Here is a 57,671-nt window from a genome sequence, read left to right on the forward strand (position 1 = left end):
TCAACAAAGCTGCGGCTTCAAATACGAAGAGTCTTTCCCAAAGTAGTTGGAGTTGCAGCGAGGCGACGAGGGATTGAGACCCCAGGAGCATAGTTAACCTATGTGACTGGGGCGAGAGCGAAGTCAACAAAGCTGCGGGGGTAATCAGGCTAATAGCGCGACTCCACCCTTTAAATTAAACACCAAATCAAACCCAGCTCTATTCAGCACTTTCGCTGCCAATAAACTACGATTACCAGAACGGCAGACCAGCAACAAGGGCTGAGGGGTTGCAGTCTGTTGCTCGGTAACCTGCTGCACCAGTGCAGATAAAGGAACTTCCTTACAGACTAAATCAGGTAAGTACACAGACAAAGCACCTGCGGCTTGTTCATGGGGTTCACGCACGTCCCAGATTTGTAAGTTGGGGCGCTGCTGTATCAAGGCAGCGATCTGATGTTTATCAATCACAGCGGTCGCATCAGAAGCACAGACTTCCACTACCCCACAAAAATGCCCGGCCTGTTGTTGCAACCATTGTGTCTGACGCTGTAAATCGCTTAACCACAACTCCGGTGTAGCTTCGGTATGTAGCACCTGCTGCAACACAGGCTGCTCCTGCAGCATCAGATCCCAACGGGTGAAAAAACGCTGGGCATAATCATGGCTGGACAATAACAAGGTATGAGATTCAAGTTTCTGATCTAAAGCCCTTAAACTCAGACGAAAGGCCTTTGTGTCTCCACCTGGCAGATCCAATCGTCCTGTACCACCTGGCAAAATAAAATCGCCGACAAAAGCAAATTTTTGCTGATGGTGCTGCGTGACAACAATAGTCACAGCTTCAGGACTATGGCCCGGCGTAGCCAGACTTTCCAACTGATAAGCTCCCATTTGTAGCAGCGGTACGGCTAGAGGCCAACCCAGTACATCGGTCGGTACCTGATCCAGTAAATCAGCTAATAAGGTCGCCAGCGCAGGCCGCGCTGACGGATGATCTTTATGTACATGGGTATCTAAAATAGCCCGCACTTTGAACTGATGTCCCTGCACCAACTGAGCAATCCGGCTGGCCAGAGGCAACACAGCGTCGATAATAATGACTTCCGAGGTGTCAGCTGATACCAGTAAATAGCTGCATAAATCTTCATGTTTTAACTGCACTAAACCAGTCACTGGCTGCAGCTCTGTACTGCTGGCATCACTTAACACCAGACAACAGGAGTGCACTACAGTTTTTAACGCCAAAATAGCCTGACAAGCCTGCTGACATTCAGCTGTTGTCATTGCAGGACCAAAAGACAGGCGAATGGCGCCCTGACTGCGCCATAAAGGCAAGCCCATAGCATTGAGTACAAAACTGGTTGGAATTTTTGAGCTGCAAGCCGACCCCGAGCTGACACGAATGCCGGCAGCGTCAAACAAATCCATAATGTCTTTGCTGGCAAAACCTGGTACTGAGAAGTTAATAGTGGTAGGCACTATATAAGGTTTGTCGCTATTGAGCACTAAATCAGGAAAGACCTGGCGCAAAGCGGACAACAGTTGTTCACGGTAAGTCCACAGTGTCGTTTCAGACTGAAATACCGAATCAGCTTTTAAGTTCAGTTGCCTGAAAATAGCCTGCAAAGCGGCAATACCGGGCAGGTTTTCAGTACCGGAGCGTAAACCACTCTCCTGGCCGCCACCGGCCAGCAGCGGCTGATAAGGCGTGCCTTCGCGCACATATAAAAAGCCAATACCTTTGGGCGCATAGAGCTTATGGCCACTAAAAGGCGCGTAGTCTATCGTCATGTGCTCAAGCTGCAATGGCATTTTGCCAAGCGCCTGCACGCAATCCACCATCCAAAGCACTTGCGGCGCTACGCTACGAATAAGTTGCTGCAAAGCGGCTAAATCCTGTTTCACACCAGTTTCATTGTTCGCTGCCATAGTGCAAATCAGCAACGTATTCGACAGTTCAGCACGGATAAACTCAAAATCCAGGACACCATGTTGATCCACAGGAATAGCTTTAATGCTGGCGCCTAACTGCAATACATGATTCCAGTGCTCCAGGCTCTGAGGCACAGCTTTGTGTTCAGTCGCACCATAAAGCAAAGTATAAGCTGGGCCCGTTTTGCCGGACATTCGGGCATGCAACAAAGCGGAGAAAATAGAACTTTGAATGCCTTCAGTCGCCCCTGAAGTAAAAACAATGTCGCCGGAACCTGCGCCAACGAGCTGACGAGCCAATTGTCTGGTGGTTTCCAGCTCGACCTTGGCTTTAATACCAGTACTGTGACTGCTGCTTGGATTGCCAAAACACTGCTGCATCGTATGTTGCACAGCTTGCGCTGCACAAGCCAATACAGGGGTAGTCGCATTATTATCCAGATAAATTTCTTGCGGTCGCACAGCAGGCTTTTGCATAGTTCGCCCCATATAACTAAAGGTTATATTATATATAGCAATATAATAACCAGCCCCGACCGCTGTGACAAGGTGATAAAGGTAAGTACAGCTTATCAGATAAAAAAACAAAATCGCCTGGAGCGATTTTGAACAGTTTTAGCTGGCCCGACAGGGTGAGCGCCATGGATGGCAGCGAATACAAAATCGCCTGGAGTGATTTTCACTCACATCGTCCATGATGCTCGCCTACGGCAGCTGAAGCTGTGCAAAACAGCTATCCTGCTGTTTTGTGAACATCGGAGCGCAGCGACGATGGCCCGACAGGGTGAGCGCCATGGATGGCGGCGAATACAACAACATCTGGAATGTTTGTGGACGGCCTGAGCAGGCTCCGCAGGAGTTTTTTGCATGGATGTAAAAAACAAAAACCGCCTTGCGGCGGCTTTAAATTATTCGATTAAATCTTTTGGAATTTGTGAGCGCAAACCTGCCCAAATTTTACCGCTCTCTTTACCGTACTTACGCACAGCGAATACTACTTCGTCATGTTTACCTGCTTCAGCATATTGCTTTAACTGGTGATAATACTGACGGGCTAATTCACGGGCTTCAGGAGAGGAGAAATAGAAACGGGCAATTTTGTTATACAAACCGCGGAAGCCATTTAAAATCAGCACATAGATACGATTGGATGAATGCAGCGCCATTTCATGGTTCAGGTTGTAGTCAAAAGCCGCAAAAGCTTCGGCTGTGTCAGCTAAATCTTCAGCACCGGCAAAAGACGCAATCACCTGTTCTTTATGTGTCTTAATAGCACCACGAATATAAATAGCGCTGATGTTGGTACGGGCAGACAGCAGCTCATCGACCAGTTCCGGCATCCGCTCTTCATCTAAACGGGCTAGCGTTTCCAGAATATTTAAACCTGAGGTTTCCCAGAAGTTATTCACCTTCGTTGGTTTGCCGTGCTGAATGGTCAGCCAGCCATCACGGGCTAAACGTTGTAACACTTCACGTAACGTAGTGCGGGTAACTCCTATCAGCTCTGACAATTCACGCTCAGCTGGTAAAATGGACCCTGGAGCAAATTTGCCATTCCAGATAGATTCAACAATATATTCTTCAGCAAAACCAGCTGGGCTTTGCGCTTTAATCAAATTCATAGTCATGCGGAGAGACCCGTTGTCATTATTATAATGTCAGATAAATGGCACTGATTGTACCAGAGACAATCCAGTTAACAAGCTATGGATTAAAAATAGCTGTTCAGCGTACTGTGGGTTGTCTTTCCACTGTTTTTGCCTTAGATTGACCGACTTATAGTTTTGTTTTATCAAACAAAGGGATCCGAATGTTATCCAGTCTGGCAAAATGGTCAAAACAACGATCGGCATGGCTTGTGTTAGCGCTGTCAGCCACGGTGTTGTTAGGTCTGGCGTTGTACTTTCAATATCAGATGAATTTACAGCCTTGCATGTTATGTGTGTATGCCAGAGCGGCATTAACTGGTGTGATACTGGCAGCACTGGTTGCCCTGATATCACCGACCAACGGTTTATTACGCTGGATAGCTTTGTTAACTTTTAGCGCAAGTTCAGTTTGGGGAGTGATGATCACCCACGAACATATAGGTGTCGAAGAGCTGGTGCAGTCCGGTGGTCTATACACCTGTAGTTTGTTTCCTGAGTTTCCACTGGGTTTGCCTTTAGATAAATGGTTTCCGGAAATCTTTAACCCTACCGGTATGTGCGGTGATATAGCATGGCGCTTTATGGATTTCTCTATGCCGGTTTGGACAAGAGTAATTTTTGTCGTCTATACCCTGCTATCACTGATGTTAATCTTCAGCCAGTTTAAGAAGAAAAAATACAATCCTTACGACTAAATTCGACATCTAAAGAAAAAGGAGCTCACAAGCTCCTTTTTCTTTATAAAAACAAACGATTAACTAACGATAGCTAAAAGTTCTACATCAAAAACTAAAGTGCTGAATGGAGCAATTTTGCCACCAGCGCCACGCTCACCGTAAGCCAGGTTATGTGGGATAGTTAAACGTAACTTGGTGCCAACAGGCATCAATTGCAGCGCTTCAGTCCAACCAGCGATCACACCAGAGACAGGGAATTCAGCAGGCTGACCACGGTCGTACGAGCTGTCAAACACAGTACCGTCAATTAAAGTGCCGTGGTAATGCGTGCGCACTGTTGACGCTTTAGTTGGCTTTTCGCCTTCACCTTGCACTAATACTTCGTACTGTAAACCTGAAGCAGTCACAGTCACGCCTGGTTTTTTCGCATTTTCAGCCAGGAAAGCTTCACCAGCGCCCGCTAAGGCTTTGGCTTGTTGTTCCTGTTGTTGCTGCATTCGCTGGCTGATCACCTGGAACGCAGCGCCAATTTGCTCATCAGAGACTTCTGGCTCATCACCCTGGAAAGCAGCAGCTAAACCTGCGGCTACCGCCAGAATGTCTAAACCGTCAAACGGGTTGTCAGCCAGTTGCTGACCCATTTGCAGACCTATGCCATAACTGGCGTGTTGCTCTAAGCTGGTAAATTTAGTAGACATAAAGTTCACTTGTAGTTTGGCGCACAAAGCGCGTGGTAGAAGCGCAAATCAAATTCGGCTTCAGTTTCAATCTGATGCAACATCAGATCACGAAAGTTGTTGTAGCTGCTGCCATAAACCTAACACCAGCTGTTGATCCTGCTCCGTCAGTTCACCACCCGCAATCGCCATGCTCAGACTTTGCTGCACTGACTCTGTAAGTTCAGCTTGCTCAAATGGTTGCTCCGTCAGCTCTAACCGCCCGACGGCTAGATCAAAATGGCCACGTAAGTAACCACCGGCAAATAATTCATCATCACTGGCTTTTTGCACCATTGCATCTAAAAACTGGGCAACCTGCTGAATATAGGCCTGAACGTCCTGCATTTTTACTCCTCCAGACCTAGTCTGTACATCACGTAATCATTGTAGCCGACCAGTACAGGCAAAAGCCCTTGTAACTGCTGATCAAGGCTTGCATCACCGGTGTCGGCTAATAAAGGTCGCCCGGCAAGCTGCTGCAATTTAGTTTTAGTGGCAACTAAACAAATATTAGCGCGCCCTACTGCGCGGATAACCGCAGGGCTTAACTGCTGATTGCCCCGGCCAAACACATGACCCTGGCCACCTATTAAGGTGATCACCAGCTTGCTGGGATAATCCTTTACCAGCTCAAGTAATTCTGTGGCTGTAACGTCAGATGCAATCAACTCACCATTCTCCACTACATCCACACCTAATAAGGTGTTGGGCAGGCCGAGTTCTTTCATCACAGCGGCTACTGTGGAACCTGAGCCCATCACATACCGCACATTCTCTTCCATTTCGCTTGCTATATATGCGGCTAAATCATCCAGCACCAGCTCTTCGGATTCTTTGCCGCCACTTTTCACGCTTTGAATATATCGAAGCTCGGCCGGGATACGCATTTCACCAAAACGTTTGGCGCGCACTATGCCCTGGCGAAAGGCGGTTTCGTCTATATCCATTACTGCTGCTTCGGTTAAGGTCACAAGCTCGCCTTTGACCAGCTGAGCTATGACTTTACCAGCAGCAGAGGGGCTAATGGCATACACTCCGGAGTGAATTTTACAACCTGCTGGCACACCAAGTACTGTCGCTCGTTCGCCGACCGCTGCACAGATATTGCGGGCTGTACCATCGCCACCGGCAAATAACAACAAGTCTACGCCTTGCTCTGCAATGGCGGTAGCGGCTTGTTCTGTATCTTCTGCCGTGGTTTGACTGGACTGAGGGGTGTAACAAATCTCAAACTGAAAACCTAAAGACGCAAGCAGATCGGCCCCCATAGCACCGGCAACCGTCAGGATCTGCAGCTGGTCTTTCAGAGGCAACAGCGGCTCTAACGCCAAGGCGGTTTTATGTTGCGCCTGCGGCACAGCGCCTAATGCCAAAGCTTGTTCTACCACACCGTCGCTACCTTTAAGCGCAACAGCACCACCTACTCCAGCTACAGGATTGATAATTAAACCTAAACGAAACAGACTGGCCACACTACCCTCTACAGCGTAAAAAAAACGCCGCATTGTAGCCTTTTAGCAAAGCTATGCCCAGCCAGAACTAGAGCTTTTGCTGCTGGCGTAAAGTATTTGGCAAAGAAAAGGCCATTAAAGTCGCCCCTAAAGCCGCCACTGCAGCACTGACAAAAGTTAAAGTCGCGCCTGGTCCGTCAGCCCACAATACACCGGCACAATAAGCCCCTATAGCGCCACCGCCACCGTAAACCACACCAGCATACAAGGCCTGGCCACGGCTACGCTGCGCCGGGGCAAAAAAGCTTTGAATAAACTGCATAGCGCAGCTGTGCGCTAAGGCAAAACTGGCCGCATGGAATAACATACTAAAAGCCAGCCAGTACCAGTGTTGTGCCAGATAAGCCACAATCAACCAACGCAGCACCGTCAGACCGTAACAAAAGGTCAGCAGCACCCTGTAGCTGAAGCGATTTAATACTTTGCCCGCATAAAAAAACGCGATAATTTCCGCCAGCACCGCCAGAGCTATCATCATGCCCGAGGTCACACCGCTGTAACCTAAATCGCGGCAATACAAAATAAAGAAACCATAAAAAGGCGCAAAACTAATTTGCATTAAGAAAGTTGCGGTCATAAAACGTAAAAATACCGGATGCTTAAACAAGGTCCGAAAACGAATCGACTGCTGCCCTTCGGTGTTTTTCATGGTAAAAGATGGCAATAAAAACAGAGTTCCCAGCAGCAAAGCCAAAAACACAGTGGCGCCCCAGGGTAAAAATTCGGAGCCAAAATGTTGTAGTAACAAACCGCCCAGCATCACGACCAGGATGTAGCCGACACTGCCAAAACTGCGGACCCGGCCATAGACACTACTGTCGTTATTCAGATAATGAAAGGCGCTGACTTCCAGCTGCGGTAAAATTGCAGTCCAGAATAAACTGAACAACCCCAACCCCAGCACCAGAGGCCAATAGCCAAAATCAACATAACTGCTGAGCCAGCCAATGGATGCCAGCACAGCGCCAAAACGCATGACGCTGATGGGGTCGCCTTTACGCTCCACCACCATAGCCCACAAGCTCGGGCCAATAATACGACTGGTGGTGACTATCGCCAGCAACAAACCTATATCGTGAGAGTTAAAACCGCGGCCATCGAGAAACATCGGCAGGTAAGGTACAAAAATGCCTAACACGGCAAAATAGGCAAAGTAAGCAAGTCCCAGGGCTGGGGTGGTAGCAAGTTTCATCGGGTCAGAGCCTTGGCTCTGCACCTTGTTCAACAAGGGCAGAGCAAAATTACAATTGAAAAACAGGTCTTCGATAAACAGGTCAGAGCTTAAGCTCAGCCCTTTGATTAAGGCTGCCTTGCAATATCTGGTGTTGTGACGACCACATCAGCATTTTGTGCTCTGTGCCGCAGGAAATGATCCATCAGTACTATCGCCAGCATAGCTTCAGCTATAGGCACAGCCCGAATACCAACACAAGGGTCGTGACGGCCTTTGGTGATCATCTCTGTTTCTTCACCACTGGTGGTAATAGTTTTACCTGCAATGCTGATACTTGATGTAGGTTTTAACGCAATACTGACATTAATATCCTGACCAGAGGTAATGCCGCCTAAAGTGCCACCGGCGTGGTTGGCGCTAAAACCTGCTAAGCGCAGCTCATCACGATGGGTAGAGCCCCGCTGTTCGACCACAGCAAAACCATCACCAATTTCGACGGCCTTCACCGCATTAATACTCATCATGGCATGTGCTATATCGGCATCAATGCGGTCGAACACAGGCTCTCCCCAACCCACAGGCACACCAGAGGCCACCACATTGATGCGGGCACCGACTGAATCACCGTCTTTTTTCAGCTGACGCATATACTCATCTAACTGCTCGAGCACGTCGACATCAGGGCAGAAAAAAGCATTTTGTTCCACCTGGTCCCAATCCAGCTTTTGCGCTTTGATTGGGCCAAGCTGCGCGAGGTAACCCCGAATTTCGATCCCAAACTTCGCTTTTAAATACTGCTTGGCAATAGCACCTGCAGCCACACGGACAGCTGTTTCACGGGCTGACGAGCGGCCGCCACCGCGGTAATCGCGAATACCAAATTTATGCCAGTAAGTGTAATCGGCATGACCTGGACGAAATAGGTCTTTAATAGCAGAATAGTCCTGTGAGCGCTGATCAGTATTTTCAATCAGCAAGCCAATAGATGCGCCTGTGCTATAGCCTTCAAACACACCGGATAAAATTTTAACGATATCATCCTCTCGACGTGCCGTGGTGTAACGTGAGGTACCAGGTTTGCGTCTGTCTAATTCGTGCTGAATTTGCTCCAGGTCGAGCTTTAAGCCAGGCGGCAAACCATCCACTATGCCACCAATGGCTGGGCCATGGCTTTCACCAAAGGTGGTCACTTTAAAGAGTTGGCCTATAGAATTACCCGACATCTTCTGCTCCTGAGTCTTGTTCTCTGTTCTGACGAATTACGCTTCTAAACTATGCTGATGTTTCACCAGGTCAGCTTTGCTGATGGCAAATACCCCTAAACCACCGCGTTCGAATTCCAGCCATTGTAATGGCAAATCCGGATACAGCTCTTGCAGTGCAACCATACTGTTGCCTACTTCACAAATCAGCCAGCCGCCATCGTTTAAATGCTCTGCAGCTTCAGCCAAAATACGGCGGGTTAATTCCAGACCGTCATGGCCAGAGGCTAACCCTAATTCTGGCTCGTGATGGTATTCATCCGGCAAGTCAGCCATATCTTCAGCATCTACATAAGGCGGATTGGTCACAATCAAGTCGTAAGTCTGACCTTTAATGGCGTTATAACCATCAGACAACATAGGGAACACCTGATGCTCCAGCTCATGCTGTTCGATATTAAATATCGCCACATCCAGCGCATCTTCGCTGATATCCAATGCATCTACTTCAGCATTTGGAAACTGTTTAGCGCAGGCAATAGCAATACAGCCAGACCCTGTACACAAATCTAAAATACGAGCTGGTTCATGTTCTTTAAACCAGGGCTCGAAGCTTCGACTGATTAGTTCTCCTATCGGCGAACGTGGCACTAACACCCGCTCATCGACATAAAAACTTAAGCCACAGAAAAAGGCCTGCTGCGTCAGATAAGCCGCAGGAATGCGCTGTTCGATGCGTTGCAGTAACAAATCGCAAAAGACTTTGGCTTCAGTGCTGGTGATACGAAGTGGCAACAGGTTTTCGCTAATGCGGGCTATATCCAGACTATGAGCCAGCAGCAAGGCAGCTTCATCCCATGGATTGTCGGTGCCATGACCAAAATAGATATGGGCTTTATTAAACTGACTGACAGACCAGCGTAACCAGTCGTGGATGGAATGCAGCTCGCGGATGGCTTCGTCGATAATTTCCGCAGTCAGATGGCTGCTTTGATGCTCTGTCATTGTGTTTTACTCTAGTGATTGGTTAGACTTCGGGCATGCGAAAAAAAACACCAGTTTCAAATCTTCCTGATGAAGAAAAACAGCTGTTCCGGGACTCGGTAACAGGCGCACGCCCCTTGCAGCAGGACAAGATACCTTTTGCCCGTCAGCCCGGCAAGGTCAGAATGGCCGCTACTTTAACAAATAGCAGTCCAGATAGCCATTTGTTTTACTTTTCAGACCAGTACGAAGGTTTTTTCAGCGACAGTCAAACTCTGGCTTTTGTGCAAACAGGTGATGACCCGACCTTAGCCAGACAATTAAAACGCGGTGAATTTCGCCCCGCTGTGGTCTTGGACTTACATGGTTTAACCCAACAACAGGCCAAAACTGAACTGGCAGGTTTACTGGCGTACTGCGAGCAACAGCACTTTAACTGCGCTTGTGTGGTCCATGGTAAGGGGCTGGGCATACTAGCCAAAAGAGTACCAAACTGGCTGGTACAACACCCGAATGTGCGGGCTTTTCATACGGCCCCCACCGAATGGGGCCGGGATGGTGCGTTACTGGTGTTACTTAGAATTCCGACTTAAGAGACCGATTTTACCAAACGAAGCATACTTGGGCAGGCATATTCCAGCAGTATGCCCCTGTGCTGGTGGTAATCAATGCAGGCTACACCTGCAGTATCAAAAATCGGCGTCTGGCCACTGCGGGTAAAAGCTTCAACCAAAAAACTGACCAGTGGCATATGAGACACCAATAAAATTTTGGTCTGTGGGTTTTCTGCATACAACATATCCAGAAAATCGACCACCAGTTGTGCATTGCCTTCAGGGACCAGATCTGCATTGACTTCAACAGGGTGCGCTGACAGCCCTTTTTGCAGCAAAACTGCGGCAGTTTGCTGTGTCCTGCGATAAGGGCTGGAGAAAATCCGGTCAAATGCACTATAGTGGTGATGCAGCCACTGAGCCATTTCACTGACTTCGGCCTGACCTGCTGCTGTTAACTGTCGTTCACTGTCGCTCAAGTACTGCGGTTCAGCTTCACCGTGCCGCATAATAACCAAATTAACCATTGTTGCTACCAGTTACAACTTCGCGACGCTCGCGAAAAGAGTGCGCTATGATAATGAAAGTTAATGCCGACAGTAACTGCTAATAAAGCATAAAATTGCGTTACTATATTCCTAATCGCTATGATGAACCCTCGCATTCTGTATTTTCAGGGTTCCCGTCACGAGGCATAAATTGAAAAAAATCCAGTTAATGCAAAGCCCTAACGATAAACGTCAATACCTAGCGCTGACTTTATCGAATGATCTTCCTGTTCTTCTGGTGCATCAGCAAGATGCAGAAAAAAGTGCTGCGGCGCTGACAGTGAACGTTGGGCACTTTGATGATCCGGCGGAACGTCAGGGCTTAGCACATTTTCTGGAGCATATGCTGTTTTTGGGCACTGAAAACTATCCGGATGCCGGTGAATATCAGCATTTTATCAACCATCATGGTGGCAGTCATAATGCCTGGACTGGTACTGAACACAGCAGTTTTTTCTTTGATATAGACACAGACTATTTTGAGCTGGCGCTGGACAGATTCGCCGACATGTTCCGCGCACCGCTGTTTCATGCAGATTACATAGAAAAAGAGCGTCAGGCCATTGAGGCAGAGTTTTCATTAAAGCTCAAAGACGACAGCAGACGCATTTACCAGGTGCACAAAGAAACGGTCAATCCGGCCCACCCTTTTGCCAAATTTTCGGTGGGTAACTTAACGACCTTGTGTGATACACCGGAGCAAAGCCTGCAACAAGCGGTGCAGCAGTTTTTTGATAGCCATTACGGTACACGCCGTATGACCTTATGTCTGGTGTCACCTTTACCACTGCAACAACTGGAGCAGCTGGTACACCAGTATTTTGCTGCTTTACCAAACCATGTTAGTGCCAAAGCCCCTCTATCCGAGCCTTTGTATCTGGCCGAACATCAGGCGCTACAACTGGATATCGCGCCACATAAATTCAGTCAGAGGCTGGTCGCCAGTTTTGCCTTGCCCGACATCCAGCCCTTGTACAAATACAAGCTGATTTCTTTTTTAGCGCATTTATTAGGAGATGAAGGCTCGGGTTCTTTATTGGCTTATTTAAAAGACCAGGGCTGGGTCAATCAGTTGAGTGCCGGTGGTGGTATAGACGGCAGTAACTACAAAGATTTCACTTTATCTTTCGAACTGACAGAACAAGGCGTTTTAGCCAAGGATCAGATTTTAAAAGCCATGTTTGGTCAGCTGCAGTTGCTTCGACAATCCGCCTTTCCAGAGCATTTGTTTCTGGAGCGCCAGCGTTTAGTGCAGTGGAGCTACCTGTATCAAGAACCCAGTACAGCCCTGCAGGGTGCCTGCGATTTATCCGTCAATATGCAACATTATCCGGTCGATGATTATGTCTATGGGGACTACCGCATGGACCTGCCTCCAGAATCTCTGTATCGCGAGCTGTTGCAGAACTTCCGTCCCGACAATATGAGGGTGATGTTTATTGCACCCGATATAGAAGCCAACCGTGAAGCGCGCTGGTATCAAACCCCTTACCGTGTCCAGCCGCTGACGCACTCTCAGCTGGAACAGTATCAACAAGCCCAGGTGCCTGAAGGCAATCATCTGCCAAAGAGCAATCCTTATCTGGTGACAGAGCTGAACTTACTCTCAAACTCTGCCCATATGACCAAACCCCAGCTTTTGGTACAGCAGTCTGGCTTTAAGTTGTGGTTTAAAGCCGATACCGACTTTAAAACACCCAAAGGTCATATTTTTGTCCAGCTGAATTTACCCCGTTGTATTCAGTCTGTGGCTCATATGGCGTCCAGCCGGTTATGGCTGGAGTTATTTCAGGATCAGATCAATGAAAATTTTTATGCCGCCACTACCGCAGGTTTAACTTATCATTTGCATGTCCAGCACAATGGCATCAGTGTGCACAGCAGTGGTTTGGCAGGGAACCAGATTAAGCTAGTCTCAGATTTATTAGCCCAGATGGACTGCTGTCAATTTGACGAACAACGTTTTGATGAAATTAAGCGTCAATTGATCAGGCACTGGCAAAATCACAGCAAAAACAAACCAGTCTCTAAACTTTTTAGTCAATTGTCGTCTTTATTGCAGCCGTTAAATCCTGATATTGATCAACTGGCTGCAGCGTTACAGCAACTCAGTTACAACGATTTTATATTGTTTCACCAGCAGTTATTGCAACAGGTCTATCTGGATGCTTTTATGGTCGGAAACTGGCGTACTGCAGATGCAACAGAGTTAAGTCAGGCTCTGCAATTGTGGCTATCCAGGCAACAGCAAGGCAAGGCTTTACCCCGCCAACGTTTTAATACAGAGGGCATAGGTCCGGTGTGGGTTCAGGTTCAGGTTGAACACAGTGATCAAGCACTGGTGATCTATCTGCCGTCACGACAAAAACGCCCCGAAGATATGGCGCTTTTTATGCTGGCGAATCACTTACTCTCTCCTGAGTATTTCCATGTACTGCGCACTGAGCAGCAACTGGGTTATTTAGTTGGAACTGGTTATGTACCGATGAATCTGTTGCCTGGTATAGCGTTTTACATTCAGAGTCCGACTGCATCCTGCGCTGATTTATACAAAGCGACTTTGGCGTTTTATAAAAACTTCCTGTCTGAATTAGAAGAGCTGGACGAAGATGAATTTGTTCAGATGAAACAAGGTCTGGCAACCCAAATTAAAGAACGGGACAGCAGCTTAGGTGCCAGGGCAAAACGGCTGTGGCTGGCGATAGGCCAGGGGGATCACCAGTTTGATTTAAACGAGCAGATAGAAAAAGCACTGGAACAACTCAGTTTGACCGATTTTATCGCATTTTTTTATCAGCTGTTGGCACCAGACTATGATGCAATTTTCCTGGCGACAGGAGATAAACCGGATCACAGCCATTTGACTGAACAAAACCCGTTCAATTTATTAGAGAAATTGCCTTTATTGTCGGAATGGCTTTGACAGTGTGGATAACATTAGTTACCGTGAATTGATATCCATTAAAAAAGTCTGACTGTGCGCCTGACTCCAGTTTTACCGCTGCCCTTTGCTGTTGTATCAGCCATGCCTCTGCCTGCCGTTGCGGCAGGTTGGGAGCAGTTGCAACCTTACATGTTGACGCTGATCTCCGTCCTGTCGATAGTCGCTTTGGTGCTGGCTCACTTGAGTATTGTAAGGATGCGACGTTATCAGTCGAAGCTCGAGCAAAGTGAAGAGCGTTTACGTTTGTCTTTATGGGGCAGCGGCGATGAGTTATGGGACTGGGATATGAAGGCAGGCCAGTTGTATCGCTCCAGCTCCTGGCACCAGCCCTTAGAGAAACCAGGTGACAGCCAGCAATTTCCGCCGAATCGCTCTGAAATTCATCCACAAGATGTAGAAAGAGTCACCAGCGCACTGCAACAACATATGCATGGTATGACGCCTATTTTCGAAGCCAGCTACCGGATAAAAGCTGCCAACGGCCAATGGATCTGGGTACTCGATCGCGGCAAAGTGGTGCAGTTGAACGAACAAGGCCAGGCCATTCGTATGACTGGTACTTTAAAAAATATTCAGCAATTAAAAGAGACCGAAGAACGTTTAAGCTTATTTGCCCGCTGCCTGGACAATATCTCCGACGCGGTAATGGTCTGTGATACCAATTTTGCCTTATTGGAAGTTAATCCGGCCTTTGTCAGCATGACAGGCAAAAGTCGGGAGTCAGTGTTGCATACCGTCTTTGAGCTTTGCCTCTACCCTGCCCGCTTTTTACATGAAATCCGCCAGTCTTTACTAGAACAAGGTTACTGGGCTGGTGAAATCGAAGACAAAAGACACAATGGGGAGCTGTATCAGGCTGAACTGAGTTTTGACGTGATCAAAGATGAACTTGGACAAGTGCAGCAGTTTGTTGGTGTGGTTTCAGACATCAGCGAACGTAAAAAACGCGAAGCAGAACTGAATCGTCTGGCCGATACCGATACCTTAACAGGCTTGCCAAACCGTGCCCGTTTTTCCAGCCACTTAAGCCAACTGGTGCGTGAACAGGTTGAACACGCGCTGTTGGTGTTCGATTTAGACAACTTCAAAAAGATTAACGATTCACTCGGCCATGAGCTCGGTGATACCTTGCTCTGTAAGTTGTCCGAACGCTTAAGTCATTTCACCCGCTTTAAAGCGAAACTCTATCGCCTGGGTGGTGATGAGTTCGCGGTGGTGCTGGAAAATACCAATGATATTCACAGCATCACAAGCCTGGCCAAAGACCTGCTGAAACAAATTAACCTGCCATTTTTTATCGAACAGCACGAACTGGCGATCACCAGCAGTATAGGCATAGTGTTATATCCGGAAGATGGCAGCGACCCACAAGCGCTGCTGCGTAACGCTGATACCGCCATGTATCACGCTAAACATGAAGGTGCCAACCGTTATTTGTTTTTTAACGACTCAATGAACAAGCTGGCGGTGAAACGATTGCAGGTGGAAAACCTGATCCGTCATGGCCTAAAAGAAGACTATTTCACCGTATTTTATCAGCCCAAAATGGACATAGTCACAGGTCAGTTGGTGGGTATGGAAGCATTGGTACGTTTTATCACACCGAAAAAAGGCTTAATCAGTCCGGCTTCTTTTATTCCTGTGGCAGAAGAAACAGGCCAAATTCTTGAAATTGGTGAAGTAGTTTTGCAAAAAACCTGCGAAGACGTCAAACGCTGGATAGATATGGGGCTGTTTCATGGCCGTGTTGCGGTCAACTTATCAGCCAAACAGTTTATGCTGCCCTTTTTGTGTGAGCAAATCGACGATATTCTGCAGCGCTCTGAGCTGCCCTCTTATCACCTGGAGTTAGAAATCACTGAGGGTACAGTGATGCAATCGCCCACTCTGGCGATAGATACCATGAAGAAACTTCGGGCTCGTGGTATTCATTTAGCCATGGATGACTTTGGCACAGGCTACTCGTCTTTGGCCTATTTAAAACAGTTTCCGCTCAATACTTTAAAAATAGATAAAGCCTTTATCGATGATATGAATACAGCCCGTGGCCGCAATATGGTGGACACTATAGTTACTATTGCTCACAACCTGAACCTGACCGTAGTGGCCGAAGGAGTGGAGCAAGCAGAGCAGCTACAACAGCTGAAGCAGCTGCGCTGTGAGATTATTCAGGGCTATTTTTATAGTAAGCCGTTATCTGCCCATGATTTTGGTTTGTTCTTAAAACAACAGAAACAACAAAAACCCAAACTGACGGCTGTACCTGGTTAAAACGGCTTTGGTTGTTAGGCTTGGCAGAGCATGACTGGCACAAAACAAAAAAGGGCTGATGCAGATCCAATACCAAGTACTGCATCTGCACCAACCCTTTTTCAGCGTATTACTTTTAATCTGCGTCGTTATCTACAAAAGAGAAGTCTTCACCACCATCTGCAATACGCTTCTTACCGAACACGGTATGAAATTTGCGTTTTTCCTGCAAACGTTGCTTGTACTTCATCCAGACCTTTTCATACTGGCTGGTTGCTTCCTGTTCACCTTTGCAAACAGCGATAAAACGTTGTTCTTCTTCATTGACTGGCTGGCGTGAGCCTGCTTCCAGTTCCTGCATGGCATTGCCATGTTTTTCCAGCAGATTACCCTCTGCCAGAGTAAAGCGCCCGGACCTGGTGAATCCCTTAGGGAAATTCTGGTCATCGAAAAAGCGACGGTTAGCGACAAAACTTTGCTGCATCACTTTTTTCCTCTAATTTTGTTGTATCTACAGCTATCCGAATCAAACTGTGCGCAGTATGGTAAACAAAATCAGACTCGTCAAACAAAAATTTTGCTTTGTCAAAAGAAATGATTTTGGAATGCCACAGAAGCCGCATTTTGTTCAGAAAATAATCGCAACTGATTGACGAATAACCCTTTTAATCCGTCCAAATTGCAAATTTTGATACGTCAGGAATTAGAGGCGAGATCAGTGTTAAAAGAAATTTGAAAAGCGACCGAAAGCGCGGCGTAAAGCCAGTCTTTTATGATTATGAAACAATGGAAGCACTATAGGTCCTAAACATAAAGCCGCCAGAGCCCAGCGTTTAGCGGCCATACCTGCACGTAAAGCCGCAATATAGACACTGACACTGCTCAGACAAAAAAGACTCAGGATAAAAACCACACTGAACTCCAGCTTAGTAACTCTGCGTAAAAAACCGCCGCACTATATCAGACTGAACTGAGCTTGGCTTCGAAAAATAACTACAATTGCGACGAAAGTCTGAGTCAGGGTTATAAAAAAGGCGCCGGCAACAACTGCGGCGCCTTTTGGTTATCTGCTTAATTAAGAGGCAGGAGTTGCCGGCAACAGTGACAAGATAAAAGCGTATTCGTCAGCAATTTCAATCATGCGTGAGAAACGGCCAGATTTGCCGCCATGGCCCGCTTCCATATTGGTGCGGAACAATAAAGGCTGCTGGTCCGTTTTGACAGTACGCAGCTTAGCGACCCATTTCGCCGGTTCAAAATACTGTACTTGTGAGTCGTGCAAGCCTGTAGTGACTAACATGGCAGGATAGGCCTGTTTTTTCACCTGATCATAGGGCGAATAGGACAACATATAGTCGTAATAAACTTTTTGTTTTGGATTGCCCCACTCGTCAAACTCGTTGGTGGTCAGTGGAATAGACTCATCCAGCATAGTAGTCACTACATCGACAAAAGGCACATGAGCCACCAGGCCACGATATTTATCCGGAGCCATATTAGCAATAGCGCCCATTAGCAAGCCACCTGCACTGCCGCCCATCGCAAAGACTTTATCTTTCGCAGCGTATTTTTCTGCCACCAGGTAATCAGTCACGTCGATAAAGTCGGTGAAGGTGTTGACCTTTTTCAGCAGCTTGCCGTTTTCATACCAGCTGCGGCCCATTTCCTGACCACCACGAATATGAGCTATAGCGTAAACAAAACCCCGGTCGACTAAAGAGATCACTGTACTTCGAAAGGATGGAGAGCTTGAGATCCCATAAGAGCCATAAGCATATTGATACAAAGGGGCTGAGCCATCTTTTTTCAGACCTTTTTTATACAACAGGCTGACCGGAATTTGAGTACCGTCTTTGGCCTTGGCCCAAACACGTTCTGTCTGGTAATTGTTTTTATCAAAACCACCTAAAACCTCCTGTTGTTTTAACAAACGTTTTTCACCTGTTTTCATATGCATTTCATAGACAGAAGGTGGAGTCGTCAGAGAGGTGTAGCTGTAGCGTAGCCATTGGCTGTTTTGCTCTGGATTGTTGTCAGTTTTCGCCACGTAAGCCGCTTCGTCGGATTCGACATACACCACTTTGCTTAGATCGGACCATGGCATCAAACGCACTCTGTCCAAACCATTGCTGCGCTCGTTAATCACCAGATAGTCGGTAAAAAGCTGGAAGGAATCAATAAACACATCCGGGTCATGCGCAAGCAGCGGCTGCCAGCGGTCGCGATCACCAATCTGGTCATCGTTGACCGTCATCAGGCGGTAGTTAGGCGCATCCCAGTCGGTCATAATGACCCAGCGGTTATCTATATGTTCCACTTCATATTTGAAGTCACGTTGACGCGGGGCTATCGCAGTGAACTTTCCTTTTCTATCGTCAGATTTAAGCACCAGCATTTCATTGGATACTGTGCTGCCGAGCCAAATCACGACGAACTTATCATCGGCACTGTTGCCGACGCCCATGTAAAAACTGCTGTCTTTTTCTTCGTACAGCACTTCATCTTTGGCCACTGCCTGACCCAGGGTATGACGACGAACTTTAGTGCCTAATAAAGTTTGCGGATCTTTTTCAATATAAAATAGCTGACTGTTATCTGCCGACCAGGCGATAGAGGCTTCAGCCCCAGTAATAGCCGTGTCTAAGTCTTTGCCTGTACGTAAATCCCGGACTTTGAGCGTGTAATTGCGACGGCCTGAAGTATCTTCTGCATAAGCCAGCAGCTGTTGGTTGGGACTCACCTGATAGTTGCCTATCTGATAAAAATCTTTGCCTTTAGCCAACTCATTGACGTTTAGCATCACCTGTTCAGCACCACCTGCTTTGGGCTTACGGGCATAAATCGGATACTCTTTGCCTTGTTCATAGCGGGTGTAGTAGGAGTAATCTCCCTTCACCACAGGCACTGTACTGTCGTCTTGTTTAACGCGACCAATAATTTCATCAGCCAAAGTTTTGCTCAGTGTTTTGTATTGGTCTGCATACTGCTGGTAATACTGATTTTCTGCGTTGAGATAATCCAGAACTTCAGGAGCCTGTCGTTTATCGTCCCGCAGCCAATAATAAGGGTCTTGCCTGTCGCCATGTTCTGATTTCACGACATAAGGTTTGACTGGTGCCACAGGGGCTGCAGATGGCATAGCAGCCATCAATTGAAAACTGCTGAGCATAACAACTCCATAACCAAGGATACCGACCGGATTAGGCATATTTTTCTCTCTTTTGTGGTTGGACTGAGTGGTTAAAAACAACAAAACGTTAACACAACAGCAGTTTTACAACCACAGCAAGAACAGTTGATACGACGAATAAGATGTAACAAAACAATGCAGCAGCAAAGCAGCAGTAGCGCGGCAGAAAAAGAAAAGGCTTCTGTCAATAAGAAGCCTTTTGCGGGGCAAAGGAGGGCTTAATAAAAAGTCGTGTTTTGTTCTGCTTTTTCCAACAGGAGTTTGCTTGGGGCAAAACGTGCGCCAAAACGACTCTCAAAGCTGCGCAGGTGAGCAACTAAAGTGGCGGCCCCCATTTGGTCGATATAACGGAAAGGGCCGCCTAAGAACGGCGGGAAGCCGATACCGAAGATAGCGCCTATATCACCGTCACGGGCGCTGCTGATAATGCCTTCTTCTAAGCAGCGCACGGCCTCGTTCAGCATTTGCACTGTGCAGCGCAGCGCTATTTGATCGCCGCTTAATTTAGCTGCAGGGTTTAAACCAAGCACTGTATAGACTGAAGCATCGACCTGCTTTTTGCCTTTGGCTTTAGCGCCGTACAGGTAAAAGCCTTTTTCAGTTTTACGGCCTTTACGGCCATCGGCCAGTAAGCGGTCAAAAGCCGCTGGTGCAGTAAAACGCTCACCCAATTCATTCAGCAGAATAGGCGATATTTTTGCGCCTACGTCTATGCCCACTTCATCCAGTAAAGTAATAGGACCGACCGGGAAACCAAACTTCACCAGCGCTTTGTCCAGCGCTTCCACAGGTTCGCCTTCAAGCAAAATATTAGCCGCTTCGTTCATATACAGCGCCAGAATACGGTTGACATAAAAACCTGCACCGTCTTTCACGACGATCGGCGTTTTACCTTGCTTACGGGCAAAAGCCACAGTAGTCGCAATAGTTTCAGCCGAGGTTTTGTCATGAGCGATCACTTCGACCAGTGGCATTTTATCCACAGGAGAGAAGTAATGCAGACCAATGACATTTTCCGGGCGAGCCGCTTTGGCTGCGATCTGGCCTATAGGCAATGAACTGGTGTTGCTGGCAAAAACCGTATGTTCTGAGCAATTGGCTTCGATATCAGCGACCATCTGTTGTTTTAAGTTTAAATCTTCAAACACAGCTTCGACCACTAAATCCACATCGTGGAAACCGCTGTAATCAGTGGTTCCGGTCAGCAAGGACATTTGTTTTTGCACTTCAGTCTTCGTGACAAAACGTTTACGCAGCTTTTTCTCCAGCAGGCTGTAGCTGTATTTCATTGCATTGGAAATACCCTGCTGGCTAATGTCTTTAATCCGTACCGGCACACCAGCTTTAGTAGCGGTAACGTTGGCGATACCACCGCCCATCAGACCACCACCTAAAATAGCGGCTTTGCGCACTTTACGCGGCTGCACATCCCCTGCCCCTGTCTCTTTTTTCATCTGAGTGGTGGCAAAAAATAACGAGCGTAAGGCTTTGGACTCGCTGGTCATGCAGAGCTCACCAAAAGCTTTGGCTTCCACATCCAGGCCTTTATTAAAACCACCGTCCACACCAGCTTTAATGGCTTTGAGGATCTTCAGCGGCGCAGGATAATTACCATGCGTCTTGGCTAAAGTTTGTTTTTCAGCCTGACTAAACACAATGGCGCGGCCAAAAGGCGTTTTTTCCAGCACTTTACCGACAAAATTTAGTTTGACATCCCGTGCCGCTGGTTTGCCTTTCAGTGCTAATTGCACTGCAGCTTCCAGCAAAATACTTTTAGGCACTACAGCATCCACTAAGCCGATTTTTTTCGCCTGAGCAGCACGCAGCTGTTTGCCGGTTAAAATCATATCCAATGCTTTTTGAATGCCAACCAGACGAGGCAAACGCTGAGTACCACCGCTGCCTGGCAATAAGCCCAGCTGCACTTCAGGTAAACCCAATACAGTTTTGTTGTCTGTTGTCGCGACACGGGCATGACAGGCTAAAGCCAGCTCTAAACCACCACCTAAACAAGGGCCATGAATAGCGGCTACTAACGGAATAGCTAAAGCTTCAAGCTGGTTAAACACCAGTTGGCCCATACGGCCAATGTCTTCAGCTTGCTGCGCTGTAGTGCAGCCATCCAGCATCGATATATCAGCACCAGCGATAAAGGAATCAGCTTTGCCACTGATAATCACCAAACCTTTGATGTCTTTGTTGTTTTTAATTTCGCTTAATAAAGATTTAATCTCATCAGCAAAAGCAGCTTTGAGCACATTCATGCTCTCGCCTGCCACATCCATGCTGATCACACCAATCTGATCAGGTCGGACTGTTAAAGTAAAAGTAGGCTGAGTCATTATTCAGTCTCCACAATCATAGCTGCGCCTAAACCACCTGCCGCGCAGGCTGTGGTTAAACCAATACCACCACCACGGCGTTTTAATTCATTTAAAGTCTGGGTAATTAAACGGGTACCAGTCGCGGCAAAAGGATGACCATAAGCTAAAGAGCCGCCTATGACGTTAAATTTCGCCATATCGATGTCACCTATGGCCTCTGCTCGACCCAGTTTTTGCTCGGCAAAGGTTTTGCTGCCAAACATTTTCATATTGGCCAGCGCCTGAGCAGCAAAAGCTTCGTGCATTTCAATCAGGGTTAAGTCAGATAACTTCAAACCGGCGCGATCCAAAGCAATTGGCGTCGCATAAGATGGGCCCATCAGCATATCTTCCCACACATCGATTGCGGCAAAAGCGTAGCTGCGGATATAACCCAGCACTTCATAACCCATGGCTTTAGCGCGGCTTTCTGTCATCATCAATACAGCGGATGCACCATCGGTTAAAGGCGTGCTGGTCGCTGCTGTGACAGTACCAAACTGGCGGTCAAACACTGGTTTTAACTTGCTGTACGATTCCAGTTTGGAATCCATACGAATATTGTTGTCGATTTCAAGGAAGGTTTTGTACGGCTCAATATGAGCGGCCATCACTTCATCTTTTAACAGGCCATCTTTCCAGGCTTGGGCGGCTAAGCTGTGTGAACGGTGCGCTAATGCGTCCTGATCGGCACGGCTGATGCCATGAGTTTTGGCCATTTGTTCAGCCGTATCGCCCATAGACAAGCCCGTGGTGTATTCCGCTACTGCCGGAGGTACTGGCAATAAATCTTTTAAACCTAAACGGCGGAAAATCGCCAGCTTCTGACCAAAAGTTTTGGCTTTGTTTAAATCGACCAAAGCACGACCTAATTTTTTGCTGACGCCAATAGGTAAAACAGAGCTTGAATCTGCGCCTCCGGCGATGGCAATTTCAGTGTGCCCTGCCATCATACTTTCAGCCACGCTGACCACAGACTGGAAACTGGTGGCGCAAGCACGGGTCACACTAAAGGCATCGGTATGCACGTTCATGCCCGTACCTAATACGATTTCACGGGCAATGTTTGGCGCTTCCGGCATCTGTACAACTTGACCAAAAACCAATTGGTCTATTAACTTGGGCGACAGCTCGCTGCGGATCAGCAGCTCGTTCACCACCAGCTTGCCCAGCTCCAGTGCTGAAACACCATGGAATTCGGTGGCTTGTTTTGCAAATGGAGTACGCAGACCACGCACTATGGCGATACGGTCTCCCTGACGTGTGGTAAGTTGTATTGGCGCAGCCATGAACAATCCTCTTAATGTGACTCGTGACAGGTCTGACCTGTAGTTGCTTTTGATTGTAACCAGAGATTAGACAAATTAAAACACTTGTTTTAAAACGTCTTGAACCTTATATAAAAGCAAGTGGTCTTAGCCTAGCTTTTTTTCAAGCTAACTGCTTGGAAAACAAACAACAATAAGTCATGACGATAACTAAAAAACAGTAGTGAGTATTATGGTAAAGGCATTCTCCGCTTTAAAAGACTATCTGGACAGTCAGGTCTTAGGTCAGCATGCGCTGACGGAAGGTATTTTGTTGGCGTTATTGGCCAATGGTCATTTGCTGGTGGAAGGCCCACCAGGTTTAGCTAAAACCCGTGCGGTGAATGCGCTGGCCCACGGCGTTGAAGGCCGTTTTCACCGCATTCAGTTTACGCCGGATTTATTGCCAGCCGATTTAACAGGCACAGATATCTATCGCCCTGAAACAGGTCAATTTGAGTTTCAGGCCGGCCCTTTGTTTCATCATATTATTCTGGCCGACGAAATTAACCGCGCACCGGCTAAAGTGCAGTCGGCTTTGTTAGAGGCGATGGCGGAAAAGCAAATTACTGTAGGCCGCAAAACCTATGCCTTGCCTGAGCTGTTTTTAGTCATGGCGACACAAAACCCGCTGGAGCAGGAAGGTACTTATCCGTTACCTGAAGCTCAACTGGACCGTTTTTTATTGCACTTGAAAGTCGATTACCCGGATGCAGCCACTGAACTGGCTATCCTGCGTTTAACCCGCGGTGAAGCTTTAGCCCATGACAAAGCCAAATTAAGCCCTATCAGTCAGGCCGATATTTTTGCCGCCCGTCAGGACATTTTAAAACTGCATATGGCCGAAAGTCTGGAAAACTACATAGTGCAGTTGGTGATGGCAACCCGAAACGCCAAAGCTTATAGCGAGCAACTGGCGAAATGGATAGCTTATGGTGCCAGTCCACGCGCCAGTATTGCATTGGAGCGCTGCGCCCGCGCTAAAGCCTGGTTAGAAGGCCGTGATTTTGTTATACCTGATGATATTCAGGCGGTATTTTTTAATGTGTTACGTCATCGTCTGATTTTAACCTACGATGCCGAAGCTCAGGGTTTAAGCACAGATGATGTGCTCAGAGAGATTTTAAAACTGGTTCCGGTTGCCTGATGTGGCTTTGATGAATACCCAACTTCAGCTTGAACAACTGGCCACAGACGGTATCCATCTGGATTTACCGCAACTGCTGACCTATCAGCGCCACCATGCTTTGCTGGATTTAGCCCCAAAAATGGCCATTCAAAGTAAGTTGGCAGGCTCCTATCTGGCTCGCAGCAAGGGCCGGGGTATGGAGTTTGATGAAGTACGACATTACCAGAGCGGTGATGACGTGCGCACCATCGACTGGCGTGTCACAGCCCGCACCGGCAAAGTCCACACTAAATTATTTCGTGAAGAAAAAGAGCGACCGGTTTTTATCCTGACGGACTTATCCGAGTCGATGCGCTTTGGCACACAACTGTTGCTTAAGTCAGTGCAGGCAGCACATTTAGCCGCTTTATTGGCCTGGCATGTGCGCGAAACCGGCGACAAATTGGGTGGTCTGGTCTTCAGTGAACAGCAACTGCTGGAGCTTAAACCTGCGGCACGCAGCCAGGCGGTATTACGCTATTTAAATGCGCTGATTAAAATTCAGCAACACCAGGGGATGGCGGCAGAATCCAATCTTAATCATGCTTTAGGTTTAATGCGTCGTTTAGCCCGTCCTGGATCACTTCTTTTTGTGATCTCAGATTTCAGCGCACTTGACGCACAAGGCTTGCGCCACTTACAAGCTATGCGCCAGCATAATGAAATTCGTTGTGTGCATATTACCGACCCTTTGGATTTACAACTGCCCTTGTCCGCTTCAGGTTTAGCTGCAGTGACTGACGGCCAGCAACTCAAAACTCTGGACTTGGGCTCATCGAGCTTAAAAGACAGTTACAAGCAGCAACAAAGCCAGTGGCAACAAGCCTTGCAACTGAATTTAAAAAAGCTGAACTGCCGCTATTTGGAAATTAGCGCTGCTTTGCCTTTAATTGAACAATTAAACAGGAGTTGGCCTGATGGCGAACACTGAACCGCAACTGGCGTTAGCTGATATACAGGAACCAGTGCTCAATACCTTCTGGCCACCGGCGCCAGGTTGGTGGTTGCTCGCTGTGCTGGTTGTTTTATTCATGGCTTATGGCTTTCGTTTTTTCTGGCAAAAATGGCAAAAATGGCAAAAAGCCTTACCTTTACGCCAGGCAAAAGCAGAGTTGCGCCTGATCAACAGGCCAGAGCAGAGTGCGCAATTAAACGAACTATTAAAACGACTGGTGCATTGCTACAGCCCACGACATCCGGTGTTATCTGCGCCTGTGCAGCAATGGCAGGATTTTTTACAGCAGCAATTGCCACAACAATCGTTACCTGATCTACAAAGCTTGTTGTATAAATCAGCGCCCACAGAAGGCGATTTTTCCGCTTATCTGCAGTTTGCTACACGGTGGCTACATAAAGTTTGTGTCAAACAGCTGGAGCGGCTTTGATGTTTGAATTCAGCTTCCCCTGGTTATTGATCCTGCTGCCTCTGCCCTTGCTGCTACGACGTAAAACTCAGCAACAAGGCAGCCCGCTCAAACACAAAGCCTTAATTCAGGCTAGCGGTCAAAATTCTGGCTTAGCCAGCAAAGCCCCCCGCTCTGTTAAAACTTTACTCGCACTTCTATGCTGGTGTTTTTTAGTGCTCAGTGCCACTCAACCTAAATGGCTGGGTGAAACCGTGACCTTGCCACAACAAGGCCGGGATCTAATGTTAGCGCTGGATTTATCTGGTTCTATGGCCATCAGTGATATGCAACATCAGGGGCAAAGCATTGACCGATTGCAGGCCGTCAAGCTGGTGGTCAGCGACTTTATTCAGCAGCGTAAGGGCGACCGGATAGGTCTTATTTTATTTGGTGACGCCGCTTATCAACAAACCCCTTTAACTTATGATTTAACCACTATTCAAACCATGTTGGATGAGGCGGTTCGGGGCTTGGTCGGTGAACGTACTGCGATAGGCGAAGCCATAGGCTTAGCTGTAAAACGCTTAAACACCTATGAAACCTCAAACAAAGTACTGATTTTATTAAGTGATGGCGCCAACACTGCAGGCGTGATCCAACCCTTGGAGGCCTTGCAACTGGCTAAAGCGGCTGGAGTAAAAATTTATACTGTAGGCGTCGGTGCAGAACAAATGGTGCAACAAAGCATTTTTGGCCGCCAATTGATTAACCCATCGCAGGATTTGGATGAAGTACTGCTGACCCGAATTGCAGAAGAAACAGGAGGCAAGTATTTCCGGGCCCGGGATTTAGCAGAACTGGCACAAATTTATAAACTGCTGGATCAGTTAGAACCTATAGAACGCGACCAAATCAGTTACAGACCACAACAAAGTCTGTTGCACTGGCCCTTATTAGCGGCATTGTTTTGCTCTGTGTTGCTTGCCTTGGGCCAGATCCAATGGTCTGGGAGATTTAAAAATGTGGGCTGATTTTCACTGGTTAAGACCAGAGTATTTCTGGTTGCTGCTCCCCACTGTGCTGATTTGGGGCTTATTTGCCAAACTACGTCGCCCCCAAAGCGCCTGGCAACATTGGATAGCACCCCATTTGCAAAAAGAGCTGTTAACAGCGCCTGCTCTGCAGCAACAAAAACCTGTACTGTGGCTATTGTTGCTCATCTGGCTGATTAGCTTGATAGCTCTGGCTGGACCAAGTTGGCAACGTTTACCGCAGCCGGTGTTTCAACTAAAAAAAGCCACTGTGATCCTGATGGATATGTCGATGTCGATGCGTGCCACAGACTTATCGCCGGACCGTTTTACTCAGGCCCGTTTTAAAGCGCTGGACTATATCGATGGTATTAAAGAAGGTGAATTGGCTTTGGTCAGTTTTGCCGGTGACGCTTTTGTGATATCCCCTTTAACTCAGGATCACAATAACGTACGGCTGCTTTTGCCCGAACTCAGCCCCGATATCATGCCGGTGCAGGGCTCTAATCTTGAGGCGGCCCTGCTCTTAGCTGACCAGCTTTTAAAACAAGGGGGTTATCTGCAAGGTGATGTGGTGCTTTTTACCGACGGCTTTGCTTCCTCTGACTACACCCGCTTACGTGAACTGATGGATAACTTTCCCCACCGCTTGTCTGTGCTGGCTTTTGGCACATCACAAGGAGCGCCGGTGCGGTTAAGCAATGGTGAGTTGTTAAAAGACCGTCAGGGCGCAATTGTCCTTCCCAGAGTTCCTTTGGTGCAGTTGCAACAATTGGTAGAGTTGCGCTCCGGAGTGTTTGCAGTAGCAAGTTCAGAAGAGAGCGATATTCAGGCCCTGTTGGCATTAAAACCTCTGGATAAAAAAGCAGACAGTGACGATCAGCAAAAACTTTTTGGTGATCAATGGCAGGACAATGCGGTTTATCTGGTCTGGTTATTGCTCCCACTCGCTTTATGGCTACACAAACGTGGTGCGCTGACTGTATTTGTACTGGTACTTTTTATGCCAAAGGCTGAAGCTTTTGAATGGAGTGACCTGTGGCAAACTCAACAACAAAAAGCCCAACAAGCCTATCAGCAAGGCGATTACGCAACTGCCTGGCAGCGTTTTGAAGACCCTTTATGGAAAGGCAATGCCGCCTATAAAGCGCAGGATTATGCCGCAGCTGAGCAGTCTTATCGCCAGCTGGATACTGCAGATGCGCTTTATAACCTCGGCAATAGCCTGGCACAGCAACAAAAGTACCAGCAGGCGATAGAGGCCTACGAGCAAGCGCTGACAAAAAATCCACAGTTTGAAAAAGCGCAGCAAAACCTGGATACGGTGAAAAAAGCGCTGGAACAGCAAAAGCAGCAACAGCAGCAACAAAAAGGGGATGGCGAGCAGCAGGACCAGCAGCAAGAAGAGCAATCAGGCGACCAGTCCGGAGAAAAAGCTGAAGGTTCGGGTTCAAAACAACAATCAAAAGAGCAGCAATCCTCTGAACAGCAGTCTGCTGAACAAGGTAATGATGCCGCTTCACAAAAAGATCAGCCGCCTGGTCAAACTGAACAACAGCAAAAACAACAAGAGCAGCAACAAGCTTCAGAACAGGCAGAACAAGACAAAGACAACAAAGAAACTCAGCAACAAAAGGCTATTTCGCAAGCCTGGCCGAATGCTAATGCTGAACAAAGTCAGCAACTGGATAATCTATTGCGCAAAGTGCAAGATGACCCTTCGTTGTTATTGCGTCGCAAGATGGCGATTGAATATCAAAAACGTCGTTATGACCAACCACCAGCCGGAGTTGTTGAAGAATGGTAAAGCAGTGGTTCTGCCTGTTGTTAATACTAAGTAGTCCTGCCTGGGCCTTGACTGAATTAAAGGTATCTTTGGATAAGAATCCTTTGTTACTAGGTGAAACAGCGGTGCTGGAGTTGGTCGCCGATGATCAGGTTGCCACTCAGCCTGATTTTTCCGTATTGGATAAAGATTTTCTGGTGCAGGGTCCTTCGCTCGGCCAGCAAATGCAAATCGTCAATGGAAAAGCCAGCCGTACTACCAGTTGGCGTCTGTTACTCAAGGCCAAACAACAGGGCACTTTTATCATTCCATCTTTTGAGATTGAAGGTGTTAGTTCCACGGCTATTGAAGTCGAAGTGGTCGAAGGTTCAGCGCAGACTCAAACCGATAACGACGCTCAGCTGTTTTTACAAAGTAGTCTGGATAGCACTCAGCTTTATGTGCAGCAGCTGGCGTATCTGGAAGTAAAAATCTTTTTTCAGGGCGACTTACAGCGAGGCTCGCTGAGTGAGCCCAAAGTAGAAGGTCTGAGCATCGAGCAACTGGGTAAAGATAAAGAAGGTTCTGAGCTGGTGAACGGAGAACGTTACCGCACCTTTACCCGTCAATACCGTGTGCTCCCTGAGCGCAGTGGCACTTTTGTGCTGCCAGGCTCAGTCCTCAGCGGTGAAATGCTCGACAGAAACTCTGGTCGTTATGACTATTTTGCTCAAACCAAAGCGGTCAGTGCTAAGGCCAATGACATAACCATTGAGGTAGCGGCGAAACCGCATAACTTCCCTGGCGACTGGCTCATCGCTGATTTGGTCAGCCTGAATGAAGAATGGAGTCCGGCAACCGATCAGCTCACTCAAGGCGAGCCTGTCACCCGCACTATTACCATCACAGCGCTGGATGTGGCAGAGCACCAGTTGCCGGATTTAACTCTTGACACTCCTGATGGTGTAAAACTTTATAAAGAACAACCTCATGCCAAGCAAGCCGAACGCAATGGCACCCTGGTCTCTCAAAAAGTATTCAGCATGGCAGTCGTTGCCAATCAAGCTGGTGAACTGGTTTTGCCAGAGGTGAAATTGCCCTGGTGGAACAAAAAGACCAACTCAGTGCATTACGCCACGTTGCCGGAAAAGCGCTTAACAGTGAAGTTGAATCCTGAATTACCCCAACAAAATGCAGCACCTGTGGTTATACCAACAGCACAACCGCCCTTAAGTGGAACTGCAGTGGAAAATCCGTGGCAATGGAACCACACCAGCACGCTGCTCAGTCTGCTCTGGCTGAGCTCTGTGGCTGTATTGCTTTGGTTCAGACCAACAAAAGTTGTAGCCAAGTCAACTATTCAGCCTGCAGATATAGCCAAAGCAAATCCCAAAAAGTTGCAGAATGCTTGCCATAACAATGATGCACCTGCAGCACGACAGTGGCTGATGCTATGGGCAGAACAGCAATTCGGCCGCCCACCTGCCTCATTAACTGAATTAGCTGACTGGTGTAAAGATCCGGCTTTTGCAGAGCAATTACAGCTGTTAAACCAACAGCTGTATCAGAAAAAGCAGCAAAGCTGGCAAGGGAAAGCCTTGTGGATTTGCTGGTCAAAACTAGTATTGGAAAAAGCCACTGCTTCATCAGCGCTGCCTGAGCTCTATCCACACTAGAGCCTGTTGAGGTTTTGAGAAAAACTTTTGTTCACTCTGGAGATCAGCCGTGATTGGCAGCAGCACTTTGGTGGTCTGCCTTAAAAAACTGGCTGTTGGTTGCTGCTATTGGTAGCATGCGCCAGCCTTATAACTATAAAAAAGACCAATCTGGGAGAACGACTGTGGCCACGGGAACCATCTTAGCTTTATCTATTTATTTTCTTTCTATGTTGGCAATAGGTTTGTACGCCTATCGTCAATCCAGTAGTAATTTGTCTGAGTATATGCTCGGAGGTCGTAAGTTAGGCCCTGCAGTCACTGCTTTGTCGGCCGGCGCCTCTGATATGAGTGGCTGGTTACTGATGGGGGTGCCTGGTGCCATGTATGTGGCGGGTATCTCTCAAATCTGGATTGGGGTGGGTTTAGTCATTGGTGCCTATCTCAATTACATGCTGCTCGCCCCCCGTTTTCGGGTCTATACCGAATTAGCCAAAGATTCCATCACCCTACCCGACTATCTGGAAAATCGTTTTGCCGATCCAACACGGCTGTTACGTCTGGTTTCAGCTTTAGTTATCGTCGTATTCTTTACCTTGTACACCTCTTCCGGCATGGTGGCAGGCGGCAAGTTGTTTGATGAAGTTTTTGGTCTGGATTATGAGTTTGGTCTGTTTCTGACTGCAGGCGTTGTGATTGCCTATACCCTGCTGGGTGGTTTTTTAGCCGTCAGCATGACAGACTTTGTTCAGGGCATGATTATGTTTATTGCGCTGGTGATGGTGCCACTCGTTGCATTTAGTGCCTTAGACCAGCCAAGTCAGATGTTTGCGACTATAGAGCAACTGAACCCCAAACATCTGGATTTATTCACCGGCACCAGTGTGCTTGGCATTATCTCTTTATTGGCCTGGGGTCTGGGTTATTTTGGCCAGCCTCATATCATAGTGCGTTTTATGGCCATACGCTCAGTGGAGGATTTTAAAGCAGCCCGTCGTATTGGCATGTCCTGGATGATTATTTCTATTTTAGGCGCCATGGCCATAGGTTTTGTCGGTATCGCCTATGTGCAGCAAACCCAAATGCCGCTGAAAGACCCGGAAACTATTTTTATCCTGTTGTCGCAAGTGTTGTTCCATCCATTTGTAGGTGGCTTGTTATTAGCTGCTATTCTGGCCGCTATTATGAGTACCATCTCTTCGCAGTTATTAGTGACATCCAGCGCGTTAACACAGGATTTCTACAAAACCTTCCTGCACAAAGCAGCGACGGATCAACAGCAGGTGTTGATTGGTCGAGTTTCAGTATTTGCTGTAGCTCTTGTCGCTATCCTGCTCGCGCTTGACAGCAACAGTTCCATCTTAGGTCTGGTTGCCAACGCCTGGGCAGGCTTTGGTGCAGCTTTTGGTCCTGTCGTATTGATGAGCTTGTACTGGAAACGAATGAATCATTGGGGCGCCCTGGCTGGTATAGGCGCAGGAGCCTTAACTGTCTTGTTCTGGGCCTATAGTCCTTATCAAATTGATGGCAAACAATTAAATGACTTCCTCTACGCCATGATCCCCGGCGTATTTATTTCCACTCTCCTGACTTGGCTTGTCAGTCTGGCCACGTCGACCCCTACAGCAGAAGTAAGTAATTTGTTTCAACAAGTATCTGATAAGTTAGAAAATAACTGAGTATCAGCGTTCGGGCGATCCCCCTGATGGATTGCCCGATATTGTTCTGATATGGCCTTTGAAAAAATCTGCAGGACCGTAGTCATTTCCCATAGATCTTTGCTACATTGAAGCATGACTTCTGTTTCGCTGTTCAGGGATTTATGTATTTTTACACCGCGCGCCAACCTATTTTGGATAAAGATAAAAACCTGTTTGCCTATGAGCTGTTGTTCAGGGATGGTGTAGAAAACGTATTTCCCGAAGTAGACAGCAACGAAGCGACGTCCAGAATGATTGAAGGCAGTCAGCTGAATTTAGGGCTGGATGAGTTTTTGGGCGATAAGCCTGGCTTTATTAACTTCACGCTTGACTCTTTGCTGAAGAAATATCCTTCGATGTTGCCCTGCGAACAAGTGGTGATCGAAATACTGGAAACAGTGCAGCCTGGAAAACGTTTATTAGCAGAATGCGAATCGCTAAAGGCTCAAGGTTATATTCTGGCGCTGGATGACTATATTCATCAGCCGGTTTGGCGGCATTTTTACCCTCTGATCGATATCATTAAAATTGATTTTCGTGCCACCAGCCTTGATATCATTATGCAAATCAAAGCGGCCATTAAAGACTTTCCTCACATCAAACTGTTGGCCGAAAAAGTAGAAAGTAACGAAGAGTTTTTGCAGGCACTGGACTTAGGTTTTGAGTATTTTCAGGGCTATTTTTTTTCGCGTCCGGAAATGATGCAAAGCCGTGCTTTATCACCAGCACAAATGACACTGGCTGAGCTATTGTATGAAACAGCAAAACCGGAGATGGATTTGCATACCATCACCAGCGTATTTGAACGCGATGTGCATCTCTCTTATAAACTACTGCGTTACACCAACTCCGCGGTCTTTAAACGACGCACAGACATAGCGACTATTAAGCAAGCTATAGTGGTTTTAGGTCAGGCTGAGCTGAAACGTTTTTTATCTGTACTTTTTACGGCTCAAATCAGCAGTGATAAACCTGCAGAACTGATGCGACTGGCGATGACCAGAGCGCGTTTTGCCGAGGATATTGCTGTCCTTGCAGGCTTTGCTGAGGTATCCAAAGCTTTTTTAACCGGTATGATGTCACTGATAGATGCGATCCTGGATGAGCCAATGAGCTCAGTGATGAGTAAATTGCCACTGTCCAAAGACATCAAAGACGCGCTGATCGACGGCATAGGGCCTATGGCGCAATTTCTGCAATTGATTAAGTTTTACGAGCAAGCGGCCTGGGATGATGCCAATTCATTGATCTTGTCACTCAAACTCGATAGTAAGTCTGTACCTGATGCTTACCATACGGCAGTACAATGGGCTAACGAACAAATGAAAGCGCTCGGCGACCACTGACGAGCGCCTTTTTCGGCTTAAAAACTGACGTGCTCCGCTACTTTAGCGGCTAATTTATCACCAATACCTTTGACTTCTGTCAGCTGCTTTTGGTCTTTGATCGGACCATTTGCACTGATATAGTCTTTAATAGCCTTCGCCTTCTTCTCGCCTATACCAGGCACAGCAACCAGCTGCTCTATCGAAGCCTGATTAATATTCAGCTTGGCTTTATCAGCCACTTTGGCTGCGGCAGGAACAGACAGAGGGGCTTTCGCCAGTTCCTGAGCTACGGTCAGATTAACTGCACAGGCCAGGCTGGCCACGACTGCTGCAACGAGTGCGATTTTCATCACAGTTCTCTCCTTTTAACAGTTTCTTGCCCTCTCACTGTGTTGCTGAAGGTTGTTGTCAGTAACTACAATCCGGTAAACGAAGACAAAGAAACTACTTTGAGTTGCAACCTCGTCAATAAAGATAGCTAAAAGACAACTTTTTGCATCATTATTTTTACATTTTAAAAACAAAAAATCTCCTAATGAAAGGTGCAGTAAGACGAAAGTACAGCATGACCTCAATCAAGACGACTAAAGGTGTTCAGCCGCAATTCAGAGCCTGGCTCTTACACTTTCAACGATTTGTCTGATGTTAAGGATTGCTGCAACTGGCAGAGTGATTTAGCATAACACCACTTTGTCTTTGCCCATTTTAAAAGGAAGTCCCATGCGTTTATTAGTTGTTGAAGACGAGAGCTTATTGGCGGAACAAATTCGCGAACATTTGGTGCAGCAGCAATTTAGTGTAGACGTAGCTCATGATGGTGCTGACGGTTGGTTTAAGTTAAGTGAGTACCCTTATGATCTGGCCATTATTGATATTGGTCTGCCAAAAATGGATGGGCTGAGTCTTATTCGTAAAGCACGGCAAAATGACATTAAGACCCCTGTTATCGTATTGACGGCTCGTGGTAGCTGGCAGGAGAAAGTACAAGGTCTGGATGCAGGTGCGGATGACTATCTGACCAAACCTTTTCATACCGAAGAGCTGCTGGCTCGTATTAATGCACTGATACGCCGCGCTGCAGGTCAACCTGATCCGATGCTGCATTCAGGCCCGGTCCGACTGAACAGCAGGACTCAACAGGTTTGGTTAGGTGAAGATGAAGTCAGTCTGACCGCTTATGAGTACAAAGTGCTGGAGTACTTTATGCATAATCCAAATAAAGTGATTTCTAAAACCGAGCTGACCGAACATATCTATGATCAGGATTTTGATCTGGACAGTAACGTAATTGAGGTTTTTGTCTTACGTCTGCGCAAAAAACTGACCCGGATGGTGAATTAAAACCTATCGAAACTTTACGTGGCCGTGGGTACCGTTTCACTATGGCAGTTAGCTAAATGCAGTTATCGCTCAAGGTTCGTCAGGGTATTATCAGCCTGTTTTTATTGTTCTTTTTATTGCCCAGTTCGTTTTTTGCGATAGAGCAGGCTTTTTATACCCAACTACTGACCAGCACTGAGCAAAAACTCGAAGTGCACATGTACTCCATTTTGGCCGAAGTTCAGCCTAAAGATGGTAAAGTGGAATTGAGTAATAATTTGCTGCCGCCAGATTTTTATCGCCCTGATTCAGGGCTTGCTGCTTTTATTACCAGCGAAAACGAATTGCTCTGGCAGTCCGATTCGTCAATCAATCAGCAGTTTGACCCTCCAACCCATCAAATTTTGCCCGCATCTCACGAATTTGTTTTGATGGAACAGTATCAGCAAAAATACTGGGTCTTGTCTTTTTCAGTGCTGTTTGATTTGGGTGATAACACTCTGCCGTTGACTATTCATGTTGTGCAGAATGATCAACTGCTGCAAGAGCCGTTAAAAGCTTTCCGGAAAACCTTAAGCCAATGGTTTATTGGCATAGCCTTGGTCCTGATAGGTCTGACCTTGCTGGCGTATTACTGGATCACTAAGCCTCTGACCTCTCTGGATAAAGAAATTCATAAACTGGAAAGTGGTCAGCAAGAGCAACTGCTGCACGACTATCCTTCAGAACTAAATAAAATCAAAGAAGATTTAAACCTGTTGCTGGCGAATCAAAACAGACAAAAGCAGCGTTATCGTCATCACTTAAGTGATCTGGCCCATGCGTTAAAAACACCTATAGCGGTGCTGCGTACCTCAAAACTGTCAGAGCAACCTGAATTGCGTGAACAATTGGATCGTATTACCGGCATGATAGAACATCAGCTCAAACGCGCCTCCAGTTCAGGCCAGGATTTGTGGCATAAACAAATCAAAGTCAAACCGCTGATTGATAAACTGGAACAGGCCTTAAGCAAGATCTATCGGGATAAAGGCTGTCAGATTGAAATCCAGTGCACAGATCAGGTGGTGTTTCGGGGTGATGAAACGGATTTAATGGAAATTCTGGGTAACCTGCTGGATAACGCCTGCAAAGCCTGCAATCACAAAGTAAAGATCAGTGCTTTTGGTAAACCCTTGCAGCTGGATATTGAAGACGACGGCCCTGGTATACCGACAAATAAAAGAAAAGAACTATTCGAGCGAGGCACCCGCTTAGATACCTACAAAGAAGGGCATGGCGTAGGCCTTTCCATCGTCTCTGAACTGGTAAAATCCTACTCAGGTGAACTGCAGGTCTCTCAAAGTCCATTAGGGGGCGCCCGTTTTGTTATACGCTTTCCGGAGTCAGGCATTAAATGATCAAACCGTTGCTACTTTTGACCGTCATCAGCGCATTCCCGCTCAGTGCCCAACAAAACTGTGATCCGCAGCAGCAGAACAAAGTTGACTATATGCAGTGTCTGGATCAACAACTGCAGCAGACCAGGCGAGAGCTAACCAGTTGGGAAAATAACCATCTGTTTAAACTGGAAGAACAAGCCAGCAGCACGGGTCGTAAAGATGGTCTGAAATTATTTAATAAAGCCCGTCAAAGCTTCGAGCTTTATACTGAACAGGACTGTCGTTGGCAATTTGTCGGTCAGTTGCCCGATAATCACACGGCAAGCGTCTCTTACAAACAATGCCAGTTGTATCACCTGAAACAACGTATCGAGTTTTTAAAGCACGTTAATGCGACATCAGACTAAACCACAATATGCCACACAACCGTATATAAGTGCTTATACTTGGCTGTATTCAGTCACTTATCGATACGGAGATACGGATGAAGATTTTAATTACAGGAGCGACAGGGCTGATTGGTAGAGCCCTTGTTGCACAGTGGCAAGACCAACACCAGTTGGTTATTCTCAGCCGTTCCGTCGCCAAAGCCAGAGAAATTTTAGCCATTGACGCCAGCTATCATCAGTCTCTTGATGAGATAGATTTTAATCAGCTTGATGCAGTGGTTAACCTGGCTGGCGAAGCTATTGCCGACAAGCGCTGGAGTGAATCGCAAAAACAAAAAATCTGTCAAAGTCGCTGGCAAATCACCGAAGCTTTAGTGGAAAAAATTCAGCACTGTACTACCCCACCTAAAGTGTTGATCAGCGGCTCTGCCATTGGCTTTTATGGCCGTCAGGGTAGCCAGATTGTTACAGAGGAGCACAGTTCTTTTTATCCTGAATTCAGCCATGATATTTGCGCACGTTGGGAGAATCTGGCACAACGTGCAGCCGGTGAGCGCACCAGAGTCTGTATACTGCGTACTGGCATAGTACTGAGTAGCAAAGGAGGTGCTCTTAGCAAGATGCTACCGCTGTTTAAGCTTGGGTTGGGCGGTCCTATTGGTGATGGCAAGCAGTTTATGTCCTGGATCCATCTGGACGATATGGTGCGCCTGATCGATTTTTTACTGTACCGAGATGATTTAAGTGGGCCTTTTAATGCCACAGCACCCCGCCCTGTTACTAACAAGCAGTTTAGTCAGTTGCTCGCTGAACGTTTTGGTAAAAAGGCACCTTTTACAGTGCCTGCTTTTGTGCTGCGTTTGGCTTTTGGCGAGATGGCTGATCTTCTGTTATTCGGTCAGAACGTACAGCCGAAACGACTGCTGGACAATAGCTTTGAGTTTCACCATCCACAGCTGAAAGAAGCTTTAAACGCCCTTCAATTTTGAAGGGCGCGACGTAACAAGGTGCTACCGGACATTTTCAGTAAAAGCCTAACCTGCCATGCACCTAATGCGGTGACTAATCCGACACCTAACACAGGGCCTAACCACCATAAACTCCAGTGTGGACTGTAAGGCAAGTCAAAAAATTGCTGCTGAACTACAGCAAGCAGAACTTCTGCAAGCACTGTTGCAAATAGTCCGGCCAAAGCACCCAACGCAGCAAACTCATACAACAAGGCAGATTTTAAGAACACCGACTTCGCACCTAAAGTGCGCAGAATAGCCAGCTCCTGCTCGCGTTGCTCCAACGTCGCCTGCACCTGCGCAACTAATACCAGCACTGCTGATGCAAACACCAGAATTAGAATAAAGGTTAAGGCCACAGACACCTGGCTGATAATGTCATTGACCTGCTTTAAGATGGTATCAACAGAAATCAGACTGACAGTAGGGAATTGTCGCACTATCTGATTCAACAAGTCTTGTTCTGACATATCCAGATAAAACGCCGTGATATAAGTGGCAGGAAACCCCTGCATCAGATCAGGCGACAGCACCATGTAGAAGTTGGGCTGCAAACTGTTCCAGTCCACTTTACGAATACTGCTTATTTTTGCATCGAATACCTGACCACCGACAGAAAACTGCAAGGTATCACCAAGCTCTAACTGTAAACGCTCCGCCATTTGAGACTCAACCGACACTTCAGCTTTAGATTGCGCGGTAAACCATTGCCCACTCTCCAGCTTATTGTTGTCCGGCATTTGTGTTAACCAGGTCAAATTCAGCTCACGTCCAACACCTTGTCGCTGCTCAGGTTTTTCTTTTGTCGCTTCATCGGCAAAGTTCTCACCATTAACCGCCAGGACCCGGCCATTAACCATAGGATAAAAGTCAGTCAGGCTGAGTTTGTGCTCAGCGGCCAGCTGCTGCAATGAGGTTTTATCTTGCTCCGTTAAATTCACCAGAAACTGATTCGGCGCGCCTTCAGGCACCTGCTGTTGCCATTGGTCCAGCAACTCAGAGCGTAAAAAATACAGCAACAGAGTTAAAAATAAAGCCAGACTAAAGGTGATCAACTGGAACGCATTAGGCCATAACCTGCGGCGTAAATTGGCCAGAGCCAGTCGTAACGCACTACTTTGCCCTGCAGCCATGGGTTTAGCTACCCGCACCAATACGGCAGCAAACCCCATCAACAAAGCGGCAAATACCAGACAGAGCGCAAATAACCAGCTGCTGATCCAAATATCACCACTAAAAAGCCACATCAATAACCAAATGGCGACAGAGCCACTGATTAAATGCACTGGATCAAATTTCAATTGATCGGGTTTTTCCCGCAACACATTCAACGCTGGTACAGCAGCTAAACGCCATAATGGCCTGGCCGAAAACAACACAGCACAAATAGCCGCAGTTAACACACCTAAACCTAAAGGGCGGACACTAAATTCTGCCAGATACTCAGGCATCCAGAATCCAACGCCCCATTGACTCAGTTGTACCAGCAACTGACCTGCCAGCAAACCAAAACTCACACTGAATAACACGACAAAAAGCAAATGACTGCCGTAAATCTTCCTGCTCAGGGTGGTCGAAGCACCCAATGCTTTCATCACAGCGACAGAGCGGGCATGGCGCTGACTATACCGATCGCGGCTACTGCTGCGGCACAAGCGGCCAGCACTATGCCAAGTAATCCCGATAGCAATAAAAACCGCTCTGATCTATCCAAAGCGCCGCCTATGGCGGATTCTCTGTCCATTTTCTGCCATCTGTCTTGTGGTCCCAGCAGTTCTTTGCTTTGTGTTTCCAGTAATTCAAGATCTTGCTGGGAACCTGCAAACATTAAGCGGTAACTGATCCGACTGCCTGGCTGAATAATTCCTGTCGCGGCCACATCATCCAAATGCATCAATACCCGTGGCGAGCTGCCAAATACAGACAAGGGTGCATCAGGCTCAGCCACAATAACACCTGCTGCAGTAAATACTTTTTCACCCAACTCCAGACTGTCGCCTACTTTAATGTTCAGCAAACTGTAAAGACGGCTTTCAAGATACAACTGATGGGGTTGCAAAGAGGCCAGTGCCGTAGCGTCGGTCAGCGAAGCACTTAATTTCAATTCACCTCGCAGCGGGTAAGCGGAAGAAACTGCCTTAACAGAAACAAGCTGCATCAAATCTTTGGCAAATAACATAGAGTTAAACTGCACCTGCCGCGATGACCGCAGTTGAAGCTCGTCAGCCTGTTGTTGCACTTGTTCATTAAAGCCAACGCTGGAGCGCAGAATTTGATCGGCAGCAACAAAATTAGCGCTACGCTGATACAAAGCAGAACGGACAGATTCGGTGATACCGGATAAGCTCACCACAGTCAGCACAGCTAAAAATAGTGAAAAGGCTATGACCCATAATTCCCCACGGCTTAACTCACGCCAGAACAGCCGCCAGGCTATTTTACCCCACATGACGTTGATCCTCTGTAGCTTGAGTTAAATCAGCCGTTAAGTGGCCTGCATGCATCTGAAATCTGAACTGGCAACGCTGAGCCAACTCATGATTGTGCGTCACCAGGACTAAAGTGGTACCTTGCTGCTCATTCAGTTCAAACAATAAATCTTCTATTTTTTCACCTGTCGCACTATCCAAATTGGCCGAAGGCTCATCGGCAAACAACACAGCGGGTTTGGTAATAAAAGCTCTGGCTATAGCGACTCGTTGCTGCTCCCCTCCACTCATCTGGTTAGGAAAGAAATCGGCTCTGTGGCTTAACCCAACCTGAGCCAATAGCTCCAGACCACGGGCCCGAGCATCAGGCATACCAGCCAACTCTGCCGGTAAGGTAACATTCTCTAATGCCGTCAAGCTGGGTAACAACAAAAACGACTGAAACACAAAACCAACAGAGCGTGCTCTTAATTCAGCACGTTCATCCTCACTAAGTTGATGCAACGCTTGACCTGCCAGGTACACTTCCCCTGAACTTGCCTGATCCAAACCTGCCAAAATACCTAATAAAGTAGACTTACCTGAACCCGAAGCTCCAACTATGGCAACTGTCGCGCCTTGATTGATCCTAAGGTCGATATTTTGCAGTATGGTAAGCTCAGATCCGGTAAGCTGAACTTTCTTCACAACATCTTTTGCAACAATATGAGGTACAGGTGTTTTCATGATTCGATTCATCTACGTTATGCTTTTGGTCTTGTGTTTCACCGCAGCTGCAGTGCAAGCCAAAACGCTGTTAATTCTGGGCGATAGTCTGAGCGCCGGTTATGGGTTAAGCCAACAACAAAGTTGGGTGTATCTGCTTCAGCAAAAGCTGAAAGAACAGAACACGGGGTGGACACTGGTCAACGCCAGCATCAGTGGCGAAACCTCAGGTGGAGGTCTGGCTCGCCTACCTGCCCTGCTCGAACAACACAAACCCGATTATGTGCTGATTGAACTGGGTGCCAACGATGGTCTGCGTGGTTTCCCTATTCCCCAGCTGGAAGCCAATCTCAATGCCATGGTACAACAAATAAAGCAGCAACAAAGCAAGGCTGTATTAATGCAAATACGTATTCCACCGAACTATGGCCCACGTTACACTAAATTATTCACTGAGTTATATCCAAAAATTGCAGAACAGCAGCAGATCCCGCTATGGCCTTTCTTTATGGAGACCATAGCGTTAAAACAGCAATGGATGCAAGCCGACGGATTACATCCGAATCTGGAAGCCCAGCCCGTGATCACAGATTTAATGCTACCTTTGGTATCGAGTCTAGAATAAAGATGTAACCAAGTTTGAGGAATGTCAGCAAGCGGCTTTTAAGCCGCTTTTTTTGCAGCCTTGAACTGTAAAGACACAATAGAGAATATGTCAGCAGCGAACGGAGGCTGAAGTGTTAAGTAGTTGAGATTATGATGAAGATGCGAAGCTTGATAGGTCTTTCAGTTTGGTGGAGCTAAGCGGGATCGAACCGCTGACCTCTTGCATGCCATGCAAGCGCTCTCCCAGCTGAGCTATAGCCCCACTCGCAGATGTAACGCTGAAGTGGCGTCCCTTAGGGGATTCGAACCCCTGTTACCGCCGTGAAAGGGCGGTGTCCTAGGCCTCTAGACGAAAGGGACACTGGAACAAAATCTTTGGTGGAGCTAAGCGGGATCGAACCGCTGACCTCTTGCATGCCATGCAAGCGCTCTCCCAGCTGAGCTATAGCCCCACACCAATTACAGAGGTTGCTAAACAATCCCCTACAAGACGAGGCGAATTCTAGGGGCCGAGGCCAAAGGTGTCAACAGTTTTTTGGAAAGCCTTTACTGTTCGCGTATTTTTTAAACTAAGTGATGATTCAAGCAGCAAATTACAGCAAAATAAAGCACATAGCTGCCCCGCCCCAGTCCTGAACTCTAATGTGGCATATAAGCATGAGGATAGCGGTGTAAGTATAGAAAAGAATAGTGAGGATGATGACAAGAAAGAAAAAACCCTGCCTGGGCAGGTTTTTTTAACGCTTAAAGAGACACGTTGTTTTTACTGGCGCGTTCTTTAATGTAGCTTTCCCAACTTGCAGCCTGACGGCCGAACTTAGGATCCGCTTTCACTTTCTGAACGGCTTGATACGCATCTTTAAACTTGTTCTGATAGAAGTATGCTTCTACCAGAGCCAGGTACACAGGAGCTTTAGCTTTTACACCAGCGTCCAGCGCTTTGTTCAAAGCAACTACGGCTGCAGAGTATTTTTCAGCGAGGATCAGTGAAGAACCCTGACGGCGATAAGCATCACCATCGTTGTCTAACTGAGCTGACTCACCGTAATACTGAGCGGCTTTGTCCATTTCACGAGCAGCCTGGAACGAACTGGCCATACTGTTCAGCATAGTTTTATCTTTTTTGATTAAACCAGACTTAATATGTTTTTCCAGTGTAGTACCTGCTTTGTAAGGCACGTTCGCGTTAGAGTACAGTTGAGCTAACAACTTAAACTCGTTCGCTGAATCCAGCATACCTTGCATAGCTGCAACTTCTAATGTCACCAAAGCTTTTTCGTATTGCTCTTCAATACTGTAAAACTGAGCCAAGTAAGTCCACCAGCGCTTTTCTGAAGGGAAAAGTTTCACTGTGGTCTCTAATACTTCGATCGCTTTCTTGTTGTTTTTCATCTCGTAATAAGCTGAAAACTTCAAGGTGTAAGGACCAGCATTTGGCTTAGCTTTATCTTGCAGAGCAATGGCCATATCAGCAGGTTCAATGACCTTCTGATATTGCTTGGTTTCCATATAAGCACTGGCAATACGCAGATAAACGTTCCCATCCTTTTCACCAGTGAAATCTAACCACTGGTTATAGGTTTTGATCGCTTCATTGTATTGCTTGTCGCTTAACAGCAAGTCAGCTAACAAGCGATAAGCAGCAGCCTGATCTGTAAAACTTAATACATCAGGCGCTATTGCTTTGCGTAAGTAGCCTATGGCTTTTTTCTCGTCTTTCGCGGCCCACATGTTGCCTAAAAAACGATTTAAGTACGCCATGTCAAACTCGTTGCTTGACTCCACACCTTGCAAGGCTGCGATAGCTTCGTTTAACTTCTCTGCACCGTATAGTTCATAAGCTTTTGCGATAGCTTTACCAACTTTCTCACCTACAGCGCTTGATTTGCGGTTTTTCCGCGCTTCAATTTTTGCAGGATCCGGAGCTGCTACAGCATAAGAGCCCAGAGTTGTTACACCAAAACTGGCTAATACGATCAACGCTGAAGTAAGATTACTTATTTTCTTCATAGTGTTAACCTCCAGACTGGTCTAGTGAGAAGTCCAGTTGAACCATAATACCTGGTTGCTGAACTGCTTTACCATCGACCACTTTTGGTGAATATTTCCAGCGTTTCAGTGCACGAATCGCTTCACGGTCAAATACACGTTTAGGTTCTGCTTCCACAACTGTCACGTCACCAACGCTGCCATCTTCCAGAATAGTGAAACGCATTTTTACCCAACCCTGCAAGCCATCACGAGCAGCCTGTACCGGGTATTTTGGTTCAATACGTACTATTGGAGTCGCATCGCCATCACGCATCATTGCTGAAGACGGATCGCCTAATCCTGTACTGGCACCACCTACGTCTACTGACGGCAGGTTAAAACCTATAGAACCACCAGTGTCGGTTGATTCTGGTTCAGCAACCGGAGCCTTCGGAGGCTCTGGCGGCGGTGGTGGTGGTGGTGGCGGCACCCGAACACGAGTCTGAGCTTTAGACTCAGGCGGCGTCGAGTTAATTTCAATAACGATTTGTTCCTTTTTAGCATTGGTGAACGTATCATCCCCACCTATAAGGAATGCCATCAACACATACAGGAAAAACGTTATTACCGCACCAACTACCAGTGATAGTAATAACCTTACCATATTACTTGTTCTCCGCAGCGATCGAAATCTTATCGATACCAGCCAGCTTGATTTGGTCCATTACTGAAACCACAACACCATGCTTAGCTTCTTTATCTGCTTGGATGATTACTGTATCTGTTGGCGATTCAGCTAACAGCTTTTCAACTGTTGCACCAACACGCTCAACGTCTACAGCACGTTTATCCATCCAAATCTCACCGTTTGCACGGATTGCAATAAAGATAGTGGCTGACGGCTTAGATTGAGCTTTCGCCGCTTTAGGACGGTTTACATCAATACCAGCTTCTTTAACGAACGAGGTCGTCACGATAAAGAAGATCAGCATGATAAATACAACGTCCAACATTGGCGTTAAATCGATTGCTGCCTCTTCGGCTTCACGTCTAATTTTACGTGCCATAAATTACTCTCTATCAATGATGAGGCATGTTGTCAGCTAACTCATGAACCGCTGACTTTACCTTACCTTCCAATTTGGACGTTACAAATACACCTGATAAACACGCAACCATACCAGCCATAGTTGGGATTGTTGCCATTGAAATACCAGCTGCCATCAGTCTTGGGTTACCAGTACCTTGCACCGCCATAATTTCGAAAACGGCGATCATACCAGTCACAGTACCTAACAAACCGACCATCGGACATACAGCAACCAAAGTTTTGATTACATTGATCCGCTCGTTCAGTTTGGTAGATGCCTCAGACACCCACGCATCACGAATTTTATGCGCATACCAAGAGGTTGTATCAACCCGGGCATTCCAGTCTGTAATAATTCTATTACGCAGAGCTGGATATTCCCGACTGATAAACCAGAAGCGCTCTATGATCAATACCCACATGATGAAGAGCACGAAGGCGACAACATAAAGAACATCGCCGCCGGTAGCGATAAAATCCCTGACAGATTCCCAAAGCTCTATCAGGCTATGCATTACGCTTTCTCCTTCTCCGCATGAGCAGCGATGATACCAGCGCTTTGCTCATCCAGGATGTGCAGAATTGAGTTAGACTTCGTTTGTAACATAGAGTGGATAAACAGTAATGGCAGAGCACATAACAGACCTTGAACAGTTGTTACTAACGCCATTGAAATCTGGCCAGCCATAATTTTCGGGTCACCAGTACCGTGTAAGGTAATAACCTGGAACGCACCGATCATACCGATAACTGTACCTAACAGACCTAATAAAGGACCAACAGCAGCGATTAACTTCAGGATACCGATACCTTTTTCGATGTCCGGAGTTTCACGCATAATGGCTTCGTCCAGTTTCAGCTCTAAGTTTTCAACGTCAACAGATTTATTGTCGTGGTAAACTTTCAGGATACGACCTAACGGGTTATTGGCACTTGGGTTAGCTAAGTTTTTCAGCTGAGCATTGATTTTTGATGCTGCAGAAGTCAGAGCTACATAACGAATAGCACTAATTAACAGACCAATGATCAATAACGCAGTGATTACATAACCTGGAGTACCACCCTGGTGGAACTGTTCTTCTAAAGTAGCTTCCTGAGTTTTCAGACGCAGCAAGTTACCACCAGTTGGGTCAACATAAACAGGCATCAAAGTACCAGCTGCTGCGTTTTTGAATGCTTCAGCATCGGCAACAATGTAAGACTCAGGTTGTTTAACCAGAGGTTGCATTTCCTGAGTGTCAGCGTTAAACACTAAATAACCACCGTCAGAAATCAGGTTGAATGCACCAATACGAGTCACAGAAGCCTGAGCACCGTTACCATCTAAACCAACAACGTTGCCTTCAAACTTAGCTACTTTGGCAGACTCAGTCATTTCAGTTTGCAGAGCAATCCACAGTTCTTCCAGTTCTTTGATTTCTGGAATCTCTTTGGCTTCAGCCAGCTTTTTCAGCAGTTCTTCACGGCCTTTGTACTGAGCACTGATGTTAGAAGTTGCGATAGAACCAATGGTTTCAGTTGCAGCACCACGAACGATACCGAACATTTCACCTAAAGTACCCTGAGCAGCAATTAATTCAGCTTCTTTCGCAGCTAATTTGCCTTCGTTATCAGCAAATTGTTGAGTCAAAGACTTGCCACGAGCTTCTTCAGCTGCAAACTCAGCTTTCGCTCTGTTCAACAGGGCTTGCTTGTCAGCACGGTCAGATAAAAACTCTTGCTCACGTTGCTGATTGATTTTGCCTTCAGCAGTACGTGATTTTTTGACTTGCTCTAATAATTGATCCAGCTTGGCTGTATCTGCTGCTGCAGTTAAGCATACGCCTGCAGACATAGTTACCACAGCTGCAATTACTAAACCTTTAAAAACTTTCTTCATTTATGCTTACTCCGCTGCTAACACTGGAAGTTTTAACAATTCTGGGGCTGCTTGTTTACCCGCAACACGAATCGCTAACTTGGTAGATTCCAGGTATTCTTGACCCAGAGCTTCCCACTGACCTGTAGTTCTGTTGAACATCCAGGCTTGTTTTTCATCCAGAGATTGAGCCAGTAAGGCAACGCGACCTACGTATACGTAGTTCACGGTAATTTCGCTGCCATCAACAGCCAGTTTGTCTGTGTAAGTCACCAGAGCTGTACCTAAATCTTTTTCAACTTGGTAAGCTTCGATCACCAAACGGTACATTTCAGAAGTGTTAACCGCTGAGTTACCTAACACTGAACGTAAACGCTCAATACGAGCTAAACGATTGTTCAGGTCGATAGGCATATCCGCTTTGATAAAGGCTTCTAAGGTATCAACCATACGATACATCAGAGGAACGATACCTTGCTTAGTACCTTCGATAGTACCAATTTGTTTATCAAGAGAAGACAGAGATGCGTTTTGATCGGCAACCAATTTAGCAACGTGGTCGTTGTAAACTTTTAAGTTTTCAGTTTGTTCAACTAATTGACGGTACTCAGCCAATAATTCCTGACTTTGGTCAAAAATGTTGTTAATTTTTTCCTGAGATTGAACTGAAGCGCGGATATTTTGCTGACCCGCTTTCTGCAGTTCTACCAGTGGATCTGCTGCTACTGAGGTGCTGGCCAATGCGAATGCTCCAAACAGAGCAGAAGCAACCAGACTCTTACGAATGTTATTGTTAGACATAGTTCCCAACCAATAATTGCTGATTAACGTAACCTGTTTTTGAAAGGTTATTTTTTGTAACAAAAGATAACCCGGTTAAAGGGTAAACCGCCCGCATCATTGCAGCAAACTGGCGTATTGTCAATATAACAACGACGGTCAACGATGACAGTTTTGTTGCAATTTAACGACGGTTTAGACCCATTTTTTCTTAAGCAAAACCGGGCGCCTTCCCGTATTAATATTCCATTAAAATTTTTGCTTATTTAATGTTCGGTGTTAACTTCCCCGACTCATACAGCTTGACCATTTGCTCAAGAGAAATGGCTTTTATTTTTGATGCATTACCGGCAGTACCGAAAGCCAGATAACGATCTTTACAAATTTCAGTCATAGCTTTGACTGATTCCTGCAAATACTTACGTGGATCAAATTCGGCAGGGTTTTTCGCCATGTAGCGACGAATAGCGCCTGTTGAGGCTAAACGTAAGTCAGTGTCTATATTGATCTTACGCACGCCAAATTTGATCCCTTCCTGAATTTGTTCTACAGGCACCCCATAAGTTTCAGGGATAGCACCACCGTATTCGTTGATGATAGCTAACCACTCTTGAGGTACCGAAGATGAACCGTGCATCACCAGGTGAGTATCCGGGATGCGGGCATGAATATCTTTGATGCGATCAATCGCCAGAATGTCACCTGTAGGTGGACGACTGAACTTATAAGCACCATGTGAAGTACCACAAGCAATAGCCAGCGCATCTACACCCGTTGCTTTTACAAACTGTGCAGCTTCTTCCGGATCCGTTAGCATCTGGTCATGACTCAAAATACAATCTGCGCCAATCCCGTCTTCTTCCCCGGCCGCTCCCGTTTCAAGCGAGCCTAAACAACCTAATTCGCCCTCGACCGAAACACCACAAGCATGCGCCATATCTACAACACGGCGCGTTATATCGGCATTGTAGTCATAATCCATCGGTGTTTTGCCATCAGTACCTAAAGAACCATCCATCATCACAGATGAGAAGCCTAACTGAATCGCTTGTTGGCATACCGCCGCTGAGGTTCCGTGATCCTGATGCATGACCACAGGTATATGCGGGAATTCTTCCACTGCTGCCAAAATTAAATGACGCAGAAACGGGGCACCGGCATATTTACGCGCCCCGGCAGAGGCCTGCACTATAACAGGGCTATCCGTTGCATCAGCGGCCAGCATAATGGCACGCATTTGTTCTAAGTTATTCACGTTAAAAGCTGGTACTGCATAACCAAACTCGGCAGCGTGGTCCAGCATTTGGCGCATTGAAATCAGAGCCATGAGATCCTCTCTCTTTGTGTAGGGTAAGGGTTGTATTTAAAAACGCGGGCTCTGTTGTCACCTGAGGTGATCTTTAGTTATACAGAACCTGCGGCCGTTCTCTTTTAGATTTTTGTAGTGAATTGTAATCTAACAGCTTTAGTGTCAGGCTTTGGCTCGTTGTTCCAAAATTTCCACTGCTGGTAAAGTTTTACCTTCAAGAAACTCCAGAAATGCACCGCCACCGGTTGAAATATAGGAAATCTTGTCGGCTAACTCGTATTTATCAATAGCAGCTAAGGTATCGCCACCACCGGCAATAGAAAATGCCTGACTGTCGGCTATCGCTAAAGCCAACGCTTTAGTTCCTTGTTCAAAGGATGCAAATTCAAATACACCCACAGGGCCGTTCCAGACAATAGTGCCGGCATTTTTCAGAATATCGACCAGTGCAGCACTGCTGTCAGGGCCTATATCAAACACCATATCATCGGCACTGATATCGGCAACTGACTTAGTGGTTGCCGGTGTATCTTCGGCAAAAGCTTTACCCGTCACTACATCGGTAGGTACAGGAATAGAGCCACCATTGGCTTTGGCTTGCGCCATCAAACGTTTCGCTTCAGGAATAAGATCGGTCTCAACCAGAGATTTACCGACCTGATAGCCCTGAGCGGCAATAAAAGTATTGGCAATGCCACCACCCACAATCAGCTGATCCACGATACCGGACAAGGATTCCAGTACAGTCAGCTTCGTAGAAACTTTTGAACCACCCACTATGGCGACCAATGGACGTTTTGGATTTTTCAACGCTGCAGCCAAGGCATCTAATTCGGCGGCCAATAAAGGCCCAGCGCAGGCAACAGGTGCAAACTTCGCAACACCATGAGTAGTGGCCTGAGCACGGTGAGCCGTACCAAAAGCGTCCATCACAAACACATCACACAAAGCGGCCAGCTTTTTTGACAAGCTTTCATCGTTTTTGCCTTCGCCTTTGTTAAAACGCACGTTTTCAAAGACCACCACTTCACCGGCATTGACTTCTACACCGTCCAGGTACTCTTTGACTAAACGCACAGGCACAGATAAAGCCGCGTTTAAATACTCCACCACAGGCGCCATAGAAAACTCTTCAGCGTACACACCTTCATCAGGGCGACCTAAGTGTGAACATACCATCACTTTGCCACCTTTTTTCAGCGCTAACTCAATAGTAGGTATGGCTGCTTTTAAACGGGCATCTGAAGTCACTTTGCCGTTTTTCACTGGCACATTTAAATCTTCACGGATCAACACCCGCTTCCCTGTTAAATCGATATCGGCCATCTTAATTACTGACATACCAGACTCCTGTGATTTGAGTAATTTTTTAGTATTTATTTAAATAATAATTCAGACAAACCGCATCATTGCGCGGCTTGTATCGAGCATTCTGTTGGCAAACCCCCATTCGTTGTCACACCAAACCAAACATTTGACTAAACGTTTATGGCTGACCCGGGTTTGCGAGCCATCGACAATGCAGGAGTGCGCATCATGATTAAAGTCAACTGATACCAGCGGCTCTTCGGTGTAATCCAGAATACCTGTCAGTGCCCCTGCCCTTGCGCGCTCTAAGACCTGATTGATTTGAGTGACATCCACATCCTGATGCAGAGTCACACTTAAATCCATGGCGGTTACATTCACTGTTGGCACACGCACAGCAATGGCTTCAAAACGCCCGGCTAAATGCGGCATGATGCGCTCAATACCGCGGGCTAACTTAGTATCGACCGGAATAATAGACTGACTGGCAGCCCTGGTACGCCGTAAATCCGTGTGATAAGCATCTATAACCTGCTGATCATTCATAGAGGCGTGAATAGTGGTAATGGTGCCGCTCTCCACACCAAAGTGCTGATCCAACACCTGAATGACCGGCACAATGCAGTTGGTGGTGCAAGAGCCAGCAGAGACTACTGTCATCTCATCGGTCAGCAAATGCTGGTTAATGCCAAAAATGACTGTGGCATCAATATCGGCATCTGCAGGATGTGAAAACAATACTTTTTTTGCACCTGCATCTAAATGCAGTTGTGCATCGGCACGGCTATGAAACACACCAGTGCATTCCAGCACTACATCAACCTCTAATTCTTGCCAGGGTAATTGCGCAGGATCGGCCTGGCAGAATAAAGCGATGACATCGCCATTGACCACTAAACCTTGTTTCTTTAACTCCACAGGAAAACCAAAACGACCATGCGAGGTGTCATATTTTAATAAATGAGCGATACCTTTAGCATCCGCTAATTCATTAATAGCAACCACCTGAACCTGCTCTGTTAAACCACACTCGTAAACAGCGCGCAGAATATTCCGACCGATACGGCCAAAGCCGTTAATTGCCACTTTAATGGTCATTATTACCCAATCTTCAGAGGTTTACTGATTAAAAAGAGGGGCCACCAGGCCCCTTTCATTATTACGCGAATAACTCGTTGGCAGCTGCAACGACGGCTGCCGTGGTAATGCCAAAGTGTTCAAACAGCTGTTCAGCCGGAGCCGACTCGCCAAAACTGTCCATACCAATGATTTTTCCGGTCAAACCAACATACTTGTACCAGCTATCTTTAATACCAGCTTCGACAGCAACACGTTTGGTCACTGCGGCTGGCAATACGGCTTCACGGTAAGCAGCGCTTTGAGCTTCAAATACATCGGTGGAAGGCACAGACACAACCCGAACTTTACGCCCTGCAGCAGTTAACTGATGACAGGCCTGCACGGCCAGCTCTACTTCAGAACCCGTAGCGATCAGAATAAGTTCTGGCGTACCAACAGAATCTAACAATACATAACCGCCTTTACGCACATCAGCCAGTTGCTGCGCTGTACGAGGCTGTTGCACCAAATTCTGACGGGTGAAAATTAATGTACTAGGGCCTTCGGTGCGTTCAATAGCGGCCTGCCATGCCACAGCAGATTCCACTGCATCACAAGGACGCCAGTTCATCAGGTTTGGTGTCACACGCAGCGAAGCGAGTTGCTCAACAGGTTGATGCGTTGGGCCATCTTCACCTAAACCAATAGAATCGTGGGTGTAAACGAAAATAACCCGCTGTTTCATCAAAGCGGCCATACGCACTGCGTTGCGGGCGTATTCCATAAACATCAGGAAAGTCGCGCCGTACGGGATAAAACCACCGTGTAGGGCTATACCGTTCATCATCGCAGACATACCAAACTCGCGCACACCGTAATACAGGTAGTTACCGCTGGCATCTTCTGCAGTCACGCCTTTAGAACCAGACCAAATCGTCAGGTTCGAGCCTGCCAGGTCAGCTGAACCACCTAATAACTCAGGCAACAAAGGACCAAAAGCATTTAAGCTGTTCTGAGAAGCTTTACGGGTGGCGATAGATTGAGGGTTATCCTGCAAATGTTGAATGTAAGCTGCTGATTTTTCTGCCCAGTCTGCGGGTAAATCACCGGCCATACGGCGTTTAAATTCAGCCGCCAGTTCAGGGTAAGCTTTGGCATAAGCCGCAAATTTTTCATTCCAGCTTTGCTGAGCCGATGCACCTTTGGTTTTGCCATCCCACTCTTGATAGATATCTTGTGGAATGACAAAAGGAGCATGCTCCCAGCCTAAATATTCACGCGCAGCCGCAATTTCAGCATCACCTAAAGGCGCGCCGTGGCAGTCGTGTGAACCCGATTTATTCGGTGAACCATAACCGATAATGGTTTTGCAGCAAATTAAAGTAGGTTTGTCTGTAACAGACTTGCCTTGTTCAATGGCAGCAGCAATAGCAGAAGAGTCGTGACCATCGACACCTGCAATCACATGCCAGCCGTAAGCTTCAAAGCGCGCAGGTGTATTGTCAGTGAACCAGCCTTCAACATGACCATCGATAGAAATACCGTTGTCATCCCAAAACGCAATCAGTTTACCTAAACCTAAAGTACCGGCCAGTGAACAGGCTTCGTGCGATACCCCCTCCATCAAGCAGCCATCACCTAAAAAGGCGTAGGTGTAGTGATCAACCACATCGTGGCCAGGCTTATTAAACTGAGCCGCTAAGGCTTTTTCAGCAATCGCCATGCCTACAGCATTGGTAATGCCCTGCCCTAAAGGTCCGGTTGTGGTTTCAACACCTGGTGCGTAACCATATTCAGGGTGACCAGGAGTACGGGAGTGTAATTGACGGAATTGCTTTAAATCTTCAATGCCTAAATCATAGCCAGAGAGATGCAACAGAGAATACAACAGCATAGAACCATGGCCATTAGACAACACAAAGCGGTCACGATTGGCCCAGCTTGGGTCTTGTGGATTGTGAATCAGATAATCGCGCCACAATACTTCAGCAATGTCTGCCATGCCCATAGGGGCGCCCGGGTGACCTGATTTCGCTTTTTGCACTGCATCCATACTCAATGCACGAATGGCATTAGCGAGTTGTTTACGAGATGGCATCTTCTCTCCTGCTTGATTGACTTTATATGACTTTGATCCAAGGGATGGGGTTCCCCGTACTCTTGCTCTGCTCTTTTTGTCTTTATTCGATTGGCGGCTAAGCGGGTGAACACTGTTTTTACATGGATACGGCAAAGTTGGGCTTATTTTCACAGAGCGTCGACCAAATCGCAAATTTTAATCCACGGCAAAGCAAAGTTTTCAGACCTTTGGACGATACATTAACAAGCTTTAGCATTAAAGACGTCCGGGCGGCAGAAAGTTCTGGCAATGACCTTCGCCTTTCACTAAAATAGCCGCCCCAAATTACAGCGCCCAGGCGCGATAACAACCAACATGTGGAATACGTAAATGGCACAACACATTTTTACCTCTGAATCTGTTTCTGAAGGACATCCGGATAAAATCGCTGATCAGATCTCTGATGCAGTGTTGGATGCAATTTTAGAACAAGATCCAAAAGCCCGTGTTGCGTGCGAAACCTTCGTAAAAACAGGCATGGTGTTAGTAGGTGGCGAAATTACTACCTCAGCCTGGGTCGATATCGAAGAACTCACTCGCAACACGATCCGTGATATTGGTTACGTACATTCCGATATGGGTTTTGATGCTAATTCCTGTGCAGTATTAAGCGCTATTGGTAAGCAGTCGCCAGATATCAATCAGGGCGTAGATAAAAAAGATCCAAGTGAACAAGGTGCGGGCGATCAGGGGTTAATGTTTGGTTATGCCAGCAACGAAACTGACGTATTAATGCCAGCTCCTATCACTTACTCTCACCGTTTAGTGCAGCAGCAAGCTAAAGTACGTAAAGACGGTACATTGAGCTGGTTGCGTCCTGATGCCAAGTCTCAGCTGAGCTTTGTCTACGAAAATGGCAAGCCAGTGGGCATAGATGCTGTCGTTTTATCGACTCAGCACTGCGACACCATTTCTACAGCAGACTTACGTGAAGCTGTGATGGAACACATTATCAAACCAGTGTTACCAACAGAATGGTTGAGCAATAAAACCAAGTTCTTTATTAACCCAACAGGTCGTTTTGTGATTGGCGGTCCTATGGGTGATTGCGGTTTAACAGGCCGCAAAATCATCGTCGATAGTTACGGTGGTATGGCGCGTCACGGTGGTGGTGCTTTCTCTGGTAAAGACCCTTCAAAAGTGGACCGCTCTGCTGCTTATGCCGCTCGTTATGTGGCAAAAAACATTGTAGCGGCTGGTTTAGCTGAGCGTTGTGAGATTCAGGTGTCTTATGCTATAGGCGTGGCTGAACCTACGTCTATCAGTGTTGAAACTTTTGGCACCAGTAAATTAAGCGAAGATCAACTGATAGCGCTGATCCGTCGTCACTTCGACTTACGTCCTTATGGCCTGATCCAGATGTTGCAGTTAGAGCGCCCGATTTACCGCGCAACAGCAGCCTACGGTCACTTCGGTCGTAACGAATTCCCATGGGAAAACACCGACAAAGCAGAAATACTGCGCTCTGAAGCAAAAATCTAAGTTTTTGTTTTAGCTTATAGAAAAACCGAAAAGGAGAGCGTTGCTCTCCTTTTGGCTATTTACGGTTTTGTCAAAGCAAGATAAGGTAAAAACTATAAAAAACAGTCACAGCAGATGACTAAAACAACCACACGGAGTATCCATGACGTCTAGTGCCGTAAAAACTTCCTGGCTCAATCGCAGCCTTAATGCCATAGAGCGAATTGGTAATAAACTGCCCGACCCTGCCATCTTATTTGCTTTACTGATGTTTTTTGTCTGGGGCTTATCCTGGGCTTTGTCAGGTGTGACCTTCACAGATATAGACCCACGGACAGGCCAGCCTTTTCAGGTAAAAAATCTGTTGGAGGGTGCGGCTTTTGCTGATTTTATGGCGAAAATGGTGAGCACTTTTGTCAACTTCCCGCCTTTAGGTGTAGTGCTGGTTGCTATGTTAGGTTTAGGGGTCGCTGAGTACACAGGTTTTATCAACGCTGGCCTTCGCAGTATCTTAGCGGTCACGTCAAAACGTCTGCTGACACCAGTTCTTATTGCTGTAGGCGTTTTAAGTCATGTAGCTGTAGATGCGGGTTACGTCTTAGTTATCCCACTGGGTGCCGTGATTTTTTATGCTGCCGGCCGTCATCCTTTAGCGGGTATCGCCGCAGCTTTTGCCGGTGTCTCTGGTGGTTTTGCCGCCACTTTATTTGTACCGTCCAGTTTAGACCCTTTGTTGGCCGGTTTAACTCAAGCCTCAGCCCGTTTATCGGCCGATCCTGCCGCCGCTAGCCTGGTGATTAACCCACTAAATAACTATTACTTCACCACAGCCTCAGTGCTGCTGATTGTGATTGTAGGTTGGGTGCTGACCGATAAATTTGTCGAACCACGCCTGCAGCAAACCAAAGTGGATGGTGACCCGGAGCAACTCCCTTCGATGGAAGCATTAAACGATAACGAGCGCAAAGGCTTACGTTATGCTTTGCTCTCTATGCTGATCGCTGCCGCTGCTTTAGTAGCTGTAGTTTGGCCTGAAAACTCAGCCTGGCGAGCCAGTACAGGTGAACTCACCTCAGCCTCAGCGCCGCTGATGCAGTCTATCGTCGGACTTATTTTTGTATTTTTCCTGCTCCCCGGCATAGTCTACGGTTATGTTTCAGGCAAAGTAAAAACGCATAAAGATGTAGTGCAAGGTATGACCAAAGCCATGAGCGGTATGGGTTACTACATCGTCATGGCATTTTTCTGTGCTCAATTTATTTTCGCTTTTGGTCAATCCAACTTAGGTGCTTTACTGGCAATTAAAGGCGCGAACTATTTGCAGGAAATGGCATTCCCTATGGCGGTAAACCTGATAGGTTTAGTGCTGCTAACCGCAACTGTGAATTTACTGATAGGTTCAGCTTCTGCTAAATGGGCGCTGATTGGAGCTGTATTAGTGCCAATGTTGATGCAGCTGGGTGTTTCACCGGATTTAACCCAGGCGGCCTACCGTGTCGGTGACTCGTCCACCAACATCATTACGCCTTTAATGCCGTACTTCCCATTGATCGTGGTGTTTTGCCAGAAATATGTGAAATCTACAGGTATTGGTACTTTAGTGGCGCTGATGTTGCCTTATTCAGTGGCGTTGCTGCTGTGCTGGACCAGCTTTCTGATTTTGTACTGGATGTTGGGTTTACCTTTAGGTATTGGTGCCAGTTACGTCTACCCAGCCCCTTAAACCAGCGTTTTTAATGGCTGGTGAAGCAGATTGTTGCGTCACCAGCCATACCCAGCCCCGCTTTTGCCTGTTACCATACACACTTTCTCAAACGCTTAAGAAGCTATAGTTATGCGTATTCCCAGAATTTACCAAGCTGGCAGTATCCCGCTACAGCAGGAATTTGCCCTTGCCGAAGACGGTGCCAATCATATAGGCCGTGTATTACGGATGCAGGCAGGTGACGAGTTGTGCTTATTTAATGGAGACGGCCAGAATTATCAGGCTCTGATCACTGCCGTTGAAAAAAAACAGCTGCTGGTCAAAGCCATTAGCTCCACCGATAATCCGGTAGAGTCTCCGCTTAAACTGCATTTAGGTCAGGGCATTTCCCGTGGTGACCGCATGGATTTTGTCATTCAAAAAGCAGTGGAGCTTGGCGTGACTGAAATCACTCCGCTGTTTACCGAACGTTGTGGGGTTAAATTGGATGCTGAGCGTTTGGCTAAACGTACAGAGCAGTGGCAAAAAATAGCGATAGCAGCCTGCGAGCAATCCGGACGTAGTGTGGTGCCCCTGGTTCATACGGCAATTCAACTGACCAAATGGCTGGCACAAGAGACAAAAGATTTGAAGCTGACCTTGGATCCATGGACTTCAGACTCCATTAAGACCATTGCTGGCAGTCAAGCTATTCGTTTAGTGATAGGCCCTGAAGGCGGTTTTACCGATGCCGAAGTAGCCCAAACCAAAGACGCAGGTTTTATGGCGGTTCGGTTAGGGCCGCGAGTGCTACGTACAGAAACTGCAGCTTTAACAGCCATTAGTGCATTACAGTTACAATTTGGTGATCTGGCCTGAGCCAATCACAAACAGGAGTAAAGATGATTAAATTAGGCATAGTGATGGATCCGATCGCGGACATCAATATCAAAAAAGACTCCAGTTTTGCCATGTTATTACAGGCTCAGTCACGGGGTTATCAGCTGCATTACATGGAAATGAATGACCTGTATTTAATCGAAGGTCAGGCCCGAGCCCGCACCCGTTTATTGTCCGTTCAGCAGAACGGTGAACATTGGTATGACTTTGGTGGCACTCAGGATATAGCTCTGTCCGATTTAGACGTGATCCTGATGCGTAAAGACCCACCTTTTGATACTGAGTTTATCTACGCTACTTATATTCTGGAAAGAGCTGAAGACGAAGGCACCTTGATTGTCAACAAACCACAAAGTTTGCGTGATGCCAACGAAAAGCTCTACACCAGCTGGTTTGCACAGCATACGCCAAAAACTCTGGTCACCCGCGATGCGGCTCGCTTAAAAGCCTTTTACCAGCAAGAACAGGACGTGATCTTAAAACCGCTGGATGGCATGGGCGGCGCCTCCATTTTCCGCTTAAAACCAGAGGATGCCAACGTCAGTGTTATTATTGAAACTCTGACAGAACACGGCAGTCGTTATGCCATGGCGCAGCGCTTTATCCCGGAAATTAAAGACGGAGATAAACGTGTACTGGTCGTCAACGGCGAACCTGTACCCTATTGTTTAGCGCGAATTCCGGCTAGCGGTGAAACCCGCGGTAATTTAGCCGCCGGTGGTCGTGGTGAAGCCCGCCCTTTAAGCGAAACTGACTGGGCTATAGCTCGTGCCGTAGGTCCTACGTTAAAGGCCAAAGGTCTGATTTTTGTTGGTCTTGATATTATTGGTGACCGACTGACTGAAATTAATGTCACCAGCCCAACCTGCATCAGAGAAATTGAAGCAGCTTTTCCGGTCAGCATCACAGGCATGTTATTTGACCAGATTGAACTACTGTTAAAGCAGAAGCAGCAACAGTCCTAAGGCGGTACTATGGACAATTTTCAGAATCATTTATTGATTGCGATGCCAGGTCTTGATGACCCGATGTTTAAACGCAGTGTAACTTACATTTGTGAGCACAATGCTGAAGGGGCTATGGGTATCGTTATCAATCATCCTATGCCCGTCAAAGTCACAGAACTATTGAGTCAGTTGCAGATTGAACATGATACAGAAAGCGCTGCGGCCAAAGCTCATGTCTGTGCTGGTGGTCCGGTGCAAAGTGACAGAGGTTTTGTGTTGCATACTCCCAAAGAAGGCTACACCAGTAGTATGAGGTTAAACAACGACCTGATGGTTACGACCTCACGGGATATTTTAGAGAAACT

At 46.9% G+C, this 57,671-nt stretch carries 49 protein-coding genes, 3 tRNA genes and 1 pseudogene (1 of these 53 running past the window's edge); 22 read left to right on the forward strand and 31 right to left on the reverse strand.

The window, feature by feature from the left end; genetic code table 11:
• Positions 1-144 precede the first annotated feature (144 nt).
• Both WH43_RS11315 and fadR read right to left on the reverse strand, forming a co-directional pair.
• Positions 145-2,391 carry an aminotransferase class V-fold PLP-dependent enzyme gene (locus WH43_RS11315; protein ID WP_053424721.1) on the reverse strand — a complete coding sequence of 749 codons (2,247 nt, stop codon included), beginning with the start codon at positions 2,389-2,391 and terminating at the stop codon, positions 145-147.
• Between the two features lie 431 nt (positions 2,392-2,822).
• Positions 2,823-3,542 (reverse strand): fatty acid metabolism transcriptional regulator FadR, encoded by a 720-nt coding sequence (fadR, locus tag WH43_RS11320; RefSeq protein ID WP_053424722.1) that lies wholly within the window; start codon positions 3,540-3,542, stop codon positions 2,823-2,825.
• 182 nt (positions 3,543-3,724) lie between these two features.
• Between fadR and dsbB the strand changes: the two genes are divergently transcribed.
• Positions 3,725-4,258 (forward strand): disulfide bond formation protein DsbB, encoded by a 534-nt coding sequence (dsbB, locus tag WH43_RS11325; protein WP_053424723.1) that lies wholly within the window; start codon positions 3,725-3,727, stop codon positions 4,256-4,258.
• A gap of 59 nt (positions 4,259-4,317) precedes the next feature.
• Here the strand turns inward: dsbB and bamJ are convergent, their stop codons facing one another.
• The 6 genes from bamJ to prmB form a co-directional block, all read right to left on the reverse strand.
• Positions 4,318-4,938 (reverse strand): BamJ family beta-barrel-assembly machinery protein, encoded by a 621-nt coding sequence (bamJ, locus tag WH43_RS11330; RefSeq protein ID WP_053424724.1) that lies wholly within the window; start codon positions 4,936-4,938, stop codon positions 4,318-4,320.
• Positions 4,939-5,025: 87 nt separating this feature from the next.
• Positions 5,026-5,304 (reverse strand): YfcL family protein, encoded by a 279-nt coding sequence (locus tag WH43_RS11335; RefSeq protein WP_053424725.1) that lies wholly within the window; start codon positions 5,302-5,304, stop codon positions 5,026-5,028.
• Positions 5,305-5,306: 2 nt separating this feature from the next.
• Positions 5,307-6,464 carry an ATP-NAD kinase family protein gene (locus WH43_RS11340; RefSeq protein WP_286049686.1) on the reverse strand — a complete coding sequence of 386 codons (1,158 nt, stop codon included), beginning with the start codon at positions 6,462-6,464 and terminating at the stop codon, positions 5,307-5,309.
• A gap of 34 nt (positions 6,465-6,498) precedes the next feature.
• Complete coding sequence (locus WH43_RS11345) at positions 6,499-7,662, reverse strand: MFS transporter (RefSeq protein WP_053424726.1); 1,164 nt, start codon at positions 7,660-7,662, stop codon at positions 6,499-6,501.
• Between the two features lie 107 nt (positions 7,663-7,769).
• The gene (gene aroC / locus WH43_RS11350) at positions 7,770-8,867 is read right to left on the reverse strand and encodes a chorismate synthase (protein ID WP_053424727.1); all 1,098 of its coding nucleotides are present in this window, start codon (positions 8,865-8,867) and stop codon (positions 7,770-7,772) included.
• Between the two features lie 36 nt (positions 8,868-8,903).
• The gene (gene prmB, locus WH43_RS11355; RefSeq protein ID WP_053424728.1) at positions 8,904-9,851 is read right to left on the reverse strand and encodes a 50S ribosomal protein L3 N(5)-glutamine methyltransferase; all 948 of its coding nucleotides are present in this window, start codon (positions 9,849-9,851) and stop codon (positions 8,904-8,906) included.
• A gap of 35 nt (positions 9,852-9,886) precedes the next feature.
• On the opposite strand from prmB, the gene smrB reads away from it, so the two are divergent.
• Positions 9,887-10,423, forward strand: a complete 537-nt coding sequence (gene smrB / locus WH43_RS11360) for an endonuclease SmrB (protein WP_053424729.1) — start codon at positions 9,887-9,889, stop codon at positions 10,421-10,423.
• On the opposite strand, the gene sixA is transcribed toward smrB, so the two are convergent.
• Positions 10,420-10,911, reverse strand: a complete 492-nt coding sequence (sixA, locus tag WH43_RS11365) for a phosphohistidine phosphatase SixA (RefSeq protein ID WP_053424730.1) — start codon at positions 10,909-10,911, stop codon at positions 10,420-10,422. The two genes, smrB and sixA, sit on opposite strands and share 4 nt — an antisense overlap.
• A gap of 172 nt (positions 10,912-11,083) precedes the next feature.
• Here sixA and WH43_RS11370 point away from each other — a divergent pair, with 172 nt between their 5' ends.
• Together WH43_RS11370 and WH43_RS11375 are read left to right on the forward strand one after the other, a co-directional pair.
• On the forward strand, positions 11,084-13,855 hold the full coding sequence (locus WH43_RS11370; RefSeq protein ID WP_082335758.1) for an insulinase family protein: 2,772 nt from the start codon (positions 11,084-11,086) through the stop codon (positions 13,853-13,855).
• Positions 13,856-13,909: 54 nt separating this feature from the next.
• A complete protein-coding gene (locus tag WH43_RS11375) occupies positions 13,910-16,147 on the forward strand; it encodes a putative bifunctional diguanylate cyclase/phosphodiesterase (protein ID WP_082335759.1) in 2,238 nt (745 codons plus the stop codon).
• A 115-nt stretch (positions 16,148-16,262) separates the two neighbouring features.
• On the opposite strand, the gene WH43_RS11380 is transcribed toward WH43_RS11375, so the two are convergent.
• The 5 genes from WH43_RS11380 to fadI all read right to left on the reverse strand — a co-directional run bounded on the left by WH43_RS11380 (position 16,263) and on the right by fadI (position 22,968).
• Positions 16,263-16,610: a MaoP family protein gene (locus tag WH43_RS11380; RefSeq protein WP_053424731.1), complete on the reverse strand. Its 348-nt coding sequence runs from the start codon at positions 16,608-16,610 to the stop codon at positions 16,263-16,265.
• A 237-nt stretch (positions 16,611-16,847) separates the two neighbouring features.
• A complete protein-coding gene (locus tag WH43_RS11385) occupies positions 16,848-17,039 on the reverse strand; it encodes a hypothetical protein (protein WP_053424732.1) in 192 nt (63 codons plus the stop codon).
• Between the two features lie 162 nt (positions 17,040-17,201).
• Positions 17,202-19,295 carry a S9 family peptidase gene (locus tag WH43_RS11390; protein ID WP_053424733.1) on the reverse strand — a complete coding sequence of 698 codons (2,094 nt, stop codon included), beginning with the start codon at positions 19,293-19,295 and terminating at the stop codon, positions 17,202-17,204.
• A 239-nt stretch (positions 19,296-19,534) separates the two neighbouring features.
• Positions 19,535-21,658 carry a fatty acid oxidation complex subunit alpha FadJ gene (fadJ, locus tag WH43_RS11395; protein WP_053424734.1) on the reverse strand — a complete coding sequence of 708 codons (2,124 nt, stop codon included), beginning with the start codon at positions 21,656-21,658 and terminating at the stop codon, positions 19,535-19,537.
• Entirely contained in the window at positions 21,658-22,968 is a 1,311-nt protein-coding gene (fadI, locus tag WH43_RS11400) for an acetyl-CoA C-acyltransferase FadI (RefSeq protein ID WP_053424735.1), read from the reverse strand. Before fadI ends, fadJ begins: the two co-directional genes overlap by 1 nt.
• Before the next feature lie 211 nt (positions 22,969-23,179).
• Between fadI and WH43_RS11405 the strand changes: the two genes are divergently transcribed.
• From WH43_RS11405 to WH43_RS11440, 8 genes are all read left to right on the forward strand, one after another.
• Positions 23,180-24,133, forward strand: a complete 954-nt coding sequence (locus WH43_RS11405) for an AAA family ATPase (protein ID WP_053424736.1) — start codon at positions 23,180-23,182, stop codon at positions 24,131-24,133.
• Between the two features lie 10 nt (positions 24,134-24,143).
• A complete protein-coding gene (locus WH43_RS11410) occupies positions 24,144-25,085 on the forward strand; it encodes a DUF58 domain-containing protein (protein WP_152342836.1) in 942 nt (313 codons plus the stop codon).
• A complete protein-coding gene (locus WH43_RS11415) occupies positions 25,072-25,539 on the forward strand; it encodes a DUF4381 domain-containing protein (RefSeq protein WP_053424738.1) in 468 nt (155 codons plus the stop codon). The genes WH43_RS11410 and WH43_RS11415 overlap by 14 nt, the downstream gene beginning before the upstream one ends.
• On the forward strand, positions 25,539-26,531 hold the full coding sequence (locus WH43_RS11420; RefSeq protein ID WP_053424739.1) for a vWA domain-containing protein: 993 nt from the start codon (positions 25,539-25,541) through the stop codon (positions 26,529-26,531). Before WH43_RS11415 ends, WH43_RS11420 begins: the two co-directional genes overlap by 1 nt.
• Positions 26,521-28,338, forward strand: coding sequence for a VWA domain-containing protein (locus WH43_RS11425; RefSeq protein ID WP_053424740.1), 1,818 nt, complete (start codon positions 26,521-26,523; stop codon positions 28,336-28,338). The genes WH43_RS11420 and WH43_RS11425 overlap by 11 nt, the downstream gene beginning before the upstream one ends.
• Complete coding sequence (locus WH43_RS11430; protein WP_053424741.1) at positions 28,332-29,972, forward strand: BatD family protein; 1,641 nt, start codon at positions 28,332-28,334, stop codon at positions 29,970-29,972. The genes WH43_RS11425 and WH43_RS11430 overlap by 7 nt, the downstream gene beginning before the upstream one ends.
• A gap of 116 nt (positions 29,973-30,088) precedes the next feature.
• On the forward strand, positions 30,089-31,630 hold the full coding sequence (gene putP, locus WH43_RS11435; protein ID WP_286049692.1) for a sodium/proline symporter PutP: 1,542 nt from the start codon (positions 30,089-30,091) through the stop codon (positions 31,628-31,630).
• A 143-nt stretch (positions 31,631-31,773) separates the two neighbouring features.
• On the forward strand, positions 31,774-32,997 hold the full coding sequence (locus WH43_RS11440) for an EAL and HDOD domain-containing protein (RefSeq protein WP_053424742.1): 1,224 nt from the start codon (positions 31,774-31,776) through the stop codon (positions 32,995-32,997).
• Between the two features lie 17 nt (positions 32,998-33,014).
• Here the strand turns inward: WH43_RS11440 and WH43_RS11445 are convergent, their stop codons facing one another.
• On the reverse strand, positions 33,015-33,329 hold the full coding sequence (locus WH43_RS11445; protein WP_053424743.1) for a ComEA family DNA-binding protein: 315 nt from the start codon (positions 33,327-33,329) through the stop codon (positions 33,015-33,017).
• Positions 33,330-33,699: 370 nt separating this feature from the next.
• Here WH43_RS11445 and WH43_RS11450 point away from each other — a divergent pair.
• The 4 genes and pseudogenes from WH43_RS11450 (at position 33,700) to WH43_RS11465 (ending at position 37,059) form a co-directional block, all read left to right on the forward strand.
• Positions 33,700-34,376: pseudogene (locus tag WH43_RS11450) on the forward strand (response regulator transcription factor).
• Positions 34,377-35,699: an ATP-binding protein gene (locus WH43_RS11455; protein WP_053424744.1), complete on the forward strand. Its 1,323-nt coding sequence runs from the start codon at positions 34,377-34,379 to the stop codon at positions 35,697-35,699.
• A complete protein-coding gene (locus WH43_RS11460; protein WP_053424745.1) occupies positions 35,696-36,088 on the forward strand; it encodes a lysozyme inhibitor LprI family protein in 393 nt (130 codons plus the stop codon). Before WH43_RS11455 ends, WH43_RS11460 begins: the two co-directional genes overlap by 4 nt.
• A 77-nt stretch (positions 36,089-36,165) precedes the next feature.
• On the forward strand, positions 36,166-37,059 hold the full coding sequence (locus tag WH43_RS11465; RefSeq protein WP_053424746.1) for a TIGR01777 family oxidoreductase: 894 nt from the start codon (positions 36,166-36,168) through the stop codon (positions 37,057-37,059).
• Here the strand turns inward: WH43_RS11465 and WH43_RS11470 are convergent.
• Genes WH43_RS11470 through WH43_RS11475 form a run of 3 tightly spaced genes read right to left on the reverse strand, consistent with a single transcriptional unit; the run spans position 37,050 to position 40,235 of the window.
• Entirely contained in the window at positions 37,050-38,735 is a 1,686-nt protein-coding gene (locus WH43_RS11470; RefSeq protein ID WP_286049687.1) for an ABC transporter permease, read from the reverse strand. The two genes, WH43_RS11465 and WH43_RS11470, sit on opposite strands and share 10 nt — an antisense overlap.
• The gene (locus WH43_RS21215; protein ID WP_286049688.1) at positions 38,675-39,529 is read right to left on the reverse strand and encodes an ABC transporter permease; all 855 of its coding nucleotides are present in this window, start codon (positions 39,527-39,529) and stop codon (positions 38,675-38,677) included. The genes WH43_RS11470 and WH43_RS21215 overlap by 61 nt, the downstream gene beginning before the upstream one ends.
• Positions 39,519-40,235: an ABC transporter ATP-binding protein gene (locus tag WH43_RS11475; protein WP_053424747.1), complete on the reverse strand. Its 717-nt coding sequence runs from the start codon at positions 40,233-40,235 to the stop codon at positions 39,519-39,521. The genes WH43_RS21215 and WH43_RS11475 overlap by 11 nt, the downstream gene beginning before the upstream one ends.
• Between WH43_RS11475 and WH43_RS11480 the strand changes: the two genes are divergently transcribed.
• Positions 40,234-40,839 carry an arylesterase gene (locus WH43_RS11480; protein ID WP_053424748.1) on the forward strand — a complete coding sequence of 202 codons (606 nt, stop codon included), beginning with the start codon at positions 40,234-40,236 and terminating at the stop codon, positions 40,837-40,839. The two genes, WH43_RS11475 and WH43_RS11480, sit on opposite strands and share 2 nt — an antisense overlap.
• A 167-nt stretch (positions 40,840-41,006) precedes the next feature.
• Here WH43_RS11480 and WH43_RS11485 read toward each other — a convergent pair.
• The 13 genes from WH43_RS11485 to tkt all read right to left on the reverse strand — a co-directional run bounded on the left by WH43_RS11485 (position 41,007) and on the right by tkt (position 52,293).
• A tRNA-Ala gene (locus tag WH43_RS11485) sits at positions 41,007-41,082 on the reverse strand.
• A gap of 22 nt (positions 41,083-41,104) precedes the next feature.
• Positions 41,105-41,180, reverse strand: a tRNA-Glu gene (locus WH43_RS11490).
• A gap of 16 nt (positions 41,181-41,196) precedes the next feature.
• Positions 41,197-41,272, reverse strand: a tRNA-Ala gene (locus WH43_RS11495).
• Positions 41,273-41,564: 292 nt separating this feature from the next.
• Entirely contained in the window at positions 41,565-42,830 is a 1,266-nt protein-coding gene (locus tag WH43_RS11500) for a tetratricopeptide repeat protein (protein WP_053424749.1), read from the reverse strand.
• Between the two features lie 4 nt (positions 42,831-42,834).
• The gene (locus WH43_RS11505; RefSeq protein WP_053424750.1) at positions 42,835-43,455 is read right to left on the reverse strand and encodes an energy transducer TonB; all 621 of its coding nucleotides are present in this window, start codon (positions 43,453-43,455) and stop codon (positions 42,835-42,837) included.
• Between the two features lies 1 nt (position 43,456).
• Entirely contained in the window at positions 43,457-43,858 is a 402-nt protein-coding gene (locus WH43_RS11510) for an ExbD/TolR family protein (RefSeq protein WP_053424751.1), read from the reverse strand.
• Positions 43,859-43,871: 13 nt separating this feature from the next.
• On the reverse strand, positions 43,872-44,396 hold the full coding sequence (locus WH43_RS11515) for a MotA/TolQ/ExbB proton channel family protein (protein ID WP_053424752.1): 525 nt from the start codon (positions 44,394-44,396) through the stop codon (positions 43,872-43,874).
• On the reverse strand, positions 44,396-45,760 hold the full coding sequence (locus tag WH43_RS11520) for a MotA/TolQ/ExbB proton channel family protein (RefSeq protein ID WP_053424753.1): 1,365 nt from the start codon (positions 45,758-45,760) through the stop codon (positions 44,396-44,398). The genes WH43_RS11515 and WH43_RS11520 overlap by 1 nt, the downstream gene beginning before the upstream one ends.
• A gap of 6 nt (positions 45,761-45,766) precedes the next feature.
• A complete protein-coding gene (locus WH43_RS11525) occupies positions 45,767-46,540 on the reverse strand; it encodes a DUF3450 domain-containing protein (protein WP_046520841.1) in 774 nt (257 codons plus the stop codon).
• A gap of 241 nt (positions 46,541-46,781) precedes the next feature.
• A complete protein-coding gene (gene fba / locus WH43_RS11530; protein WP_053424754.1) occupies positions 46,782-47,846 on the reverse strand; it encodes a class II fructose-bisphosphate aldolase in 1,065 nt (354 codons plus the stop codon).
• Between the two features lie 144 nt (positions 47,847-47,990).
• A complete protein-coding gene (locus WH43_RS11535; protein ID WP_053424755.1) occupies positions 47,991-49,169 on the reverse strand; it encodes a phosphoglycerate kinase in 1,179 nt (392 codons plus the stop codon).
• Positions 49,170-49,220: 51 nt separating this feature from the next.
• On the reverse strand, positions 49,221-50,234 hold the full coding sequence (epd, locus tag WH43_RS11540; RefSeq protein WP_053424756.1) for an erythrose-4-phosphate dehydrogenase: 1,014 nt from the start codon (positions 50,232-50,234) through the stop codon (positions 49,221-49,223).
• 61 nt (positions 50,235-50,295) lie between these two features.
• On the reverse strand, positions 50,296-52,293 hold the full coding sequence (tkt, locus tag WH43_RS11545; protein WP_053424757.1) for a transketolase: 1,998 nt from the start codon (positions 52,291-52,293) through the stop codon (positions 50,296-50,298).
• A 351-nt stretch (positions 52,294-52,644) separates the two neighbouring features.
• On the opposite strand from tkt, the gene metK reads away from it, so the two are divergent.
• The 5 genes from metK to WH43_RS11570 form a co-directional block, all read left to right on the forward strand.
• Positions 52,645-53,796, forward strand: coding sequence for a methionine adenosyltransferase (gene metK / locus WH43_RS11550; protein ID WP_053424758.1), 1,152 nt, complete (start codon positions 52,645-52,647; stop codon positions 53,794-53,796).
• Positions 53,797-53,938: 142 nt separating this feature from the next.
• Entirely contained in the window at positions 53,939-55,498 is a 1,560-nt protein-coding gene (locus WH43_RS11555) for an AbgT family transporter (protein ID WP_053424759.1), read from the forward strand.
• A 111-nt stretch (positions 55,499-55,609) separates the two neighbouring features.
• Positions 55,610-56,338, forward strand: coding sequence for a 16S rRNA (uracil(1498)-N(3))-methyltransferase (rsmE, locus tag WH43_RS11560; protein WP_053424760.1), 729 nt, complete (start codon positions 55,610-55,612; stop codon positions 56,336-56,338).
• 23 nt (positions 56,339-56,361) lie between these two features.
• On the forward strand, positions 56,362-57,324 hold the full coding sequence (gshB, locus tag WH43_RS11565) for a glutathione synthase (protein ID WP_053424761.1): 963 nt from the start codon (positions 56,362-56,364) through the stop codon (positions 57,322-57,324).
• Positions 57,325-57,333: 9 nt separating this feature from the next.
• Positions 57,334-57,671: the 5' portion of a YqgE/AlgH family protein gene (locus WH43_RS11570; protein WP_053424762.1), read on the forward strand. It continues 220 nt past the right edge of the window; only the first 338 of its 558 coding nucleotides appear in the window; it begins with the start codon at positions 57,334-57,336; its stop codon lies off the right edge, out of view.

Origin of the sequence: Rheinheimera sp. KL1 (assembly GCF_001275035.1) — a bacterium.
GTDB classification, from domain to species: domain Bacteria; phylum Pseudomonadota; class Gammaproteobacteria; order Enterobacterales; family Alteromonadaceae; genus Pararheinheimera; species Pararheinheimera tangshanensis.

Excerpts from the sequence above, each read along its gene's own strand:
- WH43_RS11315 (WP_053424721.1), bottom strand. The coding sequence starts at position 2,391 with ATGCAAAAGCCTGCTGTGCGACCGCAAGAAATTTATCTGGATAATAAT.
- fadR (WP_053424722.1), bottom strand. The coding sequence starts at position 3,542 with ATGACTATGAATTTGATTAAAGCGCAAAGCCCAGCTGGTTTTGCTGAA.
- dsbB (WP_053424723.1), top strand. The coding sequence starts at position 3,725 with ATGTTATCCAGTCTGGCAAAATGGTCAAAACAACGATCGGCATGGCTT.
- bamJ (WP_053424724.1), bottom strand. The coding sequence starts at position 4,938 with ATGTCTACTAAATTTACCAGCTTAGAGCAACACGCCAGTTATGGCATA.
- WH43_RS11335 (WP_053424725.1), bottom strand. The coding sequence starts at position 5,304 with ATGCAGGACGTTCAGGCCTATATTCAGCAGGTTGCCCAGTTTTTAGAT.
- WH43_RS11340 (WP_286049686.1), bottom strand. The coding sequence starts at position 6,464 with ATGCGGCGTTTTTTTTACGCTGTAGAGGGTAGTGTGGCCAGTCTGTTT.
- WH43_RS11345 (WP_053424726.1), bottom strand. The coding sequence starts at position 7,662 with ATGAAACTTGCTACCACCCCAGCCCTGGGACTTGCTTACTTTGCCTAT.
- aroC (WP_053424727.1), bottom strand. The coding sequence starts at position 8,867 with ATGTCGGGTAATTCTATAGGCCAACTCTTTAAAGTGACCACCTTTGGT.
- prmB (WP_053424728.1), bottom strand. The coding sequence starts at position 9,851 with ATGACAGAGCATCAAAGCAGCCATCTGACTGCGGAAATTATCGACGAA.
- smrB (WP_053424729.1), top strand. The coding sequence starts at position 9,887 with ATGCGAAAAAAAACACCAGTTTCAAATCTTCCTGATGAAGAAAAACAG.
- sixA (WP_053424730.1), bottom strand. The coding sequence starts at position 10,911 with ATGGTTAATTTGGTTATTATGCGGCACGGTGAAGCTGAACCGCAGTAC.
- WH43_RS11380 (WP_053424731.1), bottom strand. The coding sequence starts at position 16,610 with ATGCAGCAAAGTTTTGTCGCTAACCGTCGCTTTTTCGATGACCAGAAT.
- WH43_RS11390 (WP_053424733.1), bottom strand. The coding sequence starts at position 19,295 with ATGCTCAGCAGTTTTCAATTGATGGCTGCTATGCCATCTGCAGCCCCT.
- fadJ (WP_053424734.1), bottom strand. The coding sequence starts at position 21,658 with ATGACTCAGCCTACTTTTACTTTAACAGTCCGACCTGATCAGATTGGT.
- fadI (WP_053424735.1), bottom strand. The coding sequence starts at position 22,968 with ATGGCTGCGCCAATACAACTTACCACACGTCAGGGAGACCGTATCGCC.
- WH43_RS11405 (WP_053424736.1), top strand. The coding sequence starts at position 23,180 with ATGGTAAAGGCATTCTCCGCTTTAAAAGACTATCTGGACAGTCAGGTC.
- WH43_RS11410 (WP_152342836.1), top strand. The coding sequence starts at position 24,144 with ATGAATACCCAACTTCAGCTTGAACAACTGGCCACAGACGGTATCCAT.
- WH43_RS11415 (WP_053424738.1), top strand. The coding sequence starts at position 25,072 with ATGGCGAACACTGAACCGCAACTGGCGTTAGCTGATATACAGGAACCA.
- WH43_RS11420 (WP_053424739.1), top strand. The coding sequence starts at position 25,539 with ATGTTTGAATTCAGCTTCCCCTGGTTATTGATCCTGCTGCCTCTGCCC.
- WH43_RS11425 (WP_053424740.1), top strand. The coding sequence starts at position 26,521 with ATGTGGGCTGATTTTCACTGGTTAAGACCAGAGTATTTCTGGTTGCTG.
- WH43_RS11430 (WP_053424741.1), top strand. The coding sequence starts at position 28,332 with ATGGTAAAGCAGTGGTTCTGCCTGTTGTTAATACTAAGTAGTCCTGCC.
- putP (WP_286049692.1), top strand. The coding sequence starts at position 30,089 with ATGCGCCAGCCTTATAACTATAAAAAAGACCAATCTGGGAGAACGACT.
- WH43_RS11440 (WP_053424742.1), top strand. The coding sequence starts at position 31,774 with ATGTATTTTTACACCGCGCGCCAACCTATTTTGGATAAAGATAAAAAC.
- WH43_RS11445 (WP_053424743.1), bottom strand. The coding sequence starts at position 33,329 with ATGAAAATCGCACTCGTTGCAGCAGTCGTGGCCAGCCTGGCCTGTGCA.
- WH43_RS11455 (WP_053424744.1), top strand. The coding sequence starts at position 34,377 with ATGCAGTTATCGCTCAAGGTTCGTCAGGGTATTATCAGCCTGTTTTTA.
- WH43_RS11460 (WP_053424745.1), top strand. The coding sequence starts at position 35,696 with ATGATCAAACCGTTGCTACTTTTGACCGTCATCAGCGCATTCCCGCTC.
- WH43_RS11465 (WP_053424746.1), top strand. The coding sequence starts at position 36,166 with ATGAAGATTTTAATTACAGGAGCGACAGGGCTGATTGGTAGAGCCCTT.
- WH43_RS21215 (WP_286049688.1), bottom strand. The coding sequence starts at position 39,529 with ATGTGGGGTAAAATAGCCTGGCGGCTGTTCTGGCGTGAGTTAAGCCGT.
- WH43_RS11480 (WP_053424748.1), top strand. The coding sequence starts at position 40,234 with ATGATTCGATTCATCTACGTTATGCTTTTGGTCTTGTGTTTCACCGCA.
- WH43_RS11475 (WP_053424747.1), bottom strand. The coding sequence starts at position 40,235 with ATGAAAACACCTGTACCTCATATTGTTGCAAAAGATGTTGTGAAGAAA.
- WH43_RS11500 (WP_053424749.1), bottom strand. The coding sequence starts at position 42,830 with ATGAAGAAAATAAGTAATCTTACTTCAGCGTTGATCGTATTAGCCAGT.
- WH43_RS11505 (WP_053424750.1), bottom strand. The coding sequence starts at position 43,455 with ATGGTAAGGTTATTACTATCACTGGTAGTTGGTGCGGTAATAACGTTT.
- WH43_RS11510 (WP_053424751.1), bottom strand. The coding sequence starts at position 43,858 with ATGGCACGTAAAATTAGACGTGAAGCCGAAGAGGCAGCAATCGATTTA.
- WH43_RS11515 (WP_053424752.1), bottom strand. The coding sequence starts at position 44,396 with ATGCATAGCCTGATAGAGCTTTGGGAATCTGTCAGGGATTTTATCGCT.
- WH43_RS11520 (WP_053424753.1), bottom strand. The coding sequence starts at position 45,760 with ATGAAGAAAGTTTTTAAAGGTTTAGTAATTGCAGCTGTGGTAACTATG.
- WH43_RS11525 (WP_046520841.1), bottom strand. The coding sequence starts at position 46,540 with ATGTCTAACAATAACATTCGTAAGAGTCTGGTTGCTTCTGCTCTGTTT.
- fba (WP_053424754.1), bottom strand. The coding sequence starts at position 47,846 with ATGGCTCTGATTTCAATGCGCCAAATGCTGGACCACGCTGCCGAGTTT.
- WH43_RS11535 (WP_053424755.1), bottom strand. The coding sequence starts at position 49,169 with ATGTCAGTAATTAAGATGGCCGATATCGATTTAACAGGGAAGCGGGTG.
- epd (WP_053424756.1), bottom strand. The coding sequence starts at position 50,234 with ATGACCATTAAAGTGGCAATTAACGGCTTTGGCCGTATCGGTCGGAAT.
- tkt (WP_053424757.1), bottom strand. The coding sequence starts at position 52,293 with ATGCCATCTCGTAAACAACTCGCTAATGCCATTCGTGCATTGAGTATG.
- metK (WP_053424758.1), top strand. The coding sequence starts at position 52,645 with ATGGCACAACACATTTTTACCTCTGAATCTGTTTCTGAAGGACATCCG.
- WH43_RS11555 (WP_053424759.1), top strand. The coding sequence starts at position 53,939 with ATGACGTCTAGTGCCGTAAAAACTTCCTGGCTCAATCGCAGCCTTAAT.
- rsmE (WP_053424760.1), top strand. The coding sequence starts at position 55,610 with ATGCGTATTCCCAGAATTTACCAAGCTGGCAGTATCCCGCTACAGCAG.
- gshB (WP_053424761.1), top strand. The coding sequence starts at position 56,362 with ATGATTAAATTAGGCATAGTGATGGATCCGATCGCGGACATCAATATC.